At 62.5% G+C, this 56,709-nt stretch carries 57 protein-coding genes and 1 tRNA gene (2 of these 58 only partly in view); 16 read left to right on the forward strand and 42 right to left on the reverse strand.

What is annotated here, in order from left to right:
* The 23 genes from nuoL to rlmE all read right to left on the reverse strand — a co-directional run.
* A protein-coding gene (gene nuoL, locus GH681_RS04915) for an NADH-quinone oxidoreductase subunit L (protein WP_153160317.1) crosses the window boundary here: on the reverse strand, positions 1–127 show its 5' end (the start). The gene continues 1,916 nt to the left of window position 1, outside the view; the window shows 127 of its 2,043 coding nt (coding positions 1–127); it begins with the start codon at positions 125–127; its stop codon lies off the left edge, out of view.
* 12 nt (positions 128–139) lie between these two features.
* Positions 140–445 carry an NADH-quinone oxidoreductase subunit NuoK gene (gene nuoK, locus GH681_RS04920; RefSeq protein ID WP_141349329.1) on the reverse strand — a complete coding sequence of 102 codons (306 nt, stop codon included), beginning with the start codon at positions 443–445 and terminating at the stop codon, positions 140–142.
* A gap of 33 nt (positions 446–478) precedes the next feature.
* Positions 479–1,081 carry an NADH-quinone oxidoreductase subunit J gene (locus GH681_RS04925; protein WP_153160318.1) on the reverse strand — a complete coding sequence of 201 codons (603 nt, stop codon included), beginning with the start codon at positions 1,079–1,081 and terminating at the stop codon, positions 479–481.
* A gap of 39 nt (positions 1,082–1,120) precedes the next feature.
* Complete coding sequence (gene nuoI / locus GH681_RS04930) at positions 1,121–1,609, reverse strand: NADH-quinone oxidoreductase subunit NuoI (protein ID WP_153160319.1); 489 nt, start codon at positions 1,607–1,609, stop codon at positions 1,121–1,123.
* Between the two features lie 8 nt (positions 1,610–1,617).
* Positions 1,618–2,667, reverse strand: coding sequence for an NADH-quinone oxidoreductase subunit NuoH (gene nuoH, locus GH681_RS04935; protein WP_153160320.1), 1,050 nt, complete (start codon positions 2,665–2,667; stop codon positions 1,618–1,620).
* The gene (gene nuoG, locus GH681_RS04940) at positions 2,667–5,021 is read right to left on the reverse strand and encodes an NADH-quinone oxidoreductase subunit NuoG (protein ID WP_153160321.1); all 2,355 of its coding nucleotides are present in this window, start codon (positions 5,019–5,021) and stop codon (positions 2,667–2,669) included. The genes nuoH and nuoG overlap by 1 nt, the downstream gene beginning before the upstream one ends.
* Before the next feature lie 7 nt (positions 5,022–5,028).
* Positions 5,029–6,339: an NADH-quinone oxidoreductase subunit NuoF gene (gene nuoF / locus GH681_RS04945; RefSeq protein WP_194271136.1), complete on the reverse strand. Its 1,311-nt coding sequence runs from the start codon at positions 6,337–6,339 to the stop codon at positions 5,029–5,031.
* A complete protein-coding gene (nuoE, locus tag GH681_RS04950) occupies positions 6,336–6,812 on the reverse strand; it encodes an NADH-quinone oxidoreductase subunit NuoE (protein ID WP_153160322.1) in 477 nt (158 codons plus the stop codon). Before nuoE ends, nuoF begins: the two co-directional genes overlap by 4 nt.
* 58 nt (positions 6,813–6,870) lie before the next feature.
* Positions 6,871–8,124 (reverse strand): NADH-quinone oxidoreductase subunit D, encoded by a 1,254-nt coding sequence (locus tag GH681_RS04955; protein ID WP_153160323.1) that lies wholly within the window; start codon positions 8,122–8,124, stop codon positions 6,871–6,873.
* Positions 8,117–8,719 (reverse strand): NADH-quinone oxidoreductase subunit C, encoded by a 603-nt coding sequence (locus GH681_RS04960; protein WP_153160324.1) that lies wholly within the window; start codon positions 8,717–8,719, stop codon positions 8,117–8,119. The genes GH681_RS04955 and GH681_RS04960 overlap by 8 nt, the downstream gene beginning before the upstream one ends.
* Positions 8,720–8,731: 12 nt before the next feature.
* A complete protein-coding gene (locus GH681_RS04965; protein WP_153160325.1) occupies positions 8,732–9,208 on the reverse strand; it encodes an NADH-quinone oxidoreductase subunit B family protein in 477 nt (158 codons plus the stop codon).
* Between the two features lie 46 nt (positions 9,209–9,254).
* Positions 9,255–9,629 carry an NADH-quinone oxidoreductase subunit A gene (gene ndhC, locus GH681_RS04970; RefSeq protein ID WP_153160326.1) on the reverse strand — a complete coding sequence of 125 codons (375 nt, stop codon included), beginning with the start codon at positions 9,627–9,629 and terminating at the stop codon, positions 9,255–9,257.
* A gap of 82 nt (positions 9,630–9,711) precedes the next feature.
* Positions 9,712–9,796, reverse strand: a tRNA-Leu gene (locus tag GH681_RS04975).
* Positions 9,797–9,858: 62 nt separating this feature from the next.
* On the reverse strand, positions 9,859–10,221 hold the full coding sequence (gene secG, locus GH681_RS04980; RefSeq protein ID WP_153160327.1) for a preprotein translocase subunit SecG: 363 nt from the start codon (positions 10,219–10,221) through the stop codon (positions 9,859–9,861).
* 18 nt (positions 10,222–10,239) lie between these two features.
* The gene (tpiA, locus tag GH681_RS04985) at positions 10,240–10,992 is read right to left on the reverse strand and encodes a triose-phosphate isomerase (protein ID WP_153160503.1); all 753 of its coding nucleotides are present in this window, start codon (positions 10,990–10,992) and stop codon (positions 10,240–10,242) included.
* A gap of 112 nt (positions 10,993–11,104) precedes the next feature.
* On the reverse strand, positions 11,105–11,860 hold the full coding sequence (gene pstB / locus GH681_RS04990; protein ID WP_298622093.1) for a phosphate ABC transporter ATP-binding protein PstB: 756 nt from the start codon (positions 11,858–11,860) through the stop codon (positions 11,105–11,107).
* A gap of 92 nt (positions 11,861–11,952) precedes the next feature.
* A complete protein-coding gene (gene pstA / locus GH681_RS04995; protein WP_153160328.1) occupies positions 11,953–12,798 on the reverse strand; it encodes a phosphate ABC transporter permease PstA in 846 nt (281 codons plus the stop codon).
* Positions 12,798–13,844, reverse strand: a complete 1,047-nt coding sequence (gene pstC / locus GH681_RS05000; protein WP_153160329.1) for a phosphate ABC transporter permease subunit PstC — start codon at positions 13,842–13,844, stop codon at positions 12,798–12,800. Before pstC ends, pstA begins: the two co-directional genes overlap by 1 nt.
* A gap of 93 nt (positions 13,845–13,937) precedes the next feature.
* Positions 13,938–14,975: a phosphate ABC transporter substrate-binding protein PstS gene (gene pstS, locus GH681_RS05005; protein WP_153160330.1), complete on the reverse strand. Its 1,038-nt coding sequence runs from the start codon at positions 14,973–14,975 to the stop codon at positions 13,938–13,940.
* Between the two features lie 151 nt (positions 14,976–15,126).
* The gene (glmM, locus tag GH681_RS05010; protein ID WP_153160331.1) at positions 15,127–16,479 is read right to left on the reverse strand and encodes a phosphoglucosamine mutase; all 1,353 of its coding nucleotides are present in this window, start codon (positions 16,477–16,479) and stop codon (positions 15,127–15,129) included.
* 57 nt (positions 16,480–16,536) lie between these two features.
* Positions 16,537–17,367 carry a dihydropteroate synthase gene (folP, locus tag GH681_RS05015; protein WP_228111783.1) on the reverse strand — a complete coding sequence of 277 codons (831 nt, stop codon included), beginning with the start codon at positions 17,365–17,367 and terminating at the stop codon, positions 16,537–16,539.
* A gap of 69 nt (positions 17,368–17,436) precedes the next feature.
* Positions 17,437–19,329, reverse strand: coding sequence for an ATP-dependent zinc metalloprotease FtsH (gene ftsH, locus GH681_RS05020; RefSeq protein ID WP_153160332.1), 1,893 nt, complete (start codon positions 19,327–19,329; stop codon positions 17,437–17,439).
* Positions 19,330–19,445: 116 nt separating this feature from the next.
* The gene (gene rlmE, locus GH681_RS05025) at positions 19,446–20,066 is read right to left on the reverse strand and encodes a 23S rRNA (uridine(2552)-2'-O)-methyltransferase RlmE (protein ID WP_153160333.1); all 621 of its coding nucleotides are present in this window, start codon (positions 20,064–20,066) and stop codon (positions 19,446–19,448) included.
* 59 nt (positions 20,067–20,125) lie between these two features.
* Between rlmE and yhbY the strand changes: the two genes are divergently transcribed.
* The gene (yhbY, locus tag GH681_RS05030) at positions 20,126–20,575 is read left to right on the forward strand and encodes a ribosome assembly RNA-binding protein YhbY (protein WP_153160334.1); all 450 of its coding nucleotides are present in this window, start codon (positions 20,126–20,128) and stop codon (positions 20,573–20,575) included.
* 13 nt (positions 20,576–20,588) lie between these two features.
* Here the strand turns inward: yhbY and GH681_RS05035 are convergent, their stop codons facing one another.
* The 7 genes from GH681_RS05035 to GH681_RS05065 form a co-directional block, all read right to left on the reverse strand.
* Complete coding sequence (locus tag GH681_RS05035) at positions 20,589–21,050, reverse strand: DUF4149 domain-containing protein (protein WP_153160335.1); 462 nt, start codon at positions 21,048–21,050, stop codon at positions 20,589–20,591.
* A gap of 10 nt (positions 21,051–21,060) precedes the next feature.
* On the reverse strand, positions 21,061–21,537 hold the full coding sequence (gene greA / locus GH681_RS05040; protein WP_153160336.1) for a transcription elongation factor GreA: 477 nt from the start codon (positions 21,535–21,537) through the stop codon (positions 21,061–21,063).
* The gene (carB, locus tag GH681_RS05045; RefSeq protein ID WP_153160337.1) at positions 21,534–24,758 is read right to left on the reverse strand and encodes a carbamoyl-phosphate synthase large subunit; all 3,225 of its coding nucleotides are present in this window, start codon (positions 24,756–24,758) and stop codon (positions 21,534–21,536) included. Before carB ends, greA begins: the two co-directional genes overlap by 4 nt.
* A 71-nt stretch (positions 24,759–24,829) precedes the next feature.
* A complete protein-coding gene (gene carA / locus GH681_RS05050; RefSeq protein WP_368666697.1) occupies positions 24,830–26,011 on the reverse strand; it encodes a glutamine-hydrolyzing carbamoyl-phosphate synthase small subunit in 1,182 nt (393 codons plus the stop codon).
* Positions 26,012–26,143: 132 nt separating this feature from the next.
* Complete coding sequence (locus GH681_RS05055) at positions 26,144–28,738, reverse strand: response regulator (RefSeq protein WP_153160339.1); 2,595 nt, start codon at positions 28,736–28,738, stop codon at positions 26,144–26,146.
* Positions 28,739–28,866: 128 nt separating this feature from the next.
* On the reverse strand, positions 28,867–29,673 hold the full coding sequence (dapB, locus tag GH681_RS05060; protein WP_153160340.1) for a 4-hydroxy-tetrahydrodipicolinate reductase: 807 nt from the start codon (positions 29,671–29,673) through the stop codon (positions 28,867–28,869).
* A 62-nt stretch (positions 29,674–29,735) separates the two neighbouring features.
* A complete protein-coding gene (locus tag GH681_RS05065; RefSeq protein ID WP_153160341.1) occupies positions 29,736–30,107 on the reverse strand; it encodes an outer membrane protein assembly factor BamE in 372 nt (123 codons plus the stop codon).
* A 118-nt stretch (positions 30,108–30,225) separates the two neighbouring features.
* Here GH681_RS05065 and fur point away from each other — a divergent pair, with 118 nt between their 5' ends.
* Together fur and GH681_RS05075 are read left to right on the forward strand one after the other, a co-directional pair.
* The gene (fur, locus tag GH681_RS05070) at positions 30,226–30,690 is read left to right on the forward strand and encodes a ferric iron uptake transcriptional regulator (protein ID WP_153160342.1); all 465 of its coding nucleotides are present in this window, start codon (positions 30,226–30,228) and stop codon (positions 30,688–30,690) included.
* Between the two features lie 28 nt (positions 30,691–30,718).
* Positions 30,719–31,294: a TMEM165/GDT1 family protein gene (locus GH681_RS05075; RefSeq protein WP_153160343.1), complete on the forward strand. Its 576-nt coding sequence runs from the start codon at positions 30,719–30,721 to the stop codon at positions 31,292–31,294.
* Here GH681_RS05075 and recN read toward each other — a convergent pair whose 3' ends face one another.
* On the reverse strand, positions 31,295–32,956 hold the full coding sequence (gene recN / locus GH681_RS05080) for a DNA repair protein RecN (protein ID WP_153160344.1): 1,662 nt from the start codon (positions 32,954–32,956) through the stop codon (positions 31,295–31,297).
* Between the two features lie 29 nt (positions 32,957–32,985).
* Positions 32,986–33,870: an NAD kinase gene (locus GH681_RS05085; RefSeq protein WP_153160506.1), complete on the reverse strand. Its 885-nt coding sequence runs from the start codon at positions 33,868–33,870 to the stop codon at positions 32,986–32,988.
* A gap of 91 nt (positions 33,871–33,961) precedes the next feature.
* Between GH681_RS05085 and hrcA the strand changes: the two genes are divergently transcribed.
* Genes hrcA through GH681_RS05100 form a run of 3 tightly spaced genes read left to right on the forward strand, consistent with a single transcriptional unit; the run spans position 33,962 to position 36,483 of the window.
* A complete protein-coding gene (gene hrcA, locus GH681_RS05090; RefSeq protein ID WP_153160345.1) occupies positions 33,962–34,990 on the forward strand; it encodes a heat-inducible transcriptional repressor HrcA in 1,029 nt (342 codons plus the stop codon).
* A 16-nt stretch (positions 34,991–35,006) separates the two neighbouring features.
* A complete protein-coding gene (gene hemH / locus GH681_RS05095) occupies positions 35,007–36,104 on the forward strand; it encodes a ferrochelatase (protein ID WP_153160346.1) in 1,098 nt (365 codons plus the stop codon).
* A gap of 34 nt (positions 36,105–36,138) precedes the next feature.
* Positions 36,139–36,483 (forward strand): phage holin family protein, encoded by a 345-nt coding sequence (locus tag GH681_RS05100; RefSeq protein WP_153160347.1) that lies wholly within the window; start codon positions 36,139–36,141, stop codon positions 36,481–36,483.
* Between the two features lie 14 nt (positions 36,484–36,497).
* Here GH681_RS05100 and GH681_RS05105 read toward each other — a convergent pair whose 3' ends face one another.
* On the reverse strand, positions 36,498–37,022 hold the full coding sequence (locus GH681_RS05105; protein WP_194271138.1) for an AP2 domain-containing protein: 525 nt from the start codon (positions 37,020–37,022) through the stop codon (positions 36,498–36,500).
* 179 nt (positions 37,023–37,201) lie between these two features.
* On the opposite strand from GH681_RS05105, the gene trxC reads away from it, so the two are divergent.
* Positions 37,202–37,639 carry a thioredoxin TrxC gene (trxC, locus tag GH681_RS05110; RefSeq protein ID WP_153160349.1) on the forward strand — a complete coding sequence of 146 codons (438 nt, stop codon included), beginning with the start codon at positions 37,202–37,204 and terminating at the stop codon, positions 37,637–37,639.
* 18 nt (positions 37,640–37,657) lie between these two features.
* Here the strand turns inward: trxC and GH681_RS05115 are convergent, their stop codons facing one another.
* Positions 37,658–39,019 carry a protein kinase gene (locus tag GH681_RS05115; RefSeq protein WP_153160350.1) on the reverse strand — a complete coding sequence of 454 codons (1,362 nt, stop codon included), beginning with the start codon at positions 39,017–39,019 and terminating at the stop codon, positions 37,658–37,660.
* A 162-nt stretch (positions 39,020–39,181) separates the two neighbouring features.
* Between GH681_RS05115 and grpE the strand changes: the two genes are divergently transcribed.
* The 4 genes from grpE to GH681_RS05135 all read left to right on the forward strand — a co-directional run bounded on the left by grpE (position 39,182) and on the right by GH681_RS05135 (position 44,332).
* Positions 39,182–39,772: a nucleotide exchange factor GrpE gene (gene grpE / locus GH681_RS05120; protein WP_153160351.1), complete on the forward strand. Its 591-nt coding sequence runs from the start codon at positions 39,182–39,184 to the stop codon at positions 39,770–39,772.
* A gap of 92 nt (positions 39,773–39,864) precedes the next feature.
* The gene (gene dnaK, locus GH681_RS05125) at positions 39,865–41,799 is read left to right on the forward strand and encodes a molecular chaperone DnaK (RefSeq protein WP_153160352.1); all 1,935 of its coding nucleotides are present in this window, start codon (positions 39,865–39,867) and stop codon (positions 41,797–41,799) included.
* Positions 41,800–41,903: 104 nt separating this feature from the next.
* Positions 41,904–43,034: a molecular chaperone DnaJ gene (gene dnaJ / locus GH681_RS05130; protein ID WP_153160353.1), complete on the forward strand. Its 1,131-nt coding sequence runs from the start codon at positions 41,904–41,906 to the stop codon at positions 43,032–43,034.
* A 143-nt stretch (positions 43,035–43,177) separates the two neighbouring features.
* The gene (locus GH681_RS05135) at positions 43,178–44,332 is read left to right on the forward strand and encodes an ABC transporter substrate-binding protein (protein ID WP_153160354.1); all 1,155 of its coding nucleotides are present in this window, start codon (positions 43,178–43,180) and stop codon (positions 44,330–44,332) included.
* A gap of 70 nt (positions 44,333–44,402) precedes the next feature.
* Here GH681_RS05135 and cysS read toward each other — a convergent pair whose 3' ends face one another.
* Entirely contained in the window at positions 44,403–45,788 is a 1,386-nt protein-coding gene (gene cysS / locus GH681_RS05140; RefSeq protein ID WP_153160355.1) for a cysteine--tRNA ligase, read from the reverse strand.
* A gap of 211 nt (positions 45,789–45,999) precedes the next feature.
* On the opposite strand from cysS, the gene GH681_RS05145 reads away from it, so the two are divergent.
* The 5 genes from GH681_RS05145 to GH681_RS05165 are packed head-to-tail and all read left to right on the forward strand — an operon-like array spanning position 46,000 to position 50,230.
* Positions 46,000–47,136 carry a tetratricopeptide repeat protein gene (locus GH681_RS05145; RefSeq protein WP_153160356.1) on the forward strand — a complete coding sequence of 379 codons (1,137 nt, stop codon included), beginning with the start codon at positions 46,000–46,002 and terminating at the stop codon, positions 47,134–47,136.
* 47 nt (positions 47,137–47,183) lie between these two features.
* A complete protein-coding gene (locus GH681_RS05150) occupies positions 47,184–48,332 on the forward strand; it encodes a L,D-transpeptidase family protein (RefSeq protein WP_228111784.1) in 1,149 nt (382 codons plus the stop codon).
* 52 nt (positions 48,333–48,384) lie between these two features.
* Positions 48,385–48,954, forward strand: coding sequence for a peptidylprolyl isomerase (locus GH681_RS05155; RefSeq protein ID WP_153160358.1), 570 nt, complete (start codon positions 48,385–48,387; stop codon positions 48,952–48,954).
* A gap of 30 nt (positions 48,955–48,984) precedes the next feature.
* Complete coding sequence (locus GH681_RS05160) at positions 48,985–49,479, forward strand: peptidylprolyl isomerase (RefSeq protein WP_153160359.1); 495 nt, start codon at positions 48,985–48,987, stop codon at positions 49,477–49,479.
* A gap of 25 nt (positions 49,480–49,504) precedes the next feature.
* The gene (locus GH681_RS05165; protein WP_153160360.1) at positions 49,505–50,230 is read left to right on the forward strand and encodes a UDP-2,3-diacylglucosamine diphosphatase; all 726 of its coding nucleotides are present in this window, start codon (positions 49,505–49,507) and stop codon (positions 50,228–50,230) included.
* 48 nt (positions 50,231–50,278) lie between these two features.
* On the opposite strand, the gene GH681_RS05170 is transcribed toward GH681_RS05165, so the two are convergent.
* The 7 genes in view from GH681_RS05170 to trpA are tightly spaced (at most 18 nt apart) and all read right to left on the reverse strand, a layout consistent with a single transcriptional unit that may run on beyond the window.
* The gene (locus GH681_RS05170; protein WP_153160361.1) at positions 50,279–51,472 is read right to left on the reverse strand and encodes an O-succinylhomoserine sulfhydrylase; all 1,194 of its coding nucleotides are present in this window, start codon (positions 51,470–51,472) and stop codon (positions 50,279–50,281) included.
* Entirely contained in the window at positions 51,469–52,998 is a 1,530-nt protein-coding gene (gene purF, locus GH681_RS05175) for an amidophosphoribosyltransferase (RefSeq protein WP_153160362.1), read from the reverse strand. Before purF ends, GH681_RS05170 begins: the two co-directional genes overlap by 4 nt.
* 10 nt (positions 52,999–53,008) lie before the next feature.
* Entirely contained in the window at positions 53,009–53,500 is a 492-nt protein-coding gene (locus GH681_RS05180) for a CvpA family protein (RefSeq protein ID WP_153160363.1), read from the reverse strand.
* Positions 53,501–53,518: 18 nt separating this feature from the next.
* Positions 53,519–54,310, reverse strand: a complete 792-nt coding sequence (locus GH681_RS05185; protein ID WP_153160364.1) for an SPOR domain-containing protein — start codon at positions 54,308–54,310, stop codon at positions 53,519–53,521.
* 14 nt (positions 54,311–54,324) lie between these two features.
* A complete protein-coding gene (folC, locus tag GH681_RS05190) occupies positions 54,325–55,599 on the reverse strand; it encodes a bifunctional tetrahydrofolate synthase/dihydrofolate synthase (RefSeq protein ID WP_153160365.1) in 1,275 nt (424 codons plus the stop codon).
* 1 nt (position 55,600) lies between these two features.
* A complete protein-coding gene (gene accD / locus GH681_RS05195) occupies positions 55,601–56,476 on the reverse strand; it encodes an acetyl-CoA carboxylase, carboxyltransferase subunit beta (RefSeq protein WP_153160366.1) in 876 nt (291 codons plus the stop codon).
* Positions 56,476–56,709: the final stretch of a tryptophan synthase subunit alpha gene (trpA, locus tag GH681_RS05200; RefSeq protein WP_153160367.1), read on the reverse strand. Its footprint extends 576 nt past the window's final position; only the last 234 of its 810 coding nucleotides appear in the window; its start codon lies beyond the right edge, outside the window — the gene reads right to left on this strand; the stop codon is at positions 56,476–56,478. Before trpA ends, accD begins: the two co-directional genes overlap by 1 nt.

The following is a 56,709-nucleotide window of genomic DNA, read 5'->3' on the forward strand; positions in this document are numbered from 1 at the left end:
CAACACCGAGAATCGTCACGGTGTGGGCACCTGCACGCCCAATGGCCTTGCCGAACAGACCCGCCACAATTGCCCCAAACAGCGGGGCAAGAGGTACGAGCAGATAGAGCTTCTGAATCCCTGTCATCGAAAAGCTTCCTTATCCCTTGAGACTGTCCAGATCATCGACATGAATCGTGCGCAGGTTCCGGAACAAAGCAACCAGAATCGCCAACCCGATAGCAGACTCTGCAGCCGCGACCGTCAAGATGAAAAATACAAAAATCTGCCCCGCGGCATCCCCGAGATAGTAAGAGAACGCTACGAAATTCAAATTAACAGCCAGCAACATCAACTCGATCGCCATGAGCAGAACGATCAGGTTCTTTCTGTTCAGAAAGATACCGACCACACTGATGGCGAACAAAATGGCGCCCAATATCAAATAATGAGACAACGAAAGCATCTGGTTTCCCTTCCTGGACGATCGCTAGCTGACTTAACGCTTTTCCGAAGTCATCGACAAAATGCGAACCCGATCGTCACGCTTAACGGAAATCTGCTGCGCAGGATCGACCTTCTTGACATTCTTTCTCTTGCGAAGCGTCAGCGCCACTGCGGCCACCATAGCTACGAGCAAAACAATGGAGGCAAGCTCAAACGGGTATACATAATCTGTGTAGATCAGACGCCCGAGTTCCTTGGTGTTGCTGTAGCCAGCCGGCGCGGGGCCCGGTTCAGGCATTCCTTCCAGACCAAAATAACGCCCACCGAGAACCATGATCATTTCGACTACCATCAACACGCCAACCAGCGCGCCAACGGGCAAGTAGCTCCAGAACCCCTGCCGGATGCGCTCAAGATTGATGTCGAGCATCATCACGACGAACAGGAAGAGAACCATAACCGCACCGACATAAACCATCACCAGTGCAATTGCCAGGAACTCTGCGTGCAAGAGCATCCAGATACCGCCGGCGCTGAAAAAAGCGAGCACAAGAAAGAGCGCCGCGTGCACCGGGTTCCTGGCGGTAATGACTCTGAGCGACGCCAGAACCATCACAGCGGAGAAGAAATAAAATACAACCGTCTGAAAATCCATGACCGCGTCCGTTTCGATGTAAGACAGCTCGAGCTTCTATCAGCGATAGCGAGAGTCAGTCTCGCGATCCTTTGCAATTTGGGACTCGTACTTATCTCCGACCGCTAAAAGCATCTGCTTCGTGTAGTAGAGATCCCCGCGCTTCTCACCGTGGTACTCGAAAATCCGGGTTTCCACGATTGCATCCACCGGACAGGCTTCCTCACAAAAACCGCAGAAGATGCACTTCGTCAGATCAATGTCGTAACGGGTGGTCCGACGCGATCCGTCGTCCCGAGCATCCGATTCGATAGTGATCGCCATTGCCGGGCAAACCGCCTCACAAAGCTTGCATGCGATACAGCGCTCCTCGCCATTCGGATAACGTCGCAGCGCATGCAGCCCCCGGAAACGCGGGCTCTGCGGCGTCTTCTCATCCGGATACTGGACAGTAATCTTCCGCGCGAAGAGGTGACGCCCGGTAAGCGCCATACCCTTGAGTAATTCCTTGAGGAAGAGGCTTCCTACGTAATCTTTCAAAGCACCCATTTAGAGCCTCACTTCCAAATCGACAGCGGCGACATGATCCAAACCGCGACAACCACGACCCAAAACAGCGTGAGCGGAATGAACACCTTCCAGCCCAGACGCATGATGTGGTCGTACCTGAAGCGCGGGAAGGTCGCACGGAACCACAGGAACAAGAACAGGATGAACGAGGTCTTCAGTGCCAACCAGACAAAACCATCAGGCAGGAAACCCACGGGAGACAGCCAGCCACCAAGGAACAGCAGGGAGGTGAGCGCCGAGACGAGAATCATGTTCGCGTACTCTCCGAGGAAGAAGAGTGCGAAAGCCATACCCGAATACTCCACCATGTGACCCGCAACGATTTCCGACTCGCCTTCAACCACGTCAAACGGAGCGCGATTGGTCTCGGCGATGCCAGAAATCAGATACACCAGGAACATCGGGAACAGCGGCAGCCAGTTCCAGCTTAGGAATCCGAAACCCCAGTCGGCCCACTGCCCCTTACCCTGACTATTCACGATATCCGTCAGATTCAGGCTCGAAGAAATCATCAGCACGCAGACAAGGGCAAAACCCATGGCGATTTCGTAAGAAACCATCTGTGCTGCCGCGCGCATCCCGCCAAGAAATGCGTACTTCGAATTAGAAGCCCAGGCCGCAATGATCACGCCGTAGACTTCGATCGAGGTGATCGCGAGCAGGAACAGCAGACCAGCATCCACATTCCCAATGACCCAGCCTTCGCTAAACGGGACAACCGCCCATGCAGCCAGAGCGGGCCCCAACGCTAGAACGGGGCCGATGATGAAGAGGCTTTTATTCGCACCCGACGGAACGATGATTTCCTTGAGCAGGAGCTTCACACCGTCGGCGATCGGCTGAAGCAGCCCCCTCGGCCCGACACGATTGGGGCCGATACGTACCTGCATGTAGCCGATCACCTTACGCTCAGCAAGCGTCAGGTAAGCAACGCAAAGGAACAGCGGCGCAATAATGCCGATGATCTTGAGCAACGACCAGATCAGCGGCCAAGCGGGGCCGAAAAACTGGGCTACCGGGTCAATGTAGGCTTCCATCACACCTGCTCCACGCTGATTTCACCATGCCAGCCACCGAGCTGAGCAGTGCTGGAATGCGCAGCTGCAAGACGCACGCAACCCTCCGCAACCCCAGCATCCTCAACCAGCGCCACGACAGCACTCCCTGCTGCGGAGCTTACCTTCACGTTCCCGCCGACCTTCAGACCAAGAGCATCTGCGGTGCGCGGATTCATTCTTGCTACCGGCGCTGTCGCATCGACGGTTTGCTGCAGCGGCGCAGCCCGCCGAGCGATGGGATCAGCAAAGTAAATCGGCACATCGGCAACTCGTTCGATTGCAGCCGACTTGACCGGAAGCTTCTCAAGTTTCGCACCGACATCATTAGAAAGTCCGCTCACGTCGCCCGAGAAGACCGGAGCCATGCGAGCACGCACATCTTCAACCGTTTCGAACGAGAAGTCGGAAAGTCCCAGGGTGGAACCGAGAACGCGCAGGGCCTTCCAGCCCGGACGGGATTCACCAAGGCTCTTCACAACAGGGAAGAAGCTCTGCACCCGCCCTTCACAGTTCACAAAAGTACCAGCGGTCTCAGTGAAAGGAGCGATCGGCAGCAGCACATCCGCAACTTCCATCAATTCAGCAGACTTGAACGGCGAAAGGACAGCAACCATCTCTGCCTCGCGAATGGACGACAGCGCGGTGGCGCCAGCGGCCATATCCAGGCTTGGCTCAACGCCGAGCAGAAGATAGGCTTTGATCTTCGATGCGAGCATCTCAGAGACATTCTTGCCCTTGACGTCACCAACGAACGGTACAGCCCCTGCGAGGTAGCCACCCACGCTGTTGGCTGCCTCGCCAATCACTCCCAATTTAGCCCCGGCCAGACGTGCAACCTCGGAAGCGAGCACATGGATAAGGCCAGCTTGTTCGTGCTGAACAGCGAAGTTACCAAGCCACACGGCCGTCTTACGACCAGACGCAAGGCTACGGGCAATGGCAAGAGCGCTCTCGGACACATCCAGTCCAGAACACACATCAGCCACGGGACCAGACAGGCTCAGCTCCTTTTCGGCAGCAAGTGCCTTGACCACGGAGGCCAGGAAGGCTGGGATGCCACTCGGAGCAACAATCGCCTTGTTGGTAAGATTGAGCTGCCAGTCGTCAAAGGCTGGATTGACCGCGGAGATCTTCAGACCGCGTTTTGCCGCCTGACGCACACGCTGCGCGATCAGGGGGTGATCCTTCCTGAAAAAGCTTCCGACAATGAAGAGGCGGTCGAGGGAGCCGATATCAGCAACCGGCATCCCGAGCCACGGTGCCCCACCCCGCTGACCGTCGAGAGAAAAATCAGATTGACGGAGACGGAAATCGACGTTCCCGGAACCGAGCCCCCGGACCAGGGATTGCAGAAGATTCAGTTCTTCCAGCGTGCTGTGCGGCGAAGCCAGTGCACCGATTGCCTCTGCGCCGTGATCAGCCTTGATGGACTTCAGGCCGTTGGCGACGTACTCGATCGCAGTCTGCCAATCAGTCTCGATCCAATTGCCGCCCTGCTTGAGCATCGGGCGAGTCAAACGATCAGCTGAATTCAAGGCGTCATAGGAGAAACGGTCCTTATCGGACAACCAGCATTCGTTCACCGCTTCGTTTTCGAGGGGAAGCACGCGCTTTACCGTATCGTGCTTGACCTGAACAACGAGATTGCTACCAAGCGAGTCATGCGGACTGACGGACTTGCGCCGGGACAGTTCCCAAGCACGAGCGCCGAAGCGGAAAGGCTTCGAAGTCAAAGCACCAACCGGACAAAGATCGATGATGTTGCCCGACAATTCGGTCTCGATTGTCTTCTCGACAAACGGCATGATCTCGGCATGCTCGCCGCGGAACGCCTGACCAAGCTCCATCAGACCGGCAATCTCCGACGTAAATCGGACACAACGCGTGCAATTGATGCAGCGGGTCATGTCCGTGGAAACGAGCGGCCCTAAGTCCTTATTGCCGACAACGCGCTTCTCTTCCTGGTAGCGGGATTCCGAGCCACCGTAACCGACGGACAGATCCTGCAGCTGGCACTCGCCACCCTGGTCGCAGATCGGGCAGTCCAACGGGTGATTGATCAGGAGGAACTCCATCACACCCTTTTGAGCCTTCACCGCCTGCTCGGAATGGGTCCAGACCTTCATCCCATTTGTAACGGGCGTAGCGCACGCCGGAAGCGGCTTGGGCGCCTTCTCAACCTGAACCAGACACATCCGGCAGTTAGCCGCGATGGAGAGCTTCTTGTGATAGCAGAAGTGCGGAACATAGGCCCCAACCTTGGTAGCGGCCTCCATGACGGTACTGCCGTCAGGAACCTGCAACTGCTTTCCGTCAATTTCGATTTCTAGCATGTCGAGCCTACGCTACAAAAATCTTGCTGCCGTCGCGCTGAACATCAGGCGCTACGAAGCATTTTTTATGTTCGATGTGATAAGCAAATTCGTCGCCGAAATGCTTCACGAAACTTTGAACCGGCATGGACGCAGCATCGCCGAGCGCACAGATGGTGCGTCCCATGATATTCGCGGTCACGCTATTGAGTAGATCGAGGTCATCAGGGCGGCCGAGGCCGTTTTCAATCCGATGCACCACACGGTACAACCAGCCGGTTCCTTCGCGGCAGGGCGTACATTGCCCGCACGACTCCTCGAAGTAGAAGTACGACAATCGCTCCAAGGCCTTGACCATACACGTCGATTCGTCCATCACGATCACGGCACCGGAACCAAGCATCGAACCAGCCTTGGAAATGGAGTCGTAATCCATGGTGCAATCCATCATGACAGCGCCAGGAAGCACAGGTGCCGACGAACCACCGGGAATCACAGCTTTCAACTTGCGGCCGCCGCGCACACCACCAGCCATTTCGAGCAGCGTGGAAAACGGCGTTCCAAGGGGAATCTCGTAGTTGCCGGGACGATTTACGTGACCAGAAACCGAGAACAACTTAGTACCACCGTTGTTAGGTTTCCCGAGCGCAAGAAAAGCATCCCCGCCTTCACGAATGATGTAGGGAATCGAGGCAAACGTCTCGGTGTTGTTAATCGTGGTCGGCTTGCCGTACAGACCGAAGCTGGCAGGAAACGGCGGCTTGAATCGCGGCTGCCCCTTCTTGCCCTCAATAGACTCCAGCAGTGCGGTTTCTTCACCGCAGATGTACGCCCCGTACCCGTGATGCGCAAACAGATCGAAACTGAAATCAGAGCCGAGAATGTTCTTCCCGAGGAGCCCTGCGTCCCGAGCTTCCTGGAGCGCCTCCTCGAAGCGCTCATAGACCTCGAAGATTTCACCGTGGATATAGTTGTAGCCGCGCTCACACCCCATGGCGTAGCCAGCGATGATCATGCCTTCGATGACGGAGTGCGGGTTGTACCGAAGGATATCGCGATCCTTGAAGGTACCCGGCTCACCTTCATCCGAATTGCAGGCGAGATACTTGGCACCCGGAAAGGCGCGCGGCATGAAGCTCCACTTCAGCCCCGTCGGGAAACCCGCACCGCCTCGTCCGCGGAGAGCCGACTTCTTCACCTCACCGATGATCTGATCCGCGGGAATCTTTTCCGCAATAATTTTCTTGAGAGCGTCGTAGCCTTGCCGTTTGACGTAATCATTCAAACGCCAGGTGCGATCGCCGTCAAGCCCAGAAAGAATAATTCTTTGAGAGGTCATTTTGCGAGATCAGCCAGAAGTTGATCGATTTTCTCTTCAGTCATCCAGCTGCACATCCGGTGGTTATTCACCAGCAACACGGGCGCATCACCACAGGCCCCCATGCATTCACCTTCCTTCAAGGTGAATCGTCCGTCCGGAGTCGTCTCATTAAAGTCGATTCCGAGCTTTTTCTTGATGTAATCCGCAGCGTGGACACCACCGGAAAGCGCGCACGGTAGATTCGTACAGACAGTGATCTTTCGCGCCCCAACCGGAGAGAGATCGTACATGTTGTAGAAACTCGCTACCTCGTACACCGCAATCGGCGGCATCTCCAGGTAGGCTGCCACAAACTCAATCGTCTCGTTGGAGAGCCAGCCTTTCTCCACTTGCGCGATACGCAACGCAGCCATCGAAGCAGACTGCTTTTGATCAGCTGGATACTTGGCGATCTCACGATCAATTTTCTTCAGGGATTCTGGACTCAACATTTTTGTCTACTGTCATCAGAATGTCGATCGGAACTCCGGATGCTGACCAGATACAACATCAGCGGTCCACGTCTCCAAATACGATATCCATGGTTCCGATAATGGCAACTACGTCAGCAATCATGTGGCCGCGAGACATCTCATCCATCGCTGAAAGATGGGTGAAACCAGGAGACCGCAGCTTGAGACGATAAGGCTTGTTCGCGCCGTCAGAGATCGCATACACGCCGAACTCACCCTTCGGGTGCTCGACAGGCGCGTAGACCTCACCCGGGGGCACGTGCATCCCTTCAGTAAACAACTTGAAGTGATGGATCAGTTCTTCCATGTTGCTCTTCATCCGCTCACGCGACGGCGGGGCAACCTTGTGATTGGTCGAGATGACCGGTCCGGGGTTCTTCCGCAGCCACTCGATACACTGCTTCATGATCCGGTTCGACTGACGCATCTCTTCAATACGGCAGAGGTAGCGGTCATAGCAATCACCTTCCACGCCAACCGGGATGTCAAAATCCAGCTGGTCGTAGACTTCATACGGCTGCTTCTTGCGGATATCCCATTCGATACCGGAACCGCGCAACATTACGCCGGTGAAACCGAGCGCAAGCGCCTTCTCCGGAGAGACAACTCCGATACCCACCGTCCGCTGCTTCCAGATACGGTTATCGGTCAGCAGCGTCTCGTACTCATCGACATATTTCGGGAAGCGGGCTGTGAAGTCTTCAAGGAAATCCAGCAGCGAACCCTGCCGATTCTCGTTGAGTTCGGAAACAGTCTTGGCGCTCTTCCACTTGGAAACCTCATACTGGGGCATCCGATCCGGAAGATCACGATATACACCACCCGGCCGATAGTAGGCGGCATGCATCCGTGCGCCGGAGACGGCCTCATAGGCGTCCATCAGATCCTCCCGCTCACGGAAGGTGTACAGCACCATCGTCATCGCACCGATATCCAGTGCGTGTGTACCGACAGCCAGCAGATGGTTCAGAACCCGAGTGATCTCGTCGTAGAGAACGCGAATGTACTGGGCCCGAAGAGGAACTTCCAACCCGAGGAGACGCTCGATTGCCATGCAATAGGCGTGCTCGTTACACATCATGGACACGTAGTCGAGACGATCCATGTACGGAACCGACTGAACCCAGGTCCTGGTCTCGGCAAGCTTTTCAGTGCCACGGTGAAGGAGGCCGATATGCGGATCAGCGCGCTCCACAACTTCGCCATCAAGCTCAAGAACCAAGCGAAGTACCCCGTGGGCAGCGGGGTGCTGGGGACCAAAGTTGATTGTGTAGTTACGAATCTCAGCCATGACCGACATTCCCATAATTTTCGTCACGCACGATGCGCGGCGTGTTCTCACGCGGCTCAATGCTGACCGGCTGATAAACGACACGACCAAGCTCTTGGTCGTAACGCATTTCTACATAACCAGAGATCGGGAAATCCTTGCGGAAAGGATATCCAACAAAACCGTAATCGGTGAGAATTCTGCGCAGATCCGGGTGGCCAGAGAACAGGATGCCGAAAAGGTCGAAGGCCTCGCGCTCAAACCAATTCGCGCTCGGCCAGATTTCGCAAAGCGAGGCCAGCACAGGGAACGACTCATCCTCAGCAAAAACCTTCAGCCGGAGACGATAATTATTCTTGACCGACAGTAGATGAACCGACGCGGCAAAACGCCCACCCTGGCCTTCTCCGGCATAACTGGAGTAATCCACACCAGTCAGATCGATGAGCTGCTCGAAGTGGAGAGCGGGATCATCCCGAAGCTCAGCGGCAACAGCCAGATAATCAGCTGCCGAAACAACGACTGTAACCTCACCACAGGCATTCACCACCCGTTTGGCGCGCTCTCCGAGCTTTTCAGTCATCAATTGAGCCAGAAGCTCTAGCTTTTCAGTCATGATGGTCTGCACTCAACAGGCAATCGTGTATTCACGCTTGATTTTGTTCTGGAGCTGAACGATGCCGTACAGCAAGGCCTCGGCAGTCGGGGGGCATCCGGGAACATACACGTCAACCGGAACAATCCGGTCACAACCGCGGACCACCGAGTACGAATAGTGGTAATAACCGCCGCCGTTCGCGCACGACCCCATCGAGATCACCCAGCGCGGCTCAGACATCTGGTCGTAGACCTTGCGAAGCGCGGGCGCCATCTTGTTGCAGAGCGTGCCGGCGACAATCATCAAGTCGGACTGCCGCGGACTGGGACGAAAAACCACACCAAAGCGGTCCAAGTCATAACGGGAACAGCCCGCATGAATCATCTCTACCGCGCAGCACGCAAGACCGAAGGTCATGGGCCACAGCGAACCTGTGCGAGTCCAGTTGATTACCGTATCAAGCGAAGTGGTGACAAACCCTTCCTTGAAGACACCCTCGATGCTCATAGACACCCTTTAACCAACAATTTATGCAGCACGGCAGCCCGACCGATCACTCCCAGTCGAGAGCGCCCTTTTTCCACACGTAGATATAACCGAGCAGAAGAATGCCGAGAAAGACAATCATTTCAAAAAACCCAAACAAGCGAATGGATTCGTTCGCAGCAATTTCCCGAAGAATGGTCGCCCACGGGAAAAGGAAGGCAATTTCAAGATCGAAGAGAATGAAGAGAATAGCCAGAAGATAGTAACGGACATCAAACTTGATGCGCGCATCTTCAAAAGGCTCGAAGCCACACTCAAAGGGAGAGAGCTTCTCGGCATCCGGCTTGCTCGGACCCAGAATCCAGCCAGCTACAATAGGAATAAAGCCGAACGCAGCTGCAAACAGGATAAAGACAAGGACTGGAAAATAGGATTCCAACATACTTTAGCTCCCGCAACCGAATAGCAGTTTAGCGCTGCCTGCAAGCAAACGCCCGCGTACTGCGGGCGAATCACTTATTTTATGGTGCCGACGATGAGACTCGAACTCATACGGCTTTCGCCACTACCCCCTCAAGATAGCGTGTCTACCAATTTCACCACGTCGGCCAGCTTGTTTGTTGCCGCGCATTATAAAGGCAATCACCCTCTGCGCCAAGCATTACTTATTTTTATCGGGGGATATCCTTGGCCTTGGAGCCAGCTTCAACTGGGGCGACCGGGGTCTGCTCGGGCGCGGCGGCAGGCGCAGAAACAGGAGCACCTTCCATCACGCTCTTGCTGGCAGGCGCCTTGGCACCAGCGAGGTAGCTCAGACCCAGACTGGTCACAAAAAACACGGCAGCAAGCGCACCCGTCGTACGGCTCAGGAAGTTTGCCGAGCCGGACGAGCCAAACAGGCTACCCGACGCACCACTACCGAAGGCCGCACCCATGTCCGCACCCTTGCCGTGCTGCATCAGAACCAGACCAATAACCCCAAGACCAGCCAGCACATGAATCGTCAGAACGATCGAAAAAACAACACCACCCATGAATATCTCCAAGACAACTCAGCGCGCAGCAGCTGCCGCGCAAATTGACGAAAAACTGTCAGCAACGAGCGACGCACCACCTACGAGAGCGCCGTCGATATCGGGCTCCGCAAAAAGCTGCGAAGCAGTGGCAGCGGTTACACTGCCGCCATAAAGAATCTTTACACCCTCAGCGGCCACACCGCGGCGCTCAAGATGCATGCGAATTTCCTTGTGCATTCCCTGAGCCTGTTCCGGCGATGCCGTCTTGCCGGTGCCGATCGCCCAAACAGGCTCATAGGCCACGACCACACCGGCAAACCGCTCCGCTCCCAGTACATCGACAACACGATCAAGCTGGGCGCGCACCACGACCTCGGCGTCGCCAGCTTCACGCTGCGCGAGGGACTCACCCACACACAGTATCGGCGACAGGCCGGCATCAAGCGCTGCCAGCACCTTTGCTGCAGTCACAGCGTCGGTTTCGCCGAACAGGCTGCGCCGCTCGGAATGCCCGACGATGACCCACGCGCAGCCGATATCCAGAAGCATGGACGCACTCACTTCACCGGTGTAGGCCCCGTCCTTGAAAGCACAGAGATCCTGCCCGCCAACAGCCACCGCAGCCCCCCTGAGGGCAGCCACCGCCTGAGCCAGGTATGGATACGGAGGGCACACCACCACGTCGACACCCTCACGATTGCCGCACGCAGCAAGCCCGGCGAGCAGCACAGCATTGCGCTCGAGCCCACCATTCATCTTCCAGTTTCCGACAACCAGCTTTTTCCGCACCTTGAACACCAGAGCCAAATCGTCGGATTGTATCTCGCGGCATCCTCAGGGTCAAAAAAACGGGGCTGGATCAACCAGCCCCGTCGCAAGCACAACAGAGTCAAACGCTGTATCAGCCAAACCGACCGGTGATGTAGTCCTCGGTTTCTTTGCGCTTCGGCTTGATGAAGATCTCGTCCGTCAGGCCAAACTCCACGAGCTCGCCCAGATACATGTAGGCAGTATAGTCCGACACCCGCGCGGCCTGCTGCATGTTGTGAGTGACGATGGCGATCGTGTATTCGCTCTTCAGTTCGTGGACCAACTCTTCGACCTTGGCCGTGGAAATCGGATCCAGCGCCGAGGTCGGCTCGTCGAGCAACAACACTTCCGGCTTCACGGCCACGCCGCGCGCAATGCACAGGCGCTGCTGCTGACCGCCCGAGAGGGACAGCCCGCTCTGGTTCAGCTTGCCCTTCACCTCATCCCACAGCGCCGCCTTGCGCAGCGCCCACTCCACCCGGTTATCCATGTCGGCTCGGGAGAGGTTTTCATAGAGCCGTACGCCAAACGCGATGTTCTCGTAGATCGACATCGGAAACGGCGTGGGCTTCTGGAAGACCATGCCGACCTTGGCCCGCAGGGCATTCACGTCCTGGCCAGGATCGAGCACGTTCTTTCCGTTGAGCAGGATCTCACCCGTCGCGCGCTGGCCCGGGTAGAGGTCATACATCCGGTTGAGCGTGCGCAGCAGCGTGGATTTGCCACACCCGGACGGCCCGATGAAGGCGGTCACCATACCTTCGTGGATGTCCAGATCGATGTGCTTCAGACCCTGGAAGGACCCATAAAAGAAATCGAGATTCCGGATCCTGATCTTGGGAGCCATGGTCGGAGCCGAAGTGCCGGCCGACTCGCCCCGCACTTCCGCGAAGGACATGTCGCGCTTGGTCGCTACAGGAGTTTGCATGATGAGTTTTCCTAGATCTTCTTGCGGAACAGGGTGCGAACAACGATGTTCAGGCACAGTACGCCAAAGGTAATGAGGATCGCACCACCCCACGCCAGCGAGTTCCAGTTCTCGTACGGGCTCATTGCGAACTGGAAGATCACGACGGGAAGGTTGGCCATCGGCCCGTTCAGATCAAAGTTGGTGAATTGGTTATTCAGCGCAGTGAAGAGCAGCGGAGCCGTTTCACCGCTCAGACGCGCGATGGCGAGCAGGATGCCGGTGAGCACCCCGGCGCGTGCCGAACGCAGCACGACCTGCAACACCACCTTCCAGCGCGGCGCTCCGAGCGCCGAAGCTGCTTCACGCAGACTGGCCGGAACCAGGTTGAGCATGTTCTCGGTCGTCCGCACGACCACCGGAATGGCGATCAGCGCAAGCGCCAGGGAACCCGCCCAGCCCGAAAAGTGCTGAACCTGCGCCACATAAACGGTGTAGATGAAAACACCAATCACGATCGACGGTGCAGACAGCAGGATGTCGTTGATGAAGCGCGTCGTCGGCGCCAGCCAGCCCTTCCGTCCATACTCGGACAGATACACACCGGCCAGAATCCCCACCGGCGTCGCGATGAAGGTCGCGACACCAACCATCATCGTACTACCGACGATCGCGTTGAAGAGACCGCCTTCCGAGCCCGGCGCGGGCGTGGGCTGGGTGAAGAGCGAGACGCTCAGGGCGCCAAGCCCCTTGTACAGCAGCACCGCCAGAATCCAGGCGAGAAAGCTCATCCCCAGCAGCATCGCACCGGTGGACAGCAGCAGCGCGATCTGGTTGGTTCGGGTCCGCTTGCGATAGAGCGCAGTCGAATTGCTCATCAGGTCTTCTCCCCTTCACTGCGGCCCAGACGCATCAGCAGCACTTTGGAGAGCGCCAGCACGATGAAGGTCACGAAAAACAGGATCAGGCCAAGGGCGATCAGCGACGACACATGGAGGTCGCTCGCCGCTTCGGCAAATTCGTTGGCCAGGGTGGAAGCGATACTGTTGCCTGCCTCGTAAAGCGACGGACTGATCCGGTGAGCATTGCCGATCACGAAGGTGACCGCCATGGTTTCGCCCAGCGCACGGCCGAGGCCGAGCATCACGCCACCGATCACGCCCACGCGGGTGTAGGGCAGCACCACGTTCCAGACAACCTCCCAGGTGGTCGCGCCAAGACCGTAGGCGGATTCCTTGAGGATGCCGGGCACAACTTCAAAAACGTCGCGCATCACCGACGCAATGAACGGAATCACCATCACCGACAGGATCAGGCCGGCGGACAGAATGCCGATGCCGTTCTGCGGGCCTTGGAAGAGACCGCCGACAACAGGGAGATTACCCAGGGTGGCAGTCAACAAAGGCTGAATGTAATCGGCAAAGAGCGGTGCAAAGACAAACAGACCCCACATCCCGTAGATGATGCTGGGCACCGCGGCAAGCAGCTCAACCGCCACGCCAAGCGGACCACGCAGGGCCGGCGGGCAGAGCTCGGTGAGAAAGACCGCGATCCCGAAACTCACCGGGATCGCCACGATCAGGGCGATGACCGAAGTGCTGAGGGTGCCATAGACGGAGATCAGGCCGCCGAACTTGTCGGTCACCGGATTCCAGTCGCTGCTGAATGCAAAGCCCGCACCGAATTCCTGCAACGCCGGCCAGGCACCGTAGATCAGCGAACCGATGATGGCGATGAGGATCGCCAGCACGGAGAAAGCAAAGAAACGGGTTACCTGGTGAAAAAGCGCGTCCTGGAACCGCTGGGCCCGCATGCGGTCTCGGGGAGGAGGCGGAAGCTTCTCGCCGACGCCGGCGTGCGGCAGCCCGAGGGCGCCTCCGCCGGGCGTGGCGGCATTTCCAAGTACTGAGCTATTGGATGACATTACGGCTCACCGTTTGTTAGACCGAAAAAGCGCAAACACGGATGGACGGGCATTGCACCTGCCCCGCCCACCCGTTTCAGAGGCTGGACCGACTTACTTCAGGACCGGATTGCCTGCACCATCCTTGAGGGAGGTGCGCCAGGCACCGTCGATCTGCTTGACGAGGGTCTGCGGCAGGGCCACGTAGTCGAGTTCCTCGGCGGTCTTCTGACCATTCTTGAAGGCCCAGTCAAAGAACTTCAACACTTCAAGACCCTTGGCCGGATCGGCCTGAACCTTGTGCATCAGCACGAAGCTCGCGCCAGTGATCGGCCAGCTGGTCTTGCCCGGCTGATCGGTCAGGATCTCGCCGAAGCCCGGCACCTTGTTCCACTCGGCGTAAGCAGCGGCGGCCTGGAAGGTCAGGTCATCCGGCTGGACGAATTCGCCGGCCTTGTTCTTCAGAGCCAGGTGGATCATCTTGTTCTTCTTGGCGTAAGCGTATTCTACGTAGCCGATGCCACCCTTGATGCGCTGGACGTAGGAGGCAACACCTTCGTTACCCTTGCCGCCCACACCTTCCGGCCACTGCACCGCGGTACCGGCGCCAACCTTGTCCTTCCATTCGACGTTCACCTTGGAAAGATAGTTGGTAAACAGGAAGGTGGTGCCAGAACCATCGGCGCGACGCACGACGGTGATGTTCTCGTCCGGCAGCTTCACACCGCCGTTCAGTGCGGCGATCGCGGGGTCGTTCCACTTCTTGATCTTGCCGAGATAGATGTCAGCCAGCAGTGCGCCGGTCATCTTCATCTGACCCGGCGCAACACCTTCCAGATTCACCACCGGCACAACACCGCCAATGACCGCCGGGAACTGGACGAGGCCGTCCTTCTCCAGATCTTCAGCCTTCAGCGGCATGTCGGACGCGCCGAAATCGACGGTCTTCGCCTTGATCTGCTTGATGCCACCACCGGAGCCGATGGACTGGTAGTTCAGGCCGACATTGGTCTTCGCCTTGTAGATCTCGGCCCACTTGGAGTAGATCGGGTACGGGAACGTCGCCCCTGCACCGGTGATGTCAGCAGCCTGCACAGCGGCGGCACTGCCAAGGGCAACAACGAATGAACAGGCGCGAAAGAAACCTTGCATGAAATTCTCCATCGTAGCGGGCACCGCGGGGATATCCAGCAGTAAAGCCCAAAAAACAAACCCGGCACTCAACTGTCTCTGACAGCTCAGCACCGGGTTACATTCTACGAACTGAAAATTTCAGATTTGTTACATATCGCACTGCAACAAATCAGACTGCGGCAGCCCTCACGACTTCGGCGAGGCCATGGACGATACGATCGACCTGTTCCGCATCCTCACCCTCGACCATCACTCGCAACAGGGGCTCGGTACCCGACGGGCGCAGCAGAACGCGTCCACGATCGGCCAGATCAGCCGTCGCCGCCTTTACCGCCGCGCTGATGGCTTCGTTGGTCGACCACGCGAAACTGGCGCGAATCGGCACGTTGACCAGCTTTTGCGGGTAGAACACAAGATCCGCACACATCTCGTCGAGGGTCGTGTTGTTCTTGCACAGGGCGGCCAGCACCTGAAGGCCCGCGATGATCCCGTCGCCGGTCGAGTGCCGGTCGAGGCAGATGATGTGGCCGGAGTTCTCGCCACCCAGCTTCCAGCCGTTCTCGTGCATCAGCTCGAGAACATAGCGGTCGCCCACCTTGGCCCGCGCAAACGGCAGCCCAAGCCGGCCCACGGCATGCTCGAAGCCCAGGTTGCTCATCAGCGTGCCGACCACGCCGTTCGCCAGCCCTTCGGCCTGGCCAGCCTTGGCGATGACATACAGCAGCTTGTCGCCGTCGTAGATGTTGCCCTTGGCGTCCACCATCACGATCCGGTCCCCGTCACCATCCAGCGCAATACCCAGATCGGCGCCGCTGCGCAGCACGGCGTCGCGGATGGACTGGGGAGAGGTCGCCCCGACCTTGTCGTTGATGTTCATCCCGTTCGGCTCGGCACCGACGAGCACAAGCTCCGCACCCAGTTCATGGAAGACTTTGGGTGCAACCATGTAGGCTGCGCCGTGGGCGCAATCCAGCGCGATCTTCATGCCGCGCAGGTCAAGCTCGTTCGGGAAGGTGTTCTTGCAGAACTCGACGTAACGGCCGCGGGCGTCGTCGATGCGCTGGGCCTTGCCCAGGCGGGAGGAAGGCTCGCAGCCCATCGGCTCATCGAGGCGCGCCTCGATCTCGAGCTCGACCGAATCCGGCAGCTTGGTGCCAGCCGCCGAGAAGAACTTGATGCCATTATCCTGAAACGGATTATGGGAGGCCGAAATCACCACACCAACCTGCAGGCGCAGCGCACGGGTCAGGTAGGCGATCGCCGGGGTCGGCAGTGGCCCTGCCAGATAGACATCCACCCCGGCAGCCGAAAAACCAGCCTCGAGGGCGGACTCAAGCATGTAACCCGAGATCCGCGTGTCCTTGCCGATGATCACCGCAGGGTGCTCACCCGGCCGCAGATGCTCACGGGCCACGAGCGTCTTGCCCGCGGCATAGCCGAGTCGCAGCGCAAAATCCGGCGTAATCGGCGATTCGCCGACGAGACCACGCACACCATCCGTTCCGAAATACCGTCTAGACATTTTCCCTCTCACAATCACGTCTTTCATCAACTTGGCATTCTGCCGCAAGCGCGCCGCTCAGTCTGACTGAAGTGCGCTCCACAAGCGCAAAACATCACGGGTCGCGCCCACGTCATGGGTGCGCACGATCCGCGCGCCGTTCTGGACGGCGACCAGTGCCGCCGCCGCCCCCGCAACAACCCGTTCCCCCACATCCCGCCCGGTGATCGCCCCCAGCATGCTCTTTCGGGACATGCCGACGAGGAGCGGATAGCCACCCGCACCAAACCGCTCAAGCTGGCGCAGAAGCATCAGGTTGTGCTCCACCGTCTTGCCGAAGCCAAAACCGGGATCAAGCAGGATACGATCGCGCGAGACACCGCACCCCAGCAGCACCTGTACGCGCTCGTCAAGAAAGGCCTCGACCTCCTCGACGACATGGGTGTACTGCGGCGAGCGCTGCATGGTACCCGGCTCGCCTTGCATATGCATTACGCAGAGAGCAACGGGCGCCCCACGAACGGCATCCACGGCGCCAGACACGCGAAATCCGGCGATATCGTTGATCAGATCGGCGCCTGCCCGAATGGACTCCCGCATCACGGCCGGCTTCACCGTATCCACCGACAAGGGCACGCCAAGTCCGGACAGGGCCTCAACCAGCGGCACGACCCGATCCAGCTCCTGCTGCTCCGGCACGGGCGTCGCTCCGGGCCGCGAAGACTCACCGCCGATATCCAGGATCTCGGCGCCCTCCTCCACCGCACGTTCTGCCGCACGGATGGCGGCGTCCAGCGCCGGGTTGCCGTCACCCGAGAACGAATCGGTGGTGACATTGACGATGGCCATGATCTTCGGCTGGGTGAGATCAAGCTGGAAACGTCCGCACTGTAAGACGGGAGAATTCATGATGTACTCGGTCAGAAATGAAACAGGGCCGGCTCAAGAGCCGGCCCTGAAAAACACAGGACGGATGTATCAGGCCGCAGGTGCCGGCGCAGTCGGTGCCGCACCGGGCGAATCGTCGCTCGGACGACGGGGCGGTTGCGAGGTCGGCTTCGGGGCGCGGGGCGCCTTGCCAGCCATGATGTCGTTGATCTGATCGGCGTCGATGGTCTCGAGTTCGAGCAGCGCCGCGGTCATGGCTTCCACCTTGTCGCGGTTCTCTTCGATCAGGCGACGGGCCAGGGCGTACTGCTGATCAAGGATGCGACGGATCTCGGCATCCACCTTCTGCAGGGTCGCCTCGGACATGTTCTTGTGGGTCGTGACCGAGCGACCGAGGAAAACTTCGCCCTCTTCCTCACCATAAACCATGGGCCCGAGGTTGTCGGACATGCCCCACTGGGTCACCATCCGACGCGCCAGATCGGTTGCCCGCTGGAAATCGTTGGAAGCACCGGTGGTCATCTGGTTCATGAAGATCTCTTCCGCAATCCGGCCGCCGAACAGCACGGCAATCGTCTGCAGGAGGCGCTCACGGTCCTGGCTGTAGCGATCCTGCTCAGGAAGCTGCATCGTCACGCCAAGGGCACGGCCGCGGGGGATGATCGTGACCTTGTGAACCGGATCGGTCTTGGTCAGACACTTGGCAACTACAGCGTGCCCCGATTCGTGGAACGCCGTGTTGCGACGTTCTTCTTCGGGCATCACCATCGAGCGGCGCTCGGCGCCCATCATGATCTTGTCCTTGGCGCGCTCGAAGTCGTCCATATCCACCAGACGCTTGTTGCCACGAGCGGCAAAAAGGGCAGCTTCGTTGACCAGGTTGGCCAGATCCGCACCGGCGAACCCGGGGCAGCCACGGGCCAGCACCAGCGCATCCACGTCCGGCGCGATGGGCACCTTGCGCATGTGCACACGCAGAATCTGCTCGCGCCCACGGATGTCAGGCAGCGGAACAACCACCTGACGGTCAAAACGGCCCGGACGCAGCAGCGCCGGATCCAGCACGTCAGGACGGTTGGTCGCAGCGATCACGATGACACCAGACACGCCCTCAAAGCCATCCATCTCCACAAGCAGCTGGTTCAGGGTCTGCTCGCGCTCGTCGTTGCCACCGCCGAGGCCGGCGCCCCGCTGACGACCCACTGCATCGATTTCGTCGATGAAGATGATGCACGGCGCCTGCTTCTTGGCCTGCTCGAACATGTCGCGCACGCGGGCCGCACCCACGCCGACGAACATCTCGACGAAATCGGAACCGGAGATCGAGAAGAACGGCACCTTCGCCTCGCCAGCGATCGCCTTGGCGAGCAGCGTCTTGCCGGTACCGGGCGAGCCGACCATCAGCACGCCCTTGGGAATGTGGCCGCCGAGCTTCTGAAACTTGGAAGGATCACGCAGGAACTCGACCAGTTCACCGACCTCTTCCTTCGCTTCATCGCAACCCGCCACGTCCGCAAAGGTGACCGTGTTGGCAGTCTCGTCGAGCATCTTGGCCTTCGACTTGCCGAAGGAGAACGCACCGCCGCGCCCGCCCCCCTGCATCTGACGCATGAAGAAAACCCACACGCCGATGAGCAGGATCATGGGGAACCACGACACGAAGATGTTCATCAGGAAGGACTGCTCTTCCTCGGGCTTGGCAGCCGTCACCTTGACGCCGTAGCGCATCAGGTCACCCACCATCCAGATATCCTGCACGCCCGGCGTGTACACCGTGATCTGGCGGCCGTCCTGGGTCTGCGCCCGCACGGTACGGCCATCGACGATCGCCTTGGAAATCTTGCCCTGCTTGGCGTCCTCCATGAACTGGGAGTATTCGACCGAATTCTGGGCGGCCTGGCGATTGTTGAACTGGTTAAAAACCGTCATCAGCACAACGCCGATCACCAGCCAGATCGCAAGATTCTTGAATAAATTGTTCAACGCAATTCCTTGAAGGCCCGACAGGGGCCATAGCTTAGTGGACTGATTCTATGTCCGAACGTTCGGCGGATCAAATCATCGTCGCCATAGTCAAGTTCAATCCTTGGCGACGACACTCAATTGCGTTTTCCGGAGCCCAGCAGATAAACCTCTGAACTGCGCCCCCGGGATGCCTGCGGCTTCCGGACGGCGACCGATCTGAAGACCCCTTCCATCTGCTTGCGGAACTCGTCAAAGCCCTGCCCTTGGAAGACCTTCACCAGAAAGCGCCCGCCTGGCGCCAGATGCTGACTGGCAAAATCCAGCGCCAGTTCGGCAAGGTAGATCGACCGGGCCTGATCGCTCGTCGGAATCCCCGATATGTTGGGGGCGATATCCGACATCACAAGGTCTACCGTGCGCCCTTCGAGCAATTCCTCGAAGCGCTGCACGAATTCCTCTTCGTGAAAATCCCCCTGCATGAACTGCACGCGGTGGATCGGCTCCATCGGAAGCAGATCGAGCGCAAACACGCGACCGTTGTCCCCCACCCGGTTGATCGCCACCTGGCTCCACGAGCCGGGCGCAGCCCCCAGATCGACGACGACCATCCCCGGACGGATCAGCTTGTCCTTGTCGTCGATCTCCATGAGCTTGTAAGCCGCACGGGCACGGTAGCCCTCGGTCTTCGCCCGCTGGACGAAGGGATCGTTAACGTGCTCCGTCATCCATGATTTACTGGTCTTGGTGCGCTTCATCGCGGTACAATTACGCCCTTTTTTCAATGAGTTGGACTTCGTCCAACTTTGCCAAAACCATGACCGAACTTACCCCCGCGGAACGGCGAGCCCTTCGCGCGCAAGCCCACCATCTCAACCCCGTCGTCAGCGTGGCCAGCAACGGCCTCACGCCGGCCGTGCTCAAGGAAATCGACCACGCCCTGCAGGCCCACGAACTCATCAAGATCCGGGTTTATGGTGAAGATCGCACCGAACGCGACCTGATCATGGCTACGGTATGTGCCGAACTCGGCGCCGCGTCCGTTCAGCATATCGGCAAGACGCTGGTCGTCTGGCGCGAGAAGCAGGAAGTGGAATCCACCCCTGGCACGCCTTCCGACAAACCCAAGAAGCCGGTCTCGAAAGCCAAGTCTGCGAAGGCCCTGTCGGCCCGCCGTGGCGTAGCCTCGCTGAATGCCAACAAATCCAAGAAGCCCCACTGGTTCGCTGCACCGGGCAAGTCGTCCCGCGGCCCGTCGGACCGCTGAACGATTACCGCGGTCAGCGCAGACCGCGGCCCTGCAAGGCGACGAGCATCAGCCCGAGCAGGCTCTGGATCAGATAAACAATGCTGGAAACGCCATGCCAGGCCGCAAAGCGGTCACGCAGGGCGCTTTCCATCACTTCTCGCGGAAATGAATCCGCTTTCAACTGGGTCAGGATCGGCTGAATGCCGAAGTAGCCGGCAACGGTCAGCGCCAGCATCAGAAAGACCAGCCAGAACACACTGCTCTTGAAGGCGCCGCTATCCTTGCGCAGTGCGACAAACACCAACAGGTAAGCGGCGGCAGCCATGCCCAGCCAGGCCACATAGGTGAACAACTGGCCGGCAACCTTGCCGGCCAGCGCCCGATCGTCCAGCACATGAAACAACGTGGGCGCCGCCAGGTAGCCGATCGCCCACAGCGCGCCCACCCAGAGGGTGATCACGATGCTGTAGAGGTGCTCGGCAAAGCGGTGCATGTTCCGTGACTCAGACGTAACGCACGTCGATCAGTTCGAGCTCACGCACGCCCTTCGGCGCCTGGACCTCGGCCACATCGCCGGCAAACTTGCCGATCAGCGCCCGCGCAATCGGGGAGCTGATGGCGATCTTGCCTTCCTTGATGTCCGCTTCGTCGTCGCCGACGATCTGGTAGGTCACCGTGTCACCGGTGTCCAGATCCTCGAGCTCGACGGTTGCGCCAAACACGCAGCGGCCATCGGCATCGAGCAGCTTGGGATCGATGATCTGCGCGTTGGAGAGCTTGCCCTCCACCTCGCGGATGCGCCCCTCGATGAAGCCCTGGCGCTCCTTGGCTGCGTCGTACTCGGCGTTCTCGGAGAGATCGCCGTGGGAACGGGCTTCAGCGATGGCCGCGATCACGCTCGGACGATCAACGGTCTTCAACCGATGCAGTTCCTGCCGGAGCTTCTCGGCTCCGGCAACGGTCAAGGGAACCTTGTTCATGCCTTCGCGAGCTCCGCATGGAGACCTTGCAGCGAGTAGGTCTCGAGGCCGGACAGGTGGCGCATGCCCGCACAGGCGGCGCGAGCGCCTTCGATCGTCGTGTAGACCGTGACCTTGGCAGCCAGTGCGCTGGTGCGGATCGAACGGGAATCGGATACAGCCTGACGCTTCTCTTCAACGGTGTTGATGACCAGGCTGATCTCGTTGTTCTTGATCATATCCACAACGTGCGGACGACCTTCGTTCACCTTGTTCACCGCAGACACCGCGAGACCCGCACCGGCAATCGCCGACGCGGTGCCACGGGTGGCGACGACGGTGAAGCCAAGATCAAGCAGCTCACGGGCCACTTCGATGGCCTTCGGGCGGTCGGCGTGCTTGACGCTGATGAAGGCCTTGCCGGAAGTCGGCAGGCGCACACCGGCACCCAGCTGGCTCTTGACGAAGGCTTCGGCGAAGGTGCGGCCCACGCCCATCACTTCGCCGGTGGACTTCATCTCGGGGCCGAGGATGGTATCGACGCCGGGGAACTTGACGAAGGGGAACACCGCTTCCTTGACCGAGTAGTACGGCGGCACGACTTCACCGACGACGCCCTGGTCGTCAAGACTGCGACCGGCCATGCAGCGGGCGGCGATCTTGGCCAGCGGCAGGCTGCAGGCCTTGGAGACGAAGGGCACGGTGCGCGAGGCACGCGGATTCACTTCGAGCACATAGACGATGGCGTCGTCGCCCTTGCCCTGGATCGCGAACTGGACGTTCATCAGGCCGCACACGTTGAGGGCGCGGGCCATGGCTTCGGTCTGGCGACGCAGCTCGTCCTGCAGCTTGGCCGACAGGCTGTACGGGGGCAGCGAGCAGGCGGAGTCACCGGAGTGCACGCCAGCCTGTTCGATGTGTTCCATGATGCCGCCGATCATCACGCGCTTGCCGTCGGAGAGGGCATCCACATCCACTTCGATGGCGTCGTTCAGGAAGCGGTCGAGGAGCACCGGCGAATCGTTGGAGACCTTGACGGCCTCGCGCATGTAGCGCTCGAGATCCTTCTGCTCGTGGACGATTTCCATCGCGCGGCCGCCGAGCACGTAGCTCGGACGCACGACCAGCGGGTAGCCGATCTCTGCCGCCAGGCGCACGGCGTCTTCCGGCGTACGGGCGGTGCGGTTGGGCGGCTGCTTGAGGCCCAGCTCGTGCAACAGCTTCTGGAAGCGCTCGCGGTCTTCGGCGGCGTCGATCATGTCCGGGGTGGTGCCGATGATGGGCACGCCGTTGGCTTCGAGATCACGGGCGCGCTTCAGCGGAGTCTGGCCACCAAACTGAACGATGACGCCGACGGGCTTCTCGACAGCAACGATCTCGAGGATGTCTTCCAGCGTCAGCGGTTCGAAGTACAGACGATCGGAGGTGTCGTAGTCGGTGGAGACGGTTTCCGGGTTGCAGTTGACCATGATGGTCTCGTACCCGTCTTCACGCATGGCCATTGCGGCATGCACGCAACAGTAGTCGAACTCGATGCCCTGACCAATCCGGTTCGGGCCGCCGCCCAGCACCATGATCTTCTTCTTGTCGGTCGGGTTGGCCTCGCACTCGTCCTCGTAGGAGGAATACAGGTAAGCGGTGGCCGTGGCGAACTCGGCGGCACAGGTATCGACACGCTTGAACACCGGACGCACACCCAGGGTGTGGCGATGCAGGCGCACGGAGGTTTCGTCGGTGCCGAGGAGCTTGGCGATACGGCGATCGGCAAAACCCTTGCGCTTCAGCTCGCGCAGCTCAGGCGCGGCGATCCCCTTGAGGGAGCGGCCGGAGAGGGACTTCTCGGTGAGGACAATGTCTTCGATCTGGATCAGGAACCAGGGGTCGATGCGGGTCAGCGCATGGACGTCCTCGAGGCTCAGGCCTTCGCGGAAAGCCTGGCCGACGTACCAGATGCGCTGGGCGCCCGGATCACCGAGCTCGCGCTCCAGGTCGTCACGATCGGCTTCGACTTCATCCAGGCCGTAGGCGCCGGTTTCCAGACCGCGCAGGGCCTTCTGGAAGGATTCCTGGAAGGTGCGGCCCATGGCCATCACCTCGCCCACCGACTTCATCTGGGTGGTCAGGCGGTCGTTGGCCTGAGGGAACTTCTCGAAGGCGAAACGGGGGATCTTGGTGACGACGTAGTCGATGGACGGCTCGAAGGACGCCGGGGTCGCGCCGCCGGTGATGTCGTTCTTGAGTTCATCCAGGGTGAAGCCCACCGCCAGCTTGGCCGCGACCTTGGCGATCGGGAAGCCGGTGGCCTTGGAGGCCAGCGCGGAGGAACGGGACACCCGCGGGTTCATCTCGATGACGATCATCCGACCGTCCTTCGGGTTGATCGCGAACTGGACGTTGGAACCGCCGGTATCGACGCCGATCTCGCGCAGCACCGCGATGGAGGCGTTACGGAGGATCTGGTATTCCTTGTCGGTGAGCGTCTGGGCCGGGGCGACGGTGATGGAGTCGCCGGTGTGCACGCCCATCGGGTCGAGGTTCTCGATGGAACACACGATGATGCAGTTGTCCGCCTTGTCGCGGACGACTTCCATCTCGTATTCCTTCCAGCCGATCAGCGACTCTTCGATGAGGAGTTCGTTGGTCGGGCTGGCCTCGAGGCCGCGCTTGCAGATCTCGACGAATTCTTCGGTGTTGTAGGCGATGCCGCCGCCGGTGCCGCCGAGGGTGAAGGACGGGCGGATGATCACCGGGAAGCCGATCTCGGTCTGGACCTGATGGGCTTCTTCCATGGTGTGGGCGATGCCGGAACGGGCAGAACCCAGACCGATCTTGGTCATCGCGTCCTTGAACTTCAGGCGATCCTCGGCCTTGTCGATGGCCTCTTCCTTGGCACCGATGAGCTCCACGCCGTACTTGGCGAGCACACCGTGCTTGGCGAGATCGAGGGCACAGTTGAGCGCAGTCTGGCCACCCATGGTGGGCAGCACGGCGTCGGGGCGTTCCTTCTCGATGATGCGCTCGACAACCTGCCAGGTGATCGGCTCGATGTAGGTGACGTCGGCGGTGCCCGGGTCGGTCATGATCGTGGCCGGGTTGGAATTCACCAGCACGACCTTGTAACCCTCTTCGCGCAAGGCCTTGCAGGCCTGGGCGCCGGAGTAGTCGAATTCACAGGCCTGGCCGATGATGATCGGGCCGGCGCCAATGATGAGGATGGTCTTGATGTCTGTACGTTTGGGCATGGTTCTTCAGCGACTGGATAGCGGATGGCCTGGAAGTGGCGCGCTCAGGCGCGCCGGCATGGCGATCGGCCTCAGCCCTTCGCCTCCATCAACTTGATGAATCGGTCGAACAGGTAGGCCACGTCGTGGGGGCCGGGGCTCGCTTCGGGGTGACCCTGGAACGAGAAGGCCGGCACGTCGGTGCGGGCAAGACCTTGCAGGCTGCCATCGAACAGGGACACGTGGGTGACCCGGACGTTGGCCGGCAGGGTGGCCGCATCGGCCGCAAAGCCGTGGTTCTGGCTGGTGATCAGCACCTGGCCGGAATCGAGATCCTTGACCGGATGGTTGGCACCGTGGTGGCCGAACTTCATCTTCAGGGTCTTGGCACCGGAGGCCAGCGCGAGCAGCTGGTGACCCAGGCAGATGCCGAAGGTCGGGATACCCTTCGCCAGCACTTCCTGGATGGCCTTGATCGCGTAGTCACAGGGCTCCGGATCGCCAGGGCCGTTGGACAGGAACACGCCATCCGGATTCAGGGCGAGCACTTCGGAAGCCGGCGTCTGGGCCGGCACGACGGTCAGGCGGCAGCCGCGCTCGGCAAGCATGCGCAGAATGTTGCGCTTGACGCCGTAGTCGTAGGCCACAACATGGAAGCGGGGATTCTCGGCGGCCACATAGCCCTGCTCGAGACGCCATTCGCCTTCGGTCCAGGGGTAAGTTTCGGTGGCCGACACGACCTTGGCCAGATCCATGCCCGCCAGCCCCGGAAAACCGCGAGCCTGGGTCACGGCGGCTTCAGCGTTGAGTTCGGCGGCGGTGGCGGCAGTGACGATGCAGCCGCCCTGAGCGCCCTTCTCCCGAAGGATGCGGGTCAGCTTGCGGGTGTCGATGCCGGCGATGGCGACGATGTTCTCGGCTTTGAGGTAAGCATCCAGCGACTGCTCGCTGCGCCAGTTGGACGCCACCAGCGGCAGATCACGAATGACGAGGCCTGCGGCAAAAACCTTGCCGGCCTCACAGTCTTCGCGGTTGATGCCGGTGTTGCCAATGTGCGGGTAAGTGAGGGTGACGATCTGACGGCAGTAGCTCGGGTCGGTGAGAATTTCCTGGTAACCCGACATGGAGGTGTTGAACACAACCTCACCAACCGTCGAACCGACCGCTCCGATGCCTTTACCGTAAAACACCGTCCCGTCGGCAAGAGCAAGAATGGCGGGCGGGAAAGCTGACACGGCGGACTCCTCGAATTCTGGTGATTGGGCAACTGGCATGTGCAGCAGGCTACACATGAAAAACGGGATCAGCCGCTGTGGCTATCCCGCTGAGAAACTTTCTAATTATAGCCCGTGACGGGCCACTCCGGCAAACTCGTCTGTAGGTAAACTGACAAGACGCTGACACGCCTAGCCTGACCGGCGCGCTCTGCGCAATACGCCCGCGAGATTGCCGAGCTCCGTCATCAGGACAGGCAGCTCACGCTTGACCGTCGGCGCATCCGCATCCTTGGCGGCCACTTCGATGCGCTGGGCCACCGCGATGACAGCGGCCGCATTGAAAACGCCGGCGGAACCCTTGATGGAATGGGCGATGCTGCGGATAGTCGGGAAATCCCCGTCAAGGTGGGCCTGCTCCAGGGTGCGCCGATTGCGCTCCAGGTCACTGAAGAACAGGCTGATGAGTTGCTGCAGCGCGGCGTCGTCGCCATCGAGCAGGTCGCGGGTCGCGCCCAGGTCGGCGATGGCGTTTTCGCCAACCATCTCCACGTAGCCGCCCCCCGCCTCCTCGGGCTCGTCGTCAGCGACGTTCATGTCGCCCATCACCCGATCGATCACCGCATGCAGCTCGACCGGCTTGATCGGCTTGGCGATGTAATCATCCATCCCCGCCATCAGGCAGCGATCACGGTCGCCCTGCATCGCATGGGCGGTCATCGCAACGATGGGGGTCGAGCGCCACTGCCCGCCCGCGGCCCAGCTCCGGCGTGCCTCGCGGGTACGGATGGCCTGCGTGGCCTCCAGCCCCCCCATCACCGGCATCTGCACATCCATCAGGATGATGTCGAAGCGCTCCTTGTCAAACAGATCCAGCGCCTCCTGCCCGTTTCCGGCCACGGTGATCTTGTGACCGACCTTCTCGAGCATCTTCACGGCCACCGTCTGATTGACCGGATTGTCTTCGACCAGCAGGATCTTGAGATTCTGGCGCGCCCTCGATACGGGCGGCGCGTAGGCCTGGGTCTGCGCCGCGTCAAAGGCGAACATCTTCTCTTCGTCCACGGCCTCGCCCTGCAGGGTCAGCGAGAGCGCATCGAACAGATCGGTCTGGGCAAACGGCTTGATGAGGCGTGCGCCAACCTTCAGGTTCTCGCACTTGACGGTATCGCTACGCTGGGTGTTGGCGTCCAGCATCATCACCAAGCGGTCGAGACGTGGCCAGCCTTTGCTCAGGGATTCGGCCAGCGCGTAACCGCCGGGAGCCGGCATGGTGGCGTCCATCAACAGCCAGTCGAAAGGCTCGTTCGCCTTGTGGGCAGCCGCCAGCGATTCCTCGACCGCCTCTCCGGAGCCCGCCTCGAGCACATCGAGACCCACCGATTTCAACTGCCTGCCAACACAGCGACGGAGCGCCGCATTGCGCCCGGCGACCAGCACCCGGCGCGCTCCGAAGTTGGGCTGTACCACCTGACCAGCCTGGCCGATACCCACCCTGATGGTGAATCGGAAGGTGCTGCCGACACCGGGCGCGCTGTCGAGGGTGATCGCGCCACCCATCAGCTCGACGATCCGCCGGCTGATCGCCAGCCCCAGCCCGGTGCCGCCGTACTTGCGCGTGGTGGATTCGTCGGCCTGGGAGAAGGCGCCGAAGACCAGCGCCTGCTTGTCGTCCGGAATGCCGATCCCCGAATCCCGCACGGCGAACTCTAGGCTCAGCACGCCCGAGTCCTCACCCAGGCTGCACACCGAAACCTCAACCTCACCCTGTTCGGTGAACTTGATCGCATTGCCCACCAGATTGGTGAGCACCTGACGCAGCCGGGTCGGATCGCCGACGAGCACCGTCGGCACCTCCGGCGCCACGTCGTAGAAGCACTCCAGGCCCTTCTGGTATGCCCTCAGCGCCAGCGACTTCATCATGTCGCCGAGCAGGCCCGGCAACGAGAAGCCGACCCGCTCAAGGGTCAGGTGCCCGGCCTCGATCTTCGAGAAGTCGAGCACGTCGTTGATGATCCGCAGCAGCGAATCGGCGGAGCTCTTGACGGTCTGGAGGTATTCCCGCTGCTCGATGTCGAGCTGGGTGTCGAGGAGGAGTTCCGTCATCCCGATGATGCCGTTCATCGGGGTACGGATCTCGTGGCTCATGTTGGCAAGGAAGTCGCTCTTCGCCCGGTTGGCGGCTTCGGCCTGCTCCTTGGCGTGAAGGAACTCGAGCTCGGAACGCTTTGCCTGGGTGACATCCCGATAGGTGCCGACCATCCGGGCCCAGCGCCCTTCCGAACTCCGGTTGGAGGCACGCCCATGCACGAAAACCCAGCGCCAGGTGCCTGAGCAGTGGCGGATGCGGAACTGCACCTCAAAGTGATCCAGCTCGCCGCGCAGATGAACGATGGCGTGATACCGGATGGCCTCCAGGTCATCGGGATGCACGAGCGAGATCCACTCGGGCTTTGCTGCCGCATCGCGATCGGTGTAGCCGAGGATTTCGCGCCAGTTGTCGTCGAGGACGATGACGCCAGAGGCCAGATCCCAGTCCCACAGCCCACCTTCGGTGTTCTGCATGGCGAGGTCGAGGCGCTCGCTGAATGCCCGGACGTTGCACTCTGCTTCGTCCCGGGCCGCAATGACCCCGCGCAGGATGTCGAGCATCTGCTCCGGCGAAGCAGTCGCCGGATCGCAGGTGGCAGACAGGCTGCCACTGGCAATACGCTGCGCAACAAAGTCTCGCAGTGCGCGTCCAAGCGTGTCGTCGGACGCGGCGGAGTCGGCTTCTGGGCTGGTCACTTCGGCAAGGAGGTCGGGGGGCGTCTGTCTGGCACGAAGGCGCACCGGAAAACCGGCGCGCCACCTTGAATCTGACGACTATAACGGCATGCCGCCCCCGTCCTTGAGCCCCGGAAACCAGGGCCCGATCACTTCAGGCCGAGCACATCCTGCATATCGAAGAGCCCCGCCTTGCGGCCAGCGATGAAGCGCGCCGCACGCAGGCTGCCGGAGGCGTATGGCATGCGGCTGCTGCTCTTGTGGGTGATCTCGATGCGCTCACCGATGCCGGCAAACAGCACGGTGTGATCGCCGACGATGTCGCCGCCGCGGATGGTCGAGAAACCGATGGTCTGGGCGTCGCGCTCGCCGGTCACGCCTTCGCGGCCGTAGATGGCGCAGGTTTCCAGATCGCGGCCGAGTTCCTTCGCAACCACCTCGCCCATGCGCAGGGCGGTGCCGGAGGGCGCGTCGATCTTCAGGCGATGATGAGCCTCGATGACCTCCACGTCGTAGCCTTCGTTGAGGATGCGCGCGGCCACTTCGAGCAGCTTGAACACCGCATTGACGCCGATCGCCATGTTCGGCGCAAAGACCACCGGGATCGACTCGGCCGCAGCAGCAATGGCGGCCTTGCCCTCAGCCGAGAAACCGGTCGTGCCGATCACCATGCCGCACGAAGCCGCCTTGGCGAGCTCAAGATGGTGGAGCGTGCCCTCGGGGCGGGTGAAGTCGATCAGGCAATCGGCCTTGGCGAGACCGGCGGCCACGTCAGCGGTGATTGCCACGCCGCAGGGCTGACTGACCAGTTCGCCGGCATCCTTGCAGATGAAAGGGCTGCCCGGCTGGTCGAACGCCGCCACGAGTTCGGCATCGGCAGCCTTGAGGGTCGTCTCGATCAGCATCCGGCCCATGCGGCCCGACGCACCGGCAATCGCGATACGAACTTTCTTCATGTGTTTCCCGAAAATGAACGATAGGAAATGGGTGTCGAGGGGCGCGGCAGCCCGCCCGCGGATTACTGGGGCTTTGCAGCCGCATCCTCGGGACGGACATCGCCTTCCAGGCGGGCCAGGCTGTCACCGGCGAAGATCACCGTGAGCCGGCGCTCTAGAAGCGTGTCGCCCTTGCCGGGCCGGAAACGATAGACGTAGTCCCAGCGGTCGGCGTGGAAGACGTCGGCGACCAGCGGTGTGCCGAGCACGAAGCGGACCTGGTCGCGGGACATGCCCGGCTTGAGCTGGGCGACCATCTCCTGGGTGACGTAATTGCCCTGACGGATGTCGATCCGGTACGGCTTCACGAAATCGCTGACCGCGGTCGGGGAGCAACCGGAAACAGCCGCACCCAGCGCGGCGAACAGCAAGGCGGAAGAGATCAGTTTGCGCATGGGGTTCGGAGCGGACGCAGGCGCGGCGCGGTGGCCGCATTCTCAACGAGGGGCAGAAACTATATCATACGGGGCTGGCCGGGTTCCCGGCCGCCTTCTCGTGTTTTTCGGGGCCTCCATGTCCAGCAACTCCCAGAATCTAAAAAGTATCGGCCTGAAGGCGACCTTTCCCCGGCTGAAGATCCTCGATCTGTTCCAGAAGGCCGAAAACCGCCATCTGACCGCCGAAGACGTCTATCGCCTGCTGATCGCCGAAGACATGGATATCGGCCTCGCCACCGTCTATCGCGTGCTCACCCAGTTCCAGCAGGCGGGCATCCTCGAGCGCCACTACTTCGAATCCGGCAAGGCGGTCTTCGAGCTCAACGAAGGCGGCCACCACGACCACCTCGTCTGCATGCAGTGCGGGCACGTGGAAGAATTCTTCGACCCCGCCATCGAGGAACGCCAGAACCGCATCGCCGAAGAGCGCGGCTTTGCCGTGCGTGAACACGCCCTCTATCTGTACGTGGACTGCAAGAAGACCGACTGCCCGCACAAGGCCGTTGGTGCCAGCCAGGCCAGCAGCACTTCTGATTCCTGATTCCCCGCGGCCCTGACGCCGCCATCCCGTGGACGCATTCCTGACTTCGACCGCCCTCGTCGCCCTGGCTGAAATCGGCGACAAGACCCAGCTTTTGTCTTTCGTTCTGGCGGCCCGCCTGCGCAAGCCCTGGCCGATCATCGCCGGGATCTTCGTGGCGACGATCCTCAACCACGCCCTCGCCGGCTCGGTAGGCGTGTGGGTCGCCCAGTACATCCCGACCCACTGGCTGCCGTGGATCGTCGGCATCGTGTTCGTGGTGTTCGGCCTATGGACGCTCAAGCCCGACACGCTGGATGACGACGAGGCGCCTTCCGAGATGCACCCGGCCGGGGCCTTCGTGACCACCACCATCGCCTTCTTCATCGCCGAGATGGGCGACAAGACCCAGCTCGCCACCGTCGCCCTCGCCGCCCGTTTCGATGCGCTGGCCTGGGTGGTGCTGGGCACCACGGTGGGCATGATGCTCGCCAACGTGCCGGCCGTGCTGCTGGGCGAAGGGCTGGCGAAGCGCCTGCCCCTCAAGCTGATCCGCTGGATCGCCGCCGGCGTGTTCGTGCTCACTGGCGTCGTGACCATGGCCGGCGCCGCCAGCCTGGGCTGATCAGCCGGTCAGGCCGAGCATCTCCGCGGCGTGGCTGCGGGTGGTGTCGGTGATGTTCACCCCGCCCAGCATCCGGGCGATCTCCTCGATCCGTGCCGCGTCGTCCAGCGGCGTGACCCGCGACAGGGTCTCGCCATCCCGCGTTTCCTTGGCGATGGACCATTGCCAGTTGGCCTGGGCGGCCACCTGAGGCAAGTGGGTGACGCACAACACCTGCCGGTCGTCACCCAGCTGACGCAGCAGCCGGCCGACAATCTCCGCCACCCGGCCGCCAATCCCCACATCCACTTCGTCGAAGATCAGCGTCGGCGTGGCCGCATTGCGGCTGGTGATGACCTGGATTGCCAACCCGATCCGCGACAGCTCGCCACCGGACGCCACCCGCGCCATCGGCCGGAGTGGCTGACTCGCGTTGGCGGTGACGAGGAATTCGACGCTCTCCAGCCCGCTCGCGGCGCCCTCTTCGACGGGACGCAGCGCGATCTCGAACTGGGCACCGCCCATCGCCAGCGACTGCATGGCCTCGGTGACCGCCGCCGACAGTTCCGCCGCGATCTTGCGCCGGGCTGCCGACAAGGGCTCGGCCACGGCCAGGAAGGCGGACTTTGCCGCGCTTTCCTCCCGGGCCAAGGCTTCGGGGTCGGACTGGCGGACCAGCCGCTCCAGCCGCCCCACGCTTTCCAGTAGGACGTCCGGCAGACCTTCGGGAGCAACCCGGTACTTGCGGGCCATGGCGGTGATCGCCTGGATGCGCTGGTCGATTTCGGCGAGGCGATCCGGGTCGAGATCGAGCCGGTCGCGGTAGCGGCGCATGGCGTGGAGCGCTTCGTCAAGCTGGATGCTGGCGCTGCCGAGCAGCTCCTGCACGTCGGCAAGCTGGCCGTCGTGGGTCGCCATGTCGGCGACGCGGGACAGCAGGCGTTCGAGTTGGGAAAGCAGCGCGTACTCGCCGTCGGCGAGGCCATCGATGACTTCGGCGCTGCCTTCGATCAGGCCGGCGGCGTGGGCCAGCCGGGCCTGCTCCTGGTTGAGCTGGGCCCATTCGTCGGGCTCGAAGGCCAGCTCGCGCAGTTCCGCCACCTGCCAGCCGAGGAGTTCCCGCTCGCGCTCGGTGGAGGACGCGCCCTCCTCCGCTGCCTCCCGCGCCCGCCGCAGGGCCGACCACGCCCGGTGACGCTCGGCCACCTCGGCCGCCTGGGCGACAAGGCCGCCGTGGGCATCGACGAGCGCCAGCTGGGCGTCGGGCCTGAGCAGCGCGTGATGGGCGTGTTGCCCGTGGATGTCAGCCAGCCATTCGCCGGCCGTCCGCAGCTGCGCCAGCACCACCGGCGAGCCGTTGAGCCACGCCTTGGAGCGGCCGCCGCTTTCGATGACGCGGCGCATCAGCAGCACGCCTTCGTCGGCGTCAATCTCCTGCTCAGCCAGCCAGGCCCGCAGCGGGCCGTCGGGCGGCAGGTCGAACTCGGCGACGATCTCGGCGCGCGCCTGACCGCTGCGCACCACGCCGGCCTCGGCCTTGCCACCGAGGGCGAGGCCAAGGGCATCCAGGAGGATCGACTTGCCCGCACCGGTCTCACCGGTAAGTGCACCGAAACCGGCCTCGAAGGCCAGTTCGAGCCGATCGACAATCACGAAATCGCGAATGGAAAGATGACGCAGCATGAAAAAACCGAATGGGTGAAACCGGCAGGTCAGCCGTGACGGGGCGTCGAGCTCCAGTGCAGCTTTTCGCGAAGCATCGCAAAGTAGCTGTAGCCCGGGGGATGAAGCAGGCGCACGCGATGGGGCGAGCGGGTGATCCGCACGGTGTCGCCGGCGCGAGTGTCGTAGCGGCTCTGGCCGTCGAAGTGGACGCGGGAATCGTGGGGCGGCAGCAGCACGATCTCGATGCAGCAGTGATCGGGCAGCGTGATCGGCCGGGCCGTGAGCGCGTGGGGGCACATGGGCACCAGCGCGATGCCTTCGACGCTGGGGTGGAGGATCGGCCCGTTGGCCGACAACGCGTAGGCCGTCGAGCCGGTGGGCGTCGAGACGATCATGCCGTCGGAGCGCTGGGTGTAGACGAACTCGCCATCGACGCGCAGATCGAATTCGATCATCCGGCCCAGCTCGCCCTTGTTGACCACCACGTCGTTGAGGGCCACCGTGTGGAACACCCGCTGCCCGCCGCGCAGCACTTCCGCGTCGAGCAGGATGCGGGATTCTTCAGTGTAGCGACCCTGGAGGATCTCGCCGATCTTGTCGAGGGCGACCTCGCGGGAGATGTCGGTGAGAAAGCCCAGCCGGCCCTGATTGACGCCCGCCAGCGGCACGTTGTAAGCAGCCAGCCGGCACGCGCTGTTGAGCAGGGTGCCGTCACCGCCGAGCACCACGGCCAGATCCGCCCGGGCGCCGATCTCGTCGTAGCTTGCGACCGTGAAACCCGCCGTGAGCCCCGTGGAACTCGCGGTTCCCTGCTCGATCAACACGGCAATGCCGAGGCCGCGCAAATAATTGGCCAGCCGAAGCACCGCCTCGGCCACTTCAGGGCTCTGATACTTGCCGATCAGTGCGATAGTCTTGAACTCGCAGGTCATGCATTGATTAAACCACATTCTGCAGCGTGCTCCTGCTTCTCATGAACGCAGGCCTTCTCTTAGAATCGCCGGGAACCCTCCATCTGCCGCCATGACCCGTCTCGACCAACGCTCGCAAATCCTCCTGAAGACCCTGGTGGAGCATTACATCGCCGAAGGCCAGCCCGTCGGGTCGCGGGCACTGTCGCGCTATTCGGGCCTGCAGCTGTCGCCGGCCACGGTGCGCAACGTGATGTCCGACCTGGAGGAGCTGGGCTTCATCACCAGCCCGCACACCTCTGCCGGGCGCATTCCCACGCCCCTCGGCTACCGCTTTTTTGTGGACAGCCTGCTCACGGTGCAGCCCATCGGCACCGGCCAGCTCCATGAACTCCAGGGTCAGATCCAGCCCGGCGAGCCCCAGCGCGTGCTCAATGCCGCGTCGCAGCTGCTGTCGGGCCTCACCCACTTCGCCGGCGTCGTCGTCTCGCCCAAGCAGGACGTGCCGAGGATCCGCCAGATCGAGTTCGTCAGTCTGTCCGACACCCGCATCCTGCTGATCCTCGTCACCAGCGCCGGCGATGTGCAGAACCGCATCCTTTTCACCAAGCGCGCGTACAGCCCGTCGGAGCTCGTCACCGCCGCCAATTACCTCAATCAGCACTTCGCGGGCCTCGCCTTCGACGAAATCCGCACCCGCATCCAGGACGAACTCAAGCAGCTGCGCACCGACATGACCGAGCTGATGAGCGCGGCCGTCGAGGCCGGCAGCGAGGCGCTGGAGGAAACCCGCAGCACCTACGTGATTTCCGGTGAGACCAACCTCCTGGATGCCGAGGATCTGTCGTCGAACATGGCCCGCCTGCGCGAGCTCTTCAAACTCTTCGAGCAGAAGACGGGGCTGATGCAGCTCCTCGACATCTCCAACCGCGCCCAGGGCGTGCAGATCTTCATTGGTGGCGAGAGCGGCCTCAGCCCGCTGGACGACTGCAGCGTCGTCACCGCTCCCTACGAGGTGGACGGCCAGCTGGTCGGCTCGGTCGGCGTGATCGGCCCCACCCGGATGGCCTACGAACGGGTGATCCCGATCGTGGACGTCACCGCCCGCCTCATCTCCAGTGCCCTTTCCGGGCAAAACTGAACCTGAAAGCTCCCCGATGACCCGATTCTGGCAAGCGCCAGCGCACACCCACGGCAAGGCGCCGCGTACCGGCATCCTGCTGGTCAATCTCGGCACCCCGACCGCCCCCACCGCAGCGGCCCTGCGCCCGTACCTGCGGCAGTTCCTGTCCGACCCGCGGGTCGTGGAGATCCCACGCTTCGTGTGGTGGCCGATCCTCCACGGCATCATCCTGCGCACCCGTCCGGCCAAATCCGCTGCCAAGTACGCCAGCGTGTGGACCGATGAAGGCTCCCCCCTCAAGGCCCACACCGAAAAGCAGGCCAAGCTGCTCAAGGGTTTCCTGGCCAACGCCGGCCAGCGGGATCTCGTCGTCGAATGGGCGATGCGCTACGGTCAGCCTTCGATCCGCAGCCAGCTCGACGCCATGCGCACCGCCGGCTGCACCCGCATCCTCGTGGTGCCGCTCTACCCCCAGTACGCCGCCAGCACCACCGCCACGGTGATCGACGAAGTGGCCGACTGCCTGCGCCACTGGCGCAACCTGCCGGAGATCCGCTACGTGCGCAGCTTTCCCGGCGAGCCCACCTACATCCAGGCCCTCGCCAATTCAGTGCGTGAACACTGGAAGCGCAACGGCGAACCCGACCGACTGGTGCTGAGCTTCCACGGCACCCCCAAGCGCTCGCTGGAGCTCGGCGATCCCTATCACTGCGAATGCCTGAAGACCGCCCGCCTGCTCGGCGAAGCCCTGGCGCTGCCGCCGGAGCGGCTGGTGGTGAGCTTCCAGTCGCGCTTCGGCAAGGCCGAGTGGCTGCAGCCCTACACCCAGCCCACCCTCGAGGCGATGGCGCAGGCAGGCGTCGGTTCTGTGGACGTGATGTGCCCCGGTTTCGTCTCGGACTGCCTGGAGACGCTGGAAGAGATCAACATGGAATGCCGCGAGGCCTTCCTGCACGCCGGCGGCAAGCGCTTCGGATACATCCCGTGCCTGAACGAACGCGACGACTGGATCGAGGCGCTGATGGCCGTGTGTGTGCGGGAAATGGGCTACTGGCTGAACGAGCCGCAACCGGATGCGGGCACGCTCGAACGCCAGGCGCGCCTGGCCCGCGACCGCGGCGCCAAGGCCTGATCAATCATCGCCCCGCCGGGGCTGGAGACAACCAATGAAACTGATATTGCGCTGGGTGCTCAACGCGGTCGCGCTGATGCTGATCCCGGAAATCATCACCAAGGTGCAGGTGGACAGCTACACCGCGGCGCTGATCAGCGCGGTACTGCTGGGCTTCGTCAATGCGATCATCCGGCCGCTGCTCGTGCTGATCACCCTGCCGATCACCATCCTGACGCTGGGCCTGTTCACGCTGGTGATCAACGCCCTGATGTTCTGGAGCGTGTCCGGCCTCGTGAAGGGCTTTGTCGTGCCGGACTTTTCAACCGCCTTCTGGGGTGCGCTAGCGTACAGCCTGCTCACCTGGATGGTCAGCCTCGCCCTGGCGGACAAGGACTGACAACACCGCAGCTTTCAGTGGGCCCCTGACGCGACCACCGGTGCCGTACGGCGCCGGGCGGCCTTGCGGCGCACCGCACCCGGATCGAACGCACCGACCAGCTTGCCGAGCGCCGACGCCCGGGCGTCCATCGCCATCTGGAAGGCGCCATCCTCGCCGTACTTCTTGACGGAGAACTTGACCCGCTTTCGACGGCCATCCGGCAAGGGCCACGACGCCACCCAGAACCAGCGCTGCTTCTCTTCGGGCAGATCGCGGGTTTCCGAGGCGCAGTAACGACACACGCCGACGACCCCGGAACGGTTGTTCTTCTTGACGATGTTGGAATACTCCTGCATCGACAACGGGGGGTGGGCTGCAATGATCTCGTCCCGGTATTCCTTCGCAGCCGCAAAAGAGCGCTGCTTTCCGCCAAACACGCCGTCACTGAAGTGTTTACGGTAGATCACACCGCGACGCTGGATCGTCACCAGCCAGCCGTGGGTACGGCTGGTTTCATTGTCTACCCGACTGATTCCGTATGTGCTGCCTCGGCTCACAGGCCACCTCCTCAAAGGTCCGCGACGACATCGCGCTTCAGGAGCAAATTTCGGCCCGGGCGGCCAGAACTTTAGGCGTCGATTGGCCATGGAGAAACACAACGGCAGCGCTCGCCCCCTTGAAAGCCGGCCACTTCACCCCATCTGCGCTCTTGCCACAGCTTTCCGGATGACATGCCATGAACCAGCCCATTCTCGTTACCTGCCCCCACTGCCAGGCCGTAAACCGCGTACCGGCCGACAAGCTGGGAGACAATGGAACCTGTGGCCGCTGCAAGGGGGCGCTCTTCACCGGTGCGCCGCTGACGCTGAATGCGGCAAATTTTGCCGCCCATGCAGAAAAGGGCGATCTGCCGCTGCTGGTGGATTTCTGGGCGCCCTGGTGCGGCCCGTGCCGGAGCATGGCGCCGGCGTTCTCGGCTGCCGCGGGGCAACTGGAACCCCGCGTCAGGCTTGGCAAGGTGAATACGGAAGAGGAACAGGCGCTGGCGGCACGTTTCGGGATCCGCAGCATCCCGACGCTGGTGCTGATCCGCCACGGGCGGGAGATTGCCCGTCAGGCTGGCGCCATGGGCGCAGACGACATCCGCCGCTGGACCCTCGCCCACCTGGGCTGAGGCCCGCGGCGAGGCCGCTCAGGTGTCGACCAGCTGGAGCTCCATGCCGAAGCCGCTGGCGGTCACCTGCTCGGCCGGCACGCCGGTCTTGGAGAGTTCGCGGTAGGCCGCGCCCAGCCGGCGCGCCACGGTGGTGACCAGCCGGCTGCGGAAGGCATCCTGACACTCGTCGGTGGCCAGCGACAGCGCGGCGGGGTTGATCTCGAGGTAGACCGTTTCGGTGGTCGTCACCGCGGTGTTCATGTGCCTGTGATCCTGGGCATCCAGGAAGGCGAGCTCGCCAAACACCTCGCCCGCCCCCAGCTCGTACACCCGATGGCCATCGACGGACACCTCGACCCGGCCATCGATAACGATCCCGAAACGCTGGTCCGCATCACCCTCGCGCAGCAGCAGGGTATGGGATTCGACCTTGCGCCAGCGCGAGATGCGGAGCATCTCCCAGATCTCCACATCCTCGAACTCGGTGAAGAAAGGCATCTTGCGCAGGGTGGCGTAGCGGGTGGTGTCCTGCTGGCTGGTCGAGTCGTCGAGGATCTTGTAGCGCACCGCCGACAGATCCTTCGCAAACTCGGCGCCGTTCTTGTAGCGGGAATACAGATCCTTCTCGAGGGCCTTGCGGATCACCTGATCGAGCTGTTCGGGCAGTTCCGAGTTGATCTGCGACACCAGCGGCGGCTCGGTGTTGATGATCTTGTAGATGAGCTGGGCCGGGTTCTTGGCCCGGAAGGGCCGCCGGCCGGTGAGCATGTGGAACAGCACCACACCCAGGGAGAACAGGTCGGTCTTCTGGTTGAGCGGGTAGCCCTTGATCTGTTCCGGGCTCATGTAGGCTGGCGAGCCAACGCCCATGATGAAGGTCGAATCGGCCGCGCTCTTCTTGCTCACGTTGAGCGCAAGGCCGAAATCGGTGATTTTCACGTTATCGTTGTCGTCAACCAGGATGTTGGCCGGCTTGATGTCCCGGTGCACAACCCCCTGGCGGTAGGCGTAATCAAGCGCCATCGCGCACTTGAAGATCATGCCGATGGTGCGATGCAGGGGGAGCAGGCTCTGGAAGCTGCAGTACTTCTCGAGGGTCGTGCCCGGGAAGTACTCCATGACGATATAGGCGTAGTCCTTCTCGACCGCCGTATCGAAGATCTTGATGATGTTGGGGTGATCCAGCCGCCGCGACACGTCCATCTCGGCGCGCAGCAGCTTGAGCAGACGCCGGTTCCACTTGGCTTCGTCCTTCGACTTGTCGTCGAAACGGATCAGCTTGAGGGCGACGTTGTCCGGGTATTGGGGATGCTCGGCGAGGTAGACCGTCGCCGTCGCGCCGCGCCCAACCTCCCGGATCAGCTTGTACTTGCCGATTTTATCAGGTGCTTTTTCCATACCTGCTTTACGCGAAAACATTCGTAAAGATGACCGGAGAAAACCCGGAACACTCGGATTTTACACTCCCTTTCGCTGCCAGCCGGCAACTTTGGTGACGCCCTCTTGAAATCATATTCTCCGTCCCCATTTAAAGCGAGTCAAAAAAAGGAGCCGTTACCCATGCAAGACCAGGACACCCCTCTGAGCCCCGAAGACAAGGCCGCGCCGGAGCTCGTGGAGAACGTCGCGGGCGCCGCGGATGCCGCCACTGCCAGCGCAGCCGAGACCGCCGGCACCGACACCCTTCCCAGCCTCGCCGAGCAGCTCCGCCAGGCCGAGCTGAAAGCCGCCGAGCACCACGACGCCTGGCTGCGCGCCAAGGCCGAGACCGAAAACGTGCGCCGCCGCGCCCAGGACGACATCGCCAAGGCCAGCAAGTTTGCCGCCGACAAGTTCGCCCAGGCGATGCTGCCGGTCAAGGACAGCCTCGAAGCCGCCCTCGCCACCGAAAACGCCACCCTCGAAACCCTCAAGCAGGGCGTCGAGCTCACCCTCAAGCAGCTCGTTTCCGCCTTCCAGAGCGCCAACGTGACCGAAGTGAGCCCCCTCGGCGAGAAGTTCGACCCGAACAAGCACCAGGCCATCAGCGCCATCGAGGCCGACGGCGAGCCGAACACCGTGATCAACGTGCTGCAGAAAGGCTACCTGCTCAACGAGCGCGTGATGCGTCCGGCGCTCGTTGTCGTCTCGAAAGCCAAGCCGGCCGCTTGAAAGCCGCCGCAGCATCCCCATATTCGCTAACAAGCAGCGGGCAGGCCTGACCGACCCGCCACCGAACAGCATTCAAATTCAAGGAAAAACTCATGGGCAAGATCATCGGCATCGACCTCGGCACCACCAACAGCTGCGTTTCCGTGATGGAAGGCGGCAAGCCGAAGGTCATCGAAAACTCCGAAGGTGCGCGCACCACCCCGTCCGTCGTCGCCTACGCTGACGACGGCGAGATCCTGTGCGGCGCGCCGGCCAAGCGTCAGGCCGTCACCAACGCTCGCAACACCCTCTACGCGGTCAAGCGCCTGATCGGCCGCCGCTTCGAGGAAAAGGAAGTGCAGAAGGACATCGACCTGATGCCCTTCACCATCTGCAAGGCCGACAACGGCGACGCCTGGGTTGAAGTGCGTGGCAAGAAGATCGCCCCGCCGCAGGTTTCCGCCGAAGTGCTGCGCAAGATGAAGAAGACCGCCGAAGACTACCTCGGCGAAGAAGTCACCGAAGCCGTCATCACCGTGCCGGCCTACTTCAACGACAGCCAGCGCCAGGCCACCAAGGACGCCGGCCGCATCGCCGGCCTCGAAGTGAAGCGCATCATCAACGAGCCCACCGCGGCTGCGCTGGCCTTCGGCATGGACAAGAAGCCGGGCGACTCCAAGATCGCCGTGTTCGACCTGGGCGGTGGCACCTTCGACATCTCCGTGATCGAAATCGCCGACATCGACGGCGAGCACCAGTTTGAAGTGCTGGCCACCAACGGCGACACCTTCCTGGGCGGCGAAGACTTCGACCAGCGCATCATCGACTACATCGTCACCGAGTTCAAAAAAGAGCAAGGCGTCGATCTGAAGAACGACGTGCTGGCCCTGCAGCGCCTGAAGGAAGCGGCCGAAAAGGCCAAGATCGAGCTGTCCTCCGGCCAGCAGACCGAGATCAACCTGCCCTACATCACCGCCGACGCCACTGGCCCGAAGCACCTGGCGCTGAAGATCACCCGCGCCAAGTTCGAGTCGCTGGTTGAAGACCTGGTCGAGCGCACCATCGAGCCCTGCCGCGTGGCCCTGAAGGACGCCGGCGTGAAGGTCTCCGACATCGACGACGTGATCCTCGTCGGCGGCCAGACCCGCATGCCGAAGGTCATCGAGAAGGTGAAGGAGTTCTTCGGGAAGGATCCGCGCCGTGACGTGAACCCGGACGAAGCCGTCGCTGTCGGCGCATCCATCCAGGGCGGCGTGCTGCAGGGCGAAGTCAAGGACGTGCTGCTCCTCGACGTCTCCCCGCTGTCGCTGGGCATCGAAACCCTGGGCGGCGTGATGACCAAGCTCATCCAGAAGAACACCACGATCCCGACCAAGGCCTCGCAAGTGTTCTCCACCGCCGACGACAACCAGTCCGCCGTGACCATCCACGTGCTGCAGGGCGAGCGCGAGATGGCCTCCGGCAACAAGAGCCTCGGCCAGTTCAACCTGTCCGACATCCCGCCGGCGCCGCGCGGTATGCCGCAGATCGAAGTCACCTTCGACATCGACGCCAACGGCATCCTGCACGTGTCCGCCAAGGACAAGGCCACCGGCAAGGAAAACAAGATCACCATCAAGGCCAACTCCGGCCTGTCGGATGAGGAGATCCAGCGCATGGTGCGCGACGCCGAGGCTCACGCCGAGGAAGACAAGAAGGCCCACGAACTGGTCGACGCCCGCAATCAGCTCGACACCCTGGTCCATTCGGTCAAGAAGGCCCTGGCCGAGCACGGCGACAAGATCGGCGACGACAAGGCCAAGATCGAAGCCGCCATCGCCGAAGCTGAAGAAGCCATCAAGTCCGGCGACAAGGCCGCCATCGACGCCAAGAGCGAAGCCCTCGGCGCCGTCAGCCAGAAGCTCGGCGAGCACATCTACGCCCAGGCCCAGGCCGAAGCGGGTGCTGCCGGTGCGGCAGGTGGTGCCGGTGCCTCCGCCGGTGGCGCCAAGTCCAACGATCCGGACGTGGTGGACGCCGAGTTCACCGAAGTGAAGGACAAGAAGTAAGCACCACAGCTGAAAAGCTGATCTGACTGACCCGGCCGAGCCATGCCGGTGCCCCGCGCACCGCTCGGCTCGGCCTTTCCACAAGATAGCCAGAGCACCCAAAAATGGCGAAACGGGATTTATACGAAGTCCTCGGCGTCAATCGCGACGCCTCCGAGGACGAGCTGAAAAAGGCCTACCGCAAGCTGGCCATGAAGTACCACCCGGACCGCAACCCGGACAACAAGGAAGCCGAGGAGAAGTTCAAGGAGGTCAAGGAGGCCTACGAGATCCTCACCGACGCCAACAAGCGCGCCGCCTACGACCGCTACGGCCACGACGGGATCAACCCGCAGATGGGCGGTGGCGGCGGCGGTCAGGGCTTCGACGGCTTTGCCGATGCCTTCGGCGACATCTTCGGCGACATCTTCGGCGGTGGTGGCGGCGGCGGTCGCGGACGCTCCAACGTCTATCGCGGCGCCGACCTGCGCTACAACCTCGAGATCACCCTCGAAGAAGCCGCCCGCGGCGCCGAGAAGACCATCCGCATCCCCGCCCAGGAAGAATGCGGCACCTGCCACGGCAGCGGCGCCAAGCCCGGCACCCAGCCCAAGACCTGCCCCACTTGCGGCGGCGCGGGTCAGGTGCGCATCCAGCAGGGCTTCTTCTCGATCCAGCAGACCTGCCCCAAGTGCCACGGCAGCGGCCGGATCATTCCCGAGCCCTGCACCACCTGCGGCGGCGCTGGCCGTGTCAAGCGCCAGAAGACCCTGGAAGTGAAGATCCCCGCGGGCATCGACGACGGCATGCGCCTGCGTCACGGTGGCCAGGGCGAGCCGGGCGTCAATGGCGGCCCCGCCGGCGACCTCTACGTGGAAATCCACATCAAGCAGCACCCGGTCTTCCAGCGCGACGGCGACGACCTGCACTGCGAGATGCCGATCAGCTTCACCACCGCAGCCCTCGGCGGCGAGATCGAGATCCCGACCCTCGACGGCGCAGCCAACATCCGCATCCCGGCGGAAACCCAGAGCGCCAAGGTCTTCCGACTGCGCGGCAAGGGCATCCGCAACGTGCGCACCCATGCGCCGGGCGATCTGATGGTGCACGTGATCGTCGAGACGCCGGTCAAGCTCACCGATCGCCAGAAGGAGCTGCTGCGCGAGTTCGGCGAGATCGCCTCGAGCAATGCCGAACGGCACAACCCGAAGGCAAAATCCTGGATGGACAAGGTGAAGGATTTCTTCAGCAGCTGATCCGGCTGAAAATATTGCACCGCAATATCCAGAACCGCGGGCCGACGTTGCAGAACGTCGGCCCGTGTCCTTTTCCGAAACCGATTTCTTTGTCCTATACTGGCCGGCGCGCACCAACTTTTGACAGAAAATAACGACAAACCATGCTGATCAAGTCCATCAAGACAAGCCTGGCCAGCCTCTGCGCCGGACTCGCTTTCGCTGCGTCGGGCAGCGTCCTCGCCGCGGATCCCGGCATCACCGACACGACCATCACCCTCGGGATGTCGGCGCCGTTCTCGGGCCTCAACGGGGCTTACGGCAAGGAAATGAAGGAAGGCGCCCTCGCCTACTTCGCTCAACTCAACGCCAACGGCGGGATCAACGGCAAGAAGGTCGAACTGGTCACCCTCGACGACGGCTACGAAACCGAGCGGACCGTCGCCAACACCCGCAAGCTCATCAACGAACACAAGGTGTTCGCGCTGATGGCTTTTTACGGTTCGTCGCCCACCACGGAGGCGATGAAGGTGTTTTCCGAAGCCAAAGTACCCCTTCTGGGCACCATCAGCGGTGCCGGCAGCCTGCGCTCGCCGGTCAATCGCTACATGTTCCACCTGCGCGCCAGCTACGCCGATGAAACCGAGGCCATCGTCAATCACCTGGTTGGCCTGGGCATCACCAACATCGCGGTCTTCTACCAGAACGACGGATTCGGCAAGTCGGGCAAGGACGGCGTCGTGGCAGCGCTCGCCCACCACAAGCTGAAGCCGGTGGCCGAGGGTTCGGTGGAACGCAACTCCCTGCAGGTCGAAAACGCCGTTACCCAGATCGCCAAGGCCAATCCCCAGGCGGTGATCATGGTCACGCTCTACAAGCCTACCGCCGAGTTCATCCGGCAGATGCGCAAGGCCGGCCAGATTCCCCAGTTCTCGACCCTCTCGCCAATCGGCGCCGATCTGCTGGTCGGCGAAATGGGTGCCAAGGATGCCCACGGCGTCGGCATCTCCCAGGTCATGCCCTACCCCTGGAACGACACCCAGCCAGTTGCCAAGGAATACCACAAGGCCATTCAGGCCTTCGCCAAGCACAGCAACTACAGCTATTACGGCATCGAGGGCTTCATCAACGCCAAGCTGATCGCCGAAGCCATGAAGAAGGCCGGCCGCGACCTCAGCCGCGAAAAGCTCGTCAACACCCTCGAGAGCACGCCCTTCGACCTGGGCGGCTACAAGGTGAGCTATTCGGCAAGCAACCACAACGGCTCGCGCTTCGTGGATCTCACCGTGCTCGGCCGGGACGGGCGCGTGCTGCGCTGAACGCTCACGCCTCCGCCATGAGAAAGGGCGCCTCGCGGCGCCCTTTCTCTTGCTGCAACCGAAACACCCGTCAGGCGCGGCGCCAGATCGTGCCCTGGGGGCCGTCTTCCAGCGCGATGCCTTCGGCCAGCAGTTCGGCACGGATGCGGTCCGCCTCGGCAAAGTCCTTCGCCTTCTTGGCTGCGATCCGCGCTGCGATGCGCGCCTCAATGGCGGCCACGTCGTCGCTGCCCGCGGCATCGACACCACCCTGCAGGAAGGCCGACGGGTCCTGCTCCAGCAGGCCCAGCACGCCCCCCAGCGCCTTGAGCTGCGCCGCGGCTTCGGGCGACTGGCTGCGATTGACCTCGTTGGCCAGATCGAAGAGCACTGCGATCGCCTCGGCGGTATTGAAGTCGTCGTCCATTGCCAGCTTGAAACGGGCCGGCAGCGGCGCGGACCAGTCGATCGCACCGGCATCCGCCGCCGGCACGTTGCGTAGCGCGGTGTAGAGCCGCGACAGCGCCTGGCGCGCATCGACCAGATGGGCGTCGGAATAGTTGAGCGGGCTGCGGTAGTGGGCACGCAGGATGAAGAAGCGCACCACTTCCGGCGCGTACTCCTTCAGCACGTCACGGATGGTGAAGAAGTTGCCAAGGCTCTTCGACATCTTCTCATCGTCGACGCGTACGAAACCGTTGTGCATCCAGTAATTCACGAAGCTGCACTGGTGCGCACCCTCGCTCTGGGCGATCTCGTTTTCGTGGTGGGGGAACTGCAGGTCGGCCCCGCCACCGTGGATGTCGAAGTGATCGCCGAGGAGCTCCGAGCTCATCGCCGAGCACTCGATGTGCCAGCCCGGACGCCCCGGCCCCCAGGGCGAAGCCCACTTCACCTCATCCGGCTCTTCCGGGCGGGCGTGTTTCCAGAGCACGAAGTCGAGCGGGTCGTGCTTGCCGCCAGCCACCTCGACACGCTCGCCAGCGCGCAGCTCGTCCAGCGACTTGCCGGACAGCTTGCCGTAGCCCTCGAACTTGCGCACCGCGTAACACATGTCTTCATTGCCGGCCTTGTATGCCAGGCCGTTGTCCACCAGATTACCGATCAGCTTCTGCATCGGCTCGACGAATTCGGTCGCCCGCGGCTCATGGTCGGGGCGCAGCACCCCGAGGGCATCGGCATCTTCGTGCATGGCGGCGATGAAGCGATCGGTGAGGGCGCGGATGCTCTCGCCGTTCTCCTGGGCGCGCTTGATGATTTTGTCGTCGATGTCGGTGATGTTCCGGACATACGTGACGTTATAGCTGCTGGCCCGAAGCCATCGCGCAACCATGTCGAAAACCACCATCACCCGTGCGTGCCCGAGGTGACAGTAGTCGTAGACCGTCATGCCGCAGACGTACATGCGTACCTTGCCAGGTTCGATGGGGCTGAACTGCTCCTTTTTGCGCGAAAGGGAGTTATGAATTTTCAACATGAGAAAGACCGCAATGAAACCGAGTGAAAGAAGGGAAAAACGCAGGATCTTGCCGGGAGAGAGCCAGTCCGGGCAGACGGATGGCCCGGGCGACAGAGAATCGGGAAGCGCTCATGGCCGGCGACTGCGCTTCTTGATAAAATGGCTGGCTTGTAGCAACCCGACCAACACGCCATTTCGCGCGCCCGCGTATGCCGGCGGATCATATCACATGTCAAAACGTGCTCTCGCCGCCTCCCTGCTCCTCGCCAGCCTCCTTTGTGGGCCGGTCCGGGCGGACTCCCTGCAGGATCTGCAAACCCTCGTCAAACAGGGGCAGCTTACCCAGGCCCTCGAAAAAGCCGATCAACTCCTCGCCGCCAAGCCGCGGGATGCGCAGGTGCGCTTCCTGAAGGGCGTCGTGCTGTCCGAACTCAACCGTGGCAGCGAAGCCGTCGCGGTGTTCCAGAAGCTGACCGAGGACTACCCGGAGCTTCCAGAGCCCTACAACAACCTCGCCGTGCTCTACGCCCAGCAGCGCCAGTACGACAAGGCCCGCAATGCGCTGGAGATGGCGATCCGCACCCATCCCAGCTACGCCACGGCCCACGAGAACCTCGGCGACATCTACGCCCGTCTGGCCAGCCAGGCCTACGACAAGGCCCTCGCCCTCGATTCCTCCAACGTGGTCGCCCAGAACAAGCTGGCAATGATCCGCGAGATGATGAGCGTCACCGGCAAGACGACCCGTCCGGCCGCTCCAGTTGCCGCAGCACCGGCGACCAAGCCTGCCGTGGTGGCTGCAGCAACGCCAGCTCCGGCAGCGCCGGCCGCCAAGCCTGTCGCACCGGCACCGGTCGCCGTGGCACCCGCACCGACGCCGGCCAAACCCGTCGCCGCCGCCCCGGTGGCACCGCCTGCCGCCAAGCCGACCGCACCGGCGCCTGTCGCCGTGGCCCAGGCACCGGTCGTCAAGGAAGAGCCCAAGCCCGCCAAGCGCCCCGAGCCCAAGGACGAAACGCCGGCGCAGGCTGCCGCCATCACCAAGTCCGTCCAGAGCTGGGCGACCTCCTGGTCCCGGAAGGATGTCAAGGGCTATCTCGGCCACTACGCCAAGGATTTCGAGCCGCCCAAGGGCCTGAACCGCAAGGCATGGGAAGAAGAACGCAACCAGCGCCTGACCAAGCCGGGTGACATCGAGGTCAACCTCGAGAACGTCAAGGTCGTCAGCGTATCCGGCGATCGTGCCACCGTGAAACTTCGGCAGCACTATCGCTCTGCCAACTTGTCCACCTCCTCGAACAAGACACTCAATCTTGTCCTTCAGGATGGCAAATGGGTGATTCAACAGGAGCGGGTTGGCGGTTGATGCAACGATTGCAGTCTGCGTTGCGCAGAGGGCTGGCACTGCTCGCAGTGTGCAGCCCTCTTCTGGCATTGGGTGCCGGCGAAGCACCCGCGCGCGGCAATGATCCCGACACAGCGCTGGGCGCCGTGTTCCAGGACATCGAACGGAGTCGTCTCGGCAGCGCCCTCGAAAAGGTCGACGCGTTGATCACTGCCTACCCCAACTTCCGCCTTGCCCACCTGATCCGCGGCGACCTGCTGCTCGCCCGCGCCCGGCCGCTGGCCACCTTCGGCAATCAGCCCGACGCACCGGCCGACAAGCTCGCCGACCTGCGCGAGGAGGCCGTCGCCCGCCTCAAGGCCTACCGCAACCGGCCGCCCAGCAACTATGTGCCGCGCTATCTGCTCCAGATGGAACCCGAGCAGAAGTACGCCATCGTGGTGGACACCCAGCGCGCCCGGCTTTACATCTACCAGAACGACAACGGTCGCCCGCGCTTCGTGGCCGACTACTACATCAGCCACGGCAAGCTCGGCGCAGAGAAGCTGCGCGAGGGCGACAAACGCACGCCGGTCGGCGTGTACCACGTGACCGCCAACCTGCCGCGCCAGAAGCTCTCCGACTTCTACGGCAACGGCGCCTTCCCGATCAGCTACCCCAACGAATGGGATCGCCAGCAGGGCCGCGACGGCCACGGGATCTGGCTGCACGGCACGCCCAGCGACACCTATTCCCGCCCGCCCCGCGCCTCCGACGGCTGCGTGGTGCTCACCAACCGCGATCTCGACGCCCTCGCCAGCTATCTGCAGATCGGCCTGACGCCGGTCATCATCAGCAACACGGTCGAATGGCTGAGCGTCGACGACTGGGCCGCCGAACGCTCGGCACTCAACAAGCAGATCGAAAGCTGGCGCAAGGATTGGGAAAGCCGCGACGTGGATCGCTACCTCGCCCACTACTCCAAGAGCTTCCGCAACAACGAAGGCGGCTACGAGCGCTGGGCCGAGCAGAAGAAGGCCGTCAACGCCAGCAAGAGCTGGATCAAGGTTCAGCTCGACAAGGTGAGCGTCTTCCGCAGCCCCGGCAAGCAGGATCTCGTCGTGGTCACCTTCGAGCAGGATTACCGCAGCAACAATCTCTCCAACGTCCTCAAGAAGCGCCAGTACTGGCTGAAGGAAGGCGGACGCTGGAAGATTGTCTACGAAGGTTTCGCCTGACCCGCTGCCCACGCCGGCAGCGCCCTTCCCTTCCCCACAGGAACGCCCATCCATGAAGAAGATTCTGCTTGCCGTCGCGCTCGCCAGCCAGGCCCTGATCGCTGCCGCCGCCAATCCGCTGGTCGAGATGAAGACCAGCGCCGGCACCATCGTGCTGGAGCTCTACCCTGAAAAGGCGCCCAAGACGGTCGCCAACTTCCTCGAATACGCCAAGAGCGGCTTCTACGACGGGCTGATCTTTCACCGGGTCATCGACGGTTTCATGATCCAGGGCGGCGGCATGAACGCCAAGATGGAAGAGAAGGCCACCCGCGCGCCCATTGAGAATGAAGGCAGGAACGGCCTCAAGAACGACGCCGGCACCATCGCCATGGCCCGCACCCAGGATCCGAACTCCGCCACCGCCCAGTTCTTCATCAACCTCGAGAACAACCGCCCGCTCAACTATCCGTCTCCGGATGGCTACGGCTACGCGGTGTTCGGCAAGGTCACCGACGGCATGGACGTCGTGCGCAAGATCGGCAAGGAACCCACCACCACCCGCGGTTTCCACCGCGATGTGCCGGCGACCCCGATCCTCATCCAGTCGGTCCGCCAGCTGCCCGAAAAGCAGTCCAAGTAAAACCAATCACCTTTCCCACAGGAGCACCCCATGGCTGTCAAACTCACCACCAACCACGGCGACATCGTCATCGAACTCGACGCCGAAAAGGCCCCGGAAACCGTCAAGAACTTCCTCGCCTACGTCGAGTCCGGTCACTACGACAACACCATCTTCCACCGCGTGATCAACGGTTTCATGATCCAGGGCGGCGGTTTCGAGCCCGGCATGAAGCAGAAGGCAACCCAGGCGCCGGTCAAGAACGAAGCCAACAACGGCCTCAAGAACGACGCCGGCACCATCGCCATGGCCCGCACCCAGGATCCGCACTCCGCCACCGCCCAGTTCTTCATCAACGTGGCCGACAACGACTTCCTCAACTTCAAGGCCGAGAACGTCCAGGGCTGGGGCTACTGCGTCTTCGGCAAGGTCTCCGAAGGCATGGACGTGATCGAGAAGATCAAGGGCGTGAAGACCGGCAACGCCGGCTTCCACCAGGACGTGCCGAAGGAAGACGTGGTCATCCAGCGCGCCGAAGTGATCTGATCGACGAGAGGCGGGCGACCAACGCATGCAAATCCATTTCATCTCCGATCTGCATCTGAGCGCCGATCGCCCTGCCCTCACCGCGCTCTTCGAGCGCTACCTCGCCGGCCCGGCCCGGGCCGCGAGCAAGCTGTACATTCTGGGCGACCTTTTCGAATACTGGGCCGGTGACGACGATCTGGACGACCCGCTCAATGCGCGCGTCGCCAGCCAACTCGCCGCCCTTGCCGACGCCGGCACTCAGGTTTTCTTCATGCCCGGCAACCGGGACTTCCTGATCGGCGCCGATTTCGCCAGCCGCGCCCGGCTCACTCTCCTGCCCGATCCAACCCCGATTTCCCTCGACGGCCAGCCGGCCCTCCTGTGCCACGGCGACAGCCTGTGCACTGACGACCTCGCCTACCAGGCCTTCCGCCAGCAGGTACGCAATCCGGCGTGGCAGGCCCAGTTCCTCACGCAACCGCTGGCCGTGCGCAAGCAGATCATCGCCGGCGTGCGCATGAAGAGCGAGGAAGCCAAGTCCGAGAAGGCCGCGGCGATCATGGACGTCAACGCCGATGCCGTCGTCGCCCTCCTCCGGGAGCACGGCTTCCCGCGCCTCATCCACGGCCACACCCACCGCCCGGCGGTGCATTCCATCGACGTGGACGGCCATGCCTGCGAACGCTGGGTGCTCTCCGACTGGCAGGACGACCAGGGCGAAGTCCTGGTCTGGGCCGACGGGCAACTCACCCGCCAGGCCCTGAAATGAGAAACGGCGCCGAACAGGGCGCCGTTTTTCTTTGGCCGTACGCCTGGATCAGACCGCGAGTTTGGCCAGCCCCCGGGCCAGATCGGCCTTGAGGTCTTCGATCGCCTCGAGGCCCACCGCAACCCGCAGCAGGCTCTCACGGATGCCGGCGGCTTCGCGGGCTTCCGGCGAGATCCGGCCATGGGTAGTGGAGGCCGGATGGGTCAGCGTGGTCTTGGTGTCGCCGAGGTTGGCGGTGATCGACACGACGCGGGTCGAATCCACCACCGTCCAGGCTTCCGCACGGCCGCCCTTCACCTCGAAGCTGACGATCGCCCCGCCGCTACGCTGCTGACGCTTGGCCAGATCGTACTGGGCGTGGGACGGCAGGCCCGGGTAGAACACCCGCGCCACCTGCGGCTGAGCTTCCAGCCAGGTGGCAAGTTCCAGCGCGCTGGCGGATTGCGCCGCCATGCGGATCTTGAGGGTCTCCAGCCCCTTCAGGATCACCCACGCGTTGAACGGCGAAATGCACGGGCCGGCGGTGCGCAGGAACTTCAGCACCTCGTCCACCAGCACCTTGCTGCCGCACACCGCGCCGCCCAGCACCCGGCCCTGGCCGTCGAGGTACTTGGTGGCCGAGTGGATCACCAGATCGGCACCGAGCTTGAGCGGCTGCTGCAGCGCCGGCGAGCAGAAGCAGTTATCCACCGCCAGCAGCGCCTTCGATTCATGGGCGATGGCCGCCACTGCGGCGATATCCACCAGTTCGGTGAGCGGGTTGGACGGCGACTCGATGAAGAACATCTTCGTCGAGGGCGTCACCGCCGCGCGATATGCGTCCAGATCCGTGGCGGGCACGAAGGTCGAGGTGATGCCGAAGCGCGACAGGATGTTGCCGAAAAGCTGCTGGGTGGCACCAAAAACCCCGCGGGAGACGACCACGTGATCCCCGGACGACAGCAGCGCCATCACCGCAGACATGATCGCCGCCATGCCGGAAGCCGTCGCAATGCAGGCCTCGGCCCCCTCCAGCGCCGCCAGACGCTGCTGCATCGCAGTGACCGTCGGGTTGGTGAAGCGGGCGTAGACGTTGCCCTCTTCCGCGCCGGAGAAGCGCGCAGCGGCTTCGGCCGCGCTGTTGAAGACGAAGCTGGAGGTGAGATACAGCGCCTCGGAATGCTCGTTGAACTGGCTGCGCTCGATGCCGGCGCGAATCGCCAGGGTGTCCGGATCGAGGCCCAGGATCGGGTCAATGCTCAACTTTCGCTCCGGGAAACGAGGTTCAGGTCCATCTGACCGCCGCCGTCTTCCGACACCGGCTTGCTGGCCGCGTCGTTGCGCTGGTTCTCGACGCCCGACAGGTACTCGTCGGTGACGTCGCCGGTCACGTAGCAGCCGTCGAAACAGGAGGTCTCGAACATCGAGATGGACGGGTTGATCGCCTGGACCGCCGCCTTGAGGTCGTCGAGATCCTGGTAGATCAGCGCATCGGCGCCGATTTCGCGGCAGATTTCCTCTTCGGTACGGTTGCTGGCGATCAGCTCGTTCTTGCTGGGCATGTCGATGCCGTACACGTTGGCATAGCGCACCGGGGGCGCCGCCGAGGCCATGTAGACCTTGGTCGCACCGGCATCGCGGGCCATCTGGACGATCTCGCGGCTGGTGGTGCCACGCACGATGGAGTCATCCACCAGCAACACTGCCTTGCCCTTGAATTCCTGCTGGATGGTATTGAGCTTCTGGCGCACGGATTTCTTGCGGATCTCCTGGCCCGGCATGATGAAGGTCCGGCCGATGTAGCGGTTCTTCACGAAACCTTCGCGATACGGCACGTTCAGGTGATGGGCCATTTCCATCGCCGACGGACGGCTGGAATCGGGGATCGGGATCACCACGTCGATCTTCAGGTGCGGCATCGTGGAGCGCAGCTTGTGGGCCAGGAACTCGCCCATCTTGATCCGCGCGTCGTACACCGAGATGCCGTCGATCAGCGAATCGGGACGGGCCAGATAGACGAACTCGAACATGCACGGGGCCAGCACGGTGTGGCCGGCACACTGGCGGCTATGGAAGCGGCCTTCGGTGTCGATCAGGATCGCCTCACCCGGCGCCACGTCGCGCACCAGCTTGAAGCCCATCACGTCGAGGGCAACGCTCTCGGAGGCCACCAGCCACTCGGTGCCGTTGGGGGTGTCGTTGCGGCCGATCACCAGCGGGCGGATGCCGTAGGGATCGCGGAAGGCCAGGAGGCCGGTGCCGGAAATTATCGCCACGGTGGCGTAGGCGCCCCGGCAGCGGCGGTGCACGCCAGCCACCGCGGTGAAGACGGTCTCTTCATCCAGGCGGAAGCTCTTGGCGGCGGCCTGCAGCTCGTGCGCGAGCACGTTGAGCAGCACCTCGGAATCGGAATTGGTGTTGATGTGCCGGAGATCCGACAGGAACATCTCCCGCTTCAGCTCTTCCGAGTTGGTGAGGTTGCCATTGTGGGCCAGCATCAGGCCGAACGGCGAGTTCACATAGAAAGGTTGCGCTTCGGCAGCGGCCGACGCCGAGCCGGCGGTCGGGTAGCGCACGTGAGCGATGCCCCAGTTGCCGGGCAGATCGCGCATGTTGCGGGTACGGAACACGTCCCGCACAAGGCCGGAGCCCTTGTGCATGTGGAAGCGCCCGTCCTGCGAAGTCGCAATGCCAGCGGCGTCCTGCCCGCGGTGCTGAAGCACCTGCAGGCCGTCATAAAGAAGCTGATTGACGGGTGTCGTCGCTACTACGCCCAGAATCCCACACATTTCAAACCACCTATCGGTATCGAAGTCTTTTTGCCAACGGCTCAGGGAGCCAGGGTCGGGAAGCGGTCACGGCGGTCTCGAGGGGCGCCGACAGGCTGGCCTCCCGCCACCACGCTTCCTTTGCGAAGCCGCCGATGCCGACGAGCAACGCCATTGCAAACACGATCAGACCGCCCCTCACCGCGCCGAAGCACGCCCCGAGGAAACGGTCGGCAATCCCGAGGCCGGCTGCGCGAATCAGTTCGCTCAGCATCCAGCGCAGGATCGCCACAAAAATGAGTACGACAACAAAAATGAGCAGAAATGCCACCGGCCCCTGCAGCAGCGGCTCCTTCACCCAGTTCGCCACCAGCGGCTGAAGCTCGGGCATGAAGGACTTCGCCACCATGAAAGCCAGCAACCAGGCGCCCAGCGCGACGATCTCGGAGATCAGCCCCCGCCAGAAACCCAGCAATGCAGACAGGCCGACGAGGCCGATGAACGCGTAATCCAGTCCGGTCAAGGCGTGTCACGTCCAGGGCTACTTGGCCGCCACGGATGCCTGCACGCCCAGAATCTTCTGGATGCGCGCAGCCGCCTTGTCGGCCGCAGCCTTGTTCGGGAACGGGCCCGCGCGAACGCGCACCTTGTCACCCACGGTTTCGACGTAAGAAGGATAGCCCTCGGCCTTGAGCTTTGCGCGCAACTGGGCCACGTTGCCCGCCTCGCGATAGGCACCGAGGGACAGCACGTGAGGCTTGACCGCCTCGTCCTTGGGATTTGCACCCATCAGCAGCGCCTTGGCGCGCTCGGCATCGGCCTGGGCCTTCTCGCGCTCCCGTTCCTTCTGTTCCTTTTCCTTCTGCTTGGGATCGGGCTTCGGCGGTTCGGCCTTCTTGGGCTCGGGCTTGGCTTCGGGCTTCGGCTCCGGCTTTCTGGGCTCGGGCCGGACGATTTCGGCCTTGGACGGCTCGACCTTGCGCGGCGGCGGAATGAGCTCCTCGCCCGGCTTGAAGACAGGGCTGCCCGCCTCCGGCTCGGACTTGCGGCCGGTCTGGGGCTTCTCTTCAACCACCGGCTCGGTGCTCTCCTCGGCAATCACGCCGGCCACGGGCTGGCTGGGCGCGGGCGCCTTTCCAGCGATCACGCGGGACGTGAAGTTGCTGCCTTCCTGGCTGGGAATGCGGATCTGAACGTCCTGCGAAGGCGGACGCGGCTCGTGGTCCATGACCATCGGCAACACGATGGCTGCAGCCAGCGCCAGCGCGGCGGAACCCACCAGGCGGCGCCGGGCACGTTTTTTCAGGTCGATCTGGGAATCGTTGTCGGCCATTCTTGCTGCAACACCTATTGCGGCGACTTCCTGGCGGCCATAACGTCCGCCACGGTCAGGAAGGAGCCAAAGATCACGATTCTATCACCCTCGGCCGCGCGACCCGCTGCGACCTCGTACGCACTTGCGGGCGAAGGATACTCGGCGATGTCGCCATTCACGCCGACTTCCCGCAGGATTTCGGCGAGGCGGGCGGCCGGGAGACCGCGCGGACCGGGCAGCGTGGCCAGCAGCCAGTGGTCGACCCGATCACGCAGCAGACGCACCACGCCCGCCACGTCCTTGTCGCCCAGCATGCCCAGCACCGCCCAGGTTTCCGGGAAGAAACCCATGCTCGCCAGGTTCTCGTTGAGCACGCCGGCTGCCTGGGGATTGTGGGCGACGTCGAAGACCACCGCCGGACGACCCGGCATGACCTGGAAGCGCCCCGGCAGCTCCACCAGCATGAAACCCTGGCGGATGGCCTGCATCGGAACCGGCAGGATGTCGCGAACGGCCTCACAGGCGGCCATCACCGCCGCTGCATTGAGGAGCTGGTTGGTGCCCCGCAACGCCGGATAGGCGAGTCCGCCACGGCGGCTGCCACCGGCCGTCCAGAAGGCCCATTGATTCTGATCCCCGGCAAATCCGAAGTCGCGACCGCTCACCTGAAGCTTCGCGCCAATGGCTTCGGCGTGATCGATGAGGGACTGGGGCGGCATGGGATCACTGCAGATTGCCGGCTTGCCGGGACGGAAGATCCCCGCCTTCTCGAAACCGATGGCCTCGCGGGTGTCGCCGAGGAAATCCATGTGATCCATGGCCACGCTGGTGACGATGGAGCAGTCGGGCTCGAACACGTTGACCGCATCCAGCCGGCCGCCCAGCCCCACCTCGAGGATGATCGCGTCGAGGCCGGCATGGCTGAAAGCAGCCCAGGCAGCCAGGGTGCCGTGCTCGAAATAGGTGAGCGGCGTGTCGCCCCGGGCGCGTTCGACTTCGGCAAAGGCATCGACCAGCACCGCGTCGCTGACGTCGCGGCCGTCAATGCGGACGCGCTCGTTGTAGCGCAGCAGATGCGGCGAGGTGTATAGCCCAACCCGCTTGCCAGCCGCGAGCAGCACGGCTTCGAGCAGCGCGCAGGTCGAGCCCTTGCCGTTGGTGCCGCCGATGATGAAGACCGGGCAGGTTTGCGGAAGATTCAGCGCATCACGAACGGTGCGCACGCGATCCAGGCCAAGCTGGATCGCCTGGCCGTGACGGGCCTCAAGGAGACCCAGCCAGCCATCGAGTGTTTCAGGCAACTGCATGTCAGGCGGCGGAGCGGACCGACGCTTGTCGCGTCAGCAGGGTGAGGAGTTCGGCGAGACGGTCACGCAGTTCGCGACGGTCGATGATCATGTCGATGGCGCCCTTCTCGAGGAGGAACTCGGAGCGCTGGAAGCCCGGAGGCAGCGTCTCCCGCACCGTTTGCTCGATCACACGAGGGCCGGCAAAGCCGATCAGCGCGCCGGGTTCGCCAATCACCAGATCGCCCATGAAGGCGAAACTGGCCGACACACCGCCCATGGTCGGGTCGGTGAGCAAGGTGATGAAGGGCAGCTTGCGCTCCGACAGTAGGGTGATGCCGGCGGTGGTCTTGGCCATCTGCATAAGCGAGAACAGGCCCTCCTGCATCCGCGCGCCGCCCGAAGCGGTCACGCAGATGAAAGGCAGGCGCTGCTCGACCGCAGCCTTCACGCCACGGATGAAACGCTCGCCAACCACCGAGCCCATCGAACCACCAAGGAACTCGAACTCGAAGCAGGCGATCACCACCGGCACGGTCTTGATGGCGCCCTGCACCACCACGAGGGCGTCGGACTCTTCGGAATCGGCATTCGCAGCGGCGAGGCGATCCGGATAACGCTTGGAATCCTTGAACTTGAGCGGATCGATCGGCACAACTTCGGCGCCGATCTCGAACTGGCCTTCCGGATCGAGCAGCAGCTCGATCCGCTGGCGGGCCCGGATGCGCTGGTGATGGCTGCACTTCGGGCAGACATTGAGGTTGCTCTCGAGGTCGGAACGGTAGAGCACCGCCTCACAGGCCGGGCACTTGCTCCACAGGCCTTCAGGGATCGCCTTGCGGCCCGACGGAGCGTCACGCTTGATCTTCGGCGGCAGCAGCTTCTTCAACCAGCTCATCAGCGCTCTCCTGCGTTGTCCATGGCAGTACGGATACCGCGCAGGAAGGCGGTGACCTTCGCCGGGGCTTCTTCGCGGCTGCTCTGTTCGATTTCCTCGATGATCCGGCTGCCGATCACCACGGCGTCGGCGAGGCTGGCGATGCGCGCTGCGGTGGCCGCATCACGGATGCCAAAGCCCACGCCCACCGGCATGCCGACCTTCTCGCGGATCACCGGGATGCGCCGGGCAAC

Source organism: Zoogloea sp. 1C4 (assembly GCF_009469605.1).
Classification (GTDB): domain Bacteria; phylum Pseudomonadota; class Gammaproteobacteria; order Burkholderiales; family Rhodocyclaceae; genus Zoogloea; species Zoogloea oryzae.

Coding starts and splice junctions, on each gene's coding strand:
- nuoK (WP_141349329.1), bottom strand. CDS start 445: ATGCTTTCGTTGTCTCATTATTTGATATTGGGCGCCATTTTGTTCGCC.
- GH681_RS04925 (WP_153160318.1), bottom strand. CDS start 1,081: ATGGATTTTCAGACGGTTGTATTTTATTTCTTCTCCGCTGTGATGGTT.
- nuoI (WP_153160319.1), bottom strand. CDS start 1,609: ATGGGTGCTTTGAAAGATTACGTAGGAAGCCTCTTCCTCAAGGAATTA.
- nuoH (WP_153160320.1), bottom strand. CDS start 2,667: ATGGAAGCCTACATTGACCCGGTAGCCCAGTTTTTCGGCCCCGCTTGG.
- nuoG (WP_153160321.1), bottom strand. CDS start 5,021: ATGCTAGAAATCGAAATTGACGGAAAGCAGTTGCAGGTTCCTGACGGC.
- nuoF (WP_194271136.1), bottom strand. CDS start 6,339: ATGACCTCTCAAAGAATTATTCTTTCTGGGCTTGACGGCGATCGCACC.
- nuoE (WP_153160322.1), bottom strand. CDS start 6,812: ATGTTGAGTCCAGAATCCCTGAAGAAAATTGATCGTGAGATCGCCAAG.
- GH681_RS04955 (WP_153160323.1), bottom strand. CDS start 8,124: ATGGCTGAGATTCGTAACTACACAATCAACTTTGGTCCCCAGCACCCC.
- GH681_RS04960 (WP_153160324.1), bottom strand. CDS start 8,719: ATGACTGAAAAGCTAGAGCTTCTGGCTCAATTGATGACTGAAAAGCTC.
- GH681_RS04965 (WP_153160325.1), bottom strand. CDS start 9,208: ATGAGCATCGAGGGTGTCTTCAAGGAAGGGTTTGTCACCACTTCGCTT.
- ndhC (WP_153160326.1), bottom strand. CDS start 9,629: ATGTTGGAATCCTATTTTCCAGTCCTTGTCTTTATCCTGTTTGCAGCT.
- secG (WP_153160327.1), bottom strand. CDS start 10,221: ATGGGTGGTGTTGTTTTTTCGATCGTTCTGACGATTCATGTGCTGGCT.
- pstB (WP_298622093.1), bottom strand. CDS start 11,860: ATGGCTCCCAAGATCAGGATCCGGAATCTCGATTTCTTTTATGGGTCC.
- pstA (WP_153160328.1), bottom strand. CDS start 12,798: ATGAGCAATTCGACTGCGCTCTATCGCAAGCGGACCCGAACCAACCAG.
- pstC (WP_153160329.1), bottom strand. CDS start 13,844: ATGTCATCCAATAGCTCAGTACTTGGAAATGCCGCCACGCCCGGCGGA.
- pstS (WP_153160330.1), bottom strand. CDS start 14,975: ATGCAAGGTTTCTTTCGCGCCTGTTCATTCGTTGTTGCCCTTGGCAGT.
- glmM (WP_153160331.1), bottom strand. CDS start 16,479: ATGTCTAGACGGTATTTCGGAACGGATGGTGTGCGTGGTCTCGTCGGC.
- folP (WP_228111783.1), bottom strand. CDS start 17,367: ATGAATTCTCCCGTCTTACAGTGCGGACGTTTCCAGCTTGATCTCACC.
- rlmE (WP_153160333.1), bottom strand. CDS start 20,066: ATGAAGCGCACCAAGACCAGTAAATCATGGATGACGGAGCACGTTAAC.
- yhbY (WP_153160334.1), top strand. CDS start 20,126: ATGACCGAACTTACCCCCGCGGAACGGCGAGCCCTTCGCGCGCAAGCC.
- GH681_RS05035 (WP_153160335.1), bottom strand. CDS start 21,050: ATGCACCGCTTTGCCGAGCACCTCTACAGCATCGTGATCACCCTCTGG.
- greA (WP_153160336.1), bottom strand. CDS start 21,537: ATGAACAAGGTTCCCTTGACCGTTGCCGGAGCCGAGAAGCTCCGGCAG.
- carB (WP_153160337.1), bottom strand. CDS start 24,758: ATGCCCAAACGTACAGACATCAAGACCATCCTCATCATTGGCGCCGGC.
- carA (WP_368666697.1), bottom strand. CDS start 26,011: ATGCCAGTTGCCCAATCACCAGAATTCGAGGAGTCCGCCGTGTCAGCT.
- dapB (WP_153160340.1), bottom strand. CDS start 29,673: ATGAAGAAAGTTCGTATCGCGATTGCCGGTGCGTCGGGCCGCATGGGC.
- GH681_RS05065 (WP_153160341.1), bottom strand. CDS start 30,107: ATGCGCAAACTGATCTCTTCCGCCTTGCTGTTCGCCGCGCTGGGTGCG.
- fur (WP_153160342.1), top strand. CDS start 30,226: ATGTCCAGCAACTCCCAGAATCTAAAAAGTATCGGCCTGAAGGCGACC.
- recN (WP_153160344.1), bottom strand. CDS start 32,956: ATGCTGCGTCATCTTTCCATTCGCGATTTCGTGATTGTCGATCGGCTC.
- GH681_RS05085 (WP_153160506.1), bottom strand. CDS start 33,870: ATGACCTGCGAGTTCAAGACTATCGCACTGATCGGCAAGTATCAGAGC.
- hrcA (WP_153160345.1), top strand. CDS start 33,962: ATGACCCGTCTCGACCAACGCTCGCAAATCCTCCTGAAGACCCTGGTG.
- hemH (WP_153160346.1), top strand. CDS start 35,007: ATGACCCGATTCTGGCAAGCGCCAGCGCACACCCACGGCAAGGCGCCG.
- GH681_RS05100 (WP_153160347.1), top strand. CDS start 36,139: ATGAAACTGATATTGCGCTGGGTGCTCAACGCGGTCGCGCTGATGCTG.
- trxC (WP_153160349.1), top strand. CDS start 37,202: ATGAACCAGCCCATTCTCGTTACCTGCCCCCACTGCCAGGCCGTAAAC.
- GH681_RS05115 (WP_153160350.1), bottom strand. CDS start 39,019: ATGGAAAAAGCACCTGATAAAATCGGCAAGTACAAGCTGATCCGGGAG.
- grpE (WP_153160351.1), top strand. CDS start 39,182: ATGCAAGACCAGGACACCCCTCTGAGCCCCGAAGACAAGGCCGCGCCG.
- dnaK (WP_153160352.1), top strand. CDS start 39,865: ATGGGCAAGATCATCGGCATCGACCTCGGCACCACCAACAGCTGCGTT.
- dnaJ (WP_153160353.1), top strand. CDS start 41,904: ATGGCGAAACGGGATTTATACGAAGTCCTCGGCGTCAATCGCGACGCC.
- GH681_RS05135 (WP_153160354.1), top strand. CDS start 43,178: ATGCTGATCAAGTCCATCAAGACAAGCCTGGCCAGCCTCTGCGCCGGA.
- cysS (WP_153160355.1), bottom strand. CDS start 45,788: ATGTTGAAAATTCATAACTCCCTTTCGCGCAAAAAGGAGCAGTTCAGC.
- GH681_RS05145 (WP_153160356.1), top strand. CDS start 46,000: ATGTCAAAACGTGCTCTCGCCGCCTCCCTGCTCCTCGCCAGCCTCCTT.
- GH681_RS05155 (WP_153160358.1), top strand. CDS start 48,385: ATGAAGAAGATTCTGCTTGCCGTCGCGCTCGCCAGCCAGGCCCTGATC.
- GH681_RS05160 (WP_153160359.1), top strand. CDS start 48,985: ATGGCTGTCAAACTCACCACCAACCACGGCGACATCGTCATCGAACTC.
- GH681_RS05165 (WP_153160360.1), top strand. CDS start 49,505: ATGCAAATCCATTTCATCTCCGATCTGCATCTGAGCGCCGATCGCCCT.
- purF (WP_153160362.1), bottom strand. CDS start 52,998: ATGTGTGGGATTCTGGGCGTAGTAGCGACGACACCCGTCAATCAGCTT.
- GH681_RS05185 (WP_153160364.1), bottom strand. CDS start 54,310: ATGGCCGACAACGATTCCCAGATCGACCTGAAAAAACGTGCCCGGCGC.
- folC (WP_153160365.1), bottom strand. CDS start 55,599: ATGCAGTTGCCTGAAACACTCGATGGCTGGCTGGGTCTCCTTGAGGCC.
- accD (WP_153160366.1), bottom strand. CDS start 56,476: ATGAGCTGGTTGAAGAAGCTGCTGCCGCCGAAGATCAAGCGTGACGCT.